A 57671-nucleotide genomic window follows, 5' to 3' on the forward strand; every position below is an offset into this window, starting at 1 on the left:
GAAGAATAAAAGCTATCGCTCGTGGTTAAAAAAGCCCGCTTAGTGCGGGCTTTTTTATGTCTGCTATTTGCAATCATCCAGAGCTTTCTTAAAGCAATCTTCAATATCTTGTGGGGTGCTCTTGCGCTTCACTTCATCAAAGAAAATTTGCGCTTGCGGATATTGACGGCTCAAATACATCAACCATTGTTTAACGCGATTCCCGCAATTTCTTTCATCATAAAGTGGTGTGGTTTTTTGATAGTAAGCAAATAACATTTCACAGATTTCTAACCAGATTAACGGGCGATAATCTTCACCCGATAAATGTGCTTTTATTTGGCGAGCCAGGTCGGGGCAAGATAATAAACCTCTACCAAGCATTACATCATCGCATTGGGACTGTTCGCGGCAACGAATGTAATCGTCAATAGTCCAAATCTCTCCATTTGCAATCACGGGAATTTTCAGTTTGGCTTTTATGTCTGCAATGTAATGCCAGTAAGCGGGCGGTTTATAGCCATCGGCTTTTGAGCGGGCGTGCACAGTGAGCTCGTTGGCGCCCGCAGATTCTACGGCGCTGGCGTTTTCCATATAGCTGGATCTATCTTCAAAACCCAGGCGAATTTTGGCGGAAACGGGAATGTTTTTGGGCACCGCATCGCGCACTGCTTTAATGATGTTGTACACACGATCTGGCGTACGTAATAAACAGGCGCCACCTTCATGGGAGTTCACCGTTTTGGCGGGGCAGCCGAAATTCAGGTCGATGGATTTGGCTCCGTAGTTCACCAGCTCCAGGGCATTGATCGCCATGGGTTCAGGTTTGCTACCAAGTAGCTGGACTTTAACCGGCGTTCCATTAGGGGTTTGGGAGTTTGTTTCGAGTTCCTGCGCATATTTGTAGAAGACTTTGTAGGGCAGCTTTTGGTCGGTTACTCGAATAAATTCTGTTACGCAGCCGTCAAGCCCGCCAATACGTGTCAAAATGTCACGCACGTGGTGTTCTACAACGCCCTCCATCGGGGCTAGCATGATTCTCATAGCGGGCTGTCTGCAAAAAAGGGTGGAGATAATCGAGGGCGGCATTCTACGCAACCTGTTTCGGGATTGCAGGCGCTTTTGATGATATATCAGGCCTTTTGGTTGATAACTGCCAATAATCTGCGTAGATTGCGCGCCTTTTTGAAGAAACCAATTCGCCTGTTAGCGAACTGCTAGCAAATAGTGTCGAAATTTTGAGGATTTACCATGACGTCACCCCATTTTCATGAGCTGATTGCCGACCCACAACTGCTTAAAGCGATAGACGCGCATGGCTACGAACAGCCAACGCCGGTGCAGTTACGGGCCATTCCGCAAGTGTTGGCGGGTAAAAATCTTCTGGTAAGCTCAAAAACTGGCAGTGGTAAAACGGCGGCTTTTCTTCTACCTGCCTTACAAAAAATCCTCACCACGCCGACCTCCAATCCTGAGAGCTCCCGAATTCTGATTTTGACACCCACCCGTGAGTTGGCTCGTCAAATCGTTAAAAACGCCCAGCAGTTGTTGAAGTTCACCCATATAAAGGTGGGCATGGTTTGTGGCGGTGAAGAATTTAAATACCAAAAGGCCATGTTACGTAAAAACCCGGAAATTGTTGTGGGAACCCCAGGTCGTTTGGCTGAACATGTGACTCATAAATCGACCGATTTTTCTGGTTTGGATTTTTTGATTTTGGATGAAGCAGACCGCATGTTGGAAATGGGGTTGAGTGAAGATGTTATGGCGATTGCTAAAACCTGCAGCGCTGAACGCCAAACTCTTTTATTTTCGGCAACATTAGAACCCCAGGGTATTCGCCATTTAATTAAACAAGTTGTATTGGGTGATGCAGAAGAAGTTGTGGTGAATGAAGTTGCGAACGCTATTGAACAGCAAATGATCTTGGCGGACGACGTTAAGCATAAAGAAAAATTATTGGTAGCTTTGCTGGAAAAATCTTCTTTTGAAAAAGTCGTAGTATTTACTAACACCAAAGCAAAAGCTGTGCAGTTAGATAATGTGTTGCGCTACAACAAGTACAAGGTTAGTGCGTTACATGGCGATATCACTCAGGACCAGCGTCGTATTTCCCTGGATTTTTTCCGCCAGGGTAAAACACAAGTGTTGGTTGCAACCGATGTTGCTGCGCGCGGTCTGGATATTCCTGGTGTGGATTTGGTTGTGAATTTTGATATGGCCCAATCGGGTGATGATTATTTGCATCGCATAGGCCGCACCGGTCGTGCAGATGCAGAGGGTAGAGCGGTTTCATTTGTAGCCGCAAATGACTGGAATCTTACGAACGGCATTCAGCGCTATTTGAATATTAGCTTTCAAATAATTAGCATCCCGGGATTGGTGGGCCACTATAAAGGGCCCGATAAACTTAAATCATCGGGCAAAGCTGTTGGCACCAAAAAGAAAGTTGATGAGAAGAAAAACTCATCAGATAAAGATGTAAAAGTTAAAGTGCGAACCAAAGACAAAAAGAATATCGGCAAACGCCGGGCACCCAGTGCCAAGGTTGAGCCGGCTAATGATTTAGGAGATGGTTTTTCAGCGTTTAAAAAGAAGCCGCAATAGCGGCTTTTTTTACGTCTTTCTTCAGGTAATAAAAACGTAAAAAATTTATTGACCCGATTCTGCTTTAAGCCTAGTATCTAGGTGTGGATCAAAAAAAATCCACAAGATATGGTAGAAGGTAAGTGAGTGGATCCTTGATGCTGTCATCAATTATTCACAGGGCTTTGTTACCTTTATAGATTCATACAGCTGCTAAGAGTGAGGTGATTTCGACAATAGGAGGATCAGTGTTCTGTCTACAAACAGGTTAAATTGCAATGCGTTATTTATAAGTGTGTTAATAGGTAGTGCGTTAATAGAAATTAGAAAGCCAAAACCTTGTTGTTAACTTTGAACCTTAAGGGCGGTGACCATTTATGGCAAGAAGAAATCACGCTAGACGCAGTAACTCTTATAGTGGTAATTCTCATAGCAACTTCGCCGATGAAGGCATTCAAAAAAGCTCGCGACATAAATCTTCGCGAAAACAGCCGAGAATCGATGACAACATAGTTGATCTAAAATCCCGCTCGAAACAAGTCGAAACAGCTTACTCTCCCCCTCGCTCTGCCCAACCCCTCCGCGCAAAAAACCAAGCTCAGCAAGATTACATCACTGCAATTAATCAACATGCCTTAACCTTTGGTATTGGCCCAGCTGGTACGGGTAAAAGTTATTGTGCAGGAGCTTTGGCGGCTGAAGCGCTTGAATCTGGTCGCATAGAGAGAATTATTCTCACTCGCCCTGCAGTTGAATCCGGGGAAAGCCTTGGCTTTTTACCTGGTGATTTGGATGAGAAATTTTCAGTTTACATTGACGCCTTTCGCGATATTTTAAATGAGCGTCTTGGTGCGGGCACGGTAGATTATTGTTTGCGTCACGGGCGAATTGTTGCTGCGCCTTTGGCATACATGCGCGGTAAAACCTTTAATAGCAAAACCTTTGTTATTTTAGATGAAGCGCAAAACACCAGCGTTGCGCAAATGAAAATGTTTTTAACTCGCATTGGCGAAGATTGTAAGGTTGTGATTAACGGCGACGTCAATCAAAGCGATATTCGCGGCCCCAACGGTTTGGCAGATGCGGTTGCGCGTTTAAGTGATTTGCCTAATGTGTATGTGCATGAATTTGCACGCGACGATATTGTTCGCAGTGGTTTGGTGCGTGACATTATTGATCGCTATGAGGTTGATGCTGAATAGTTTTCACCTCACCATTTTTAAATGTTACTTTCATCAGGGGATGCGTTAGCAATAGCGCATCCTTTTTTGTGTGTTAAATATTGTTTTTGATGCTGGGTGTAGATAAGTGTAACCAGATTTTTTGCTTGCTTATTTATAGTCGGCTCTGCATGCTGCCGCTTTTTTAGAAGCTGCCGTTTTTTTAGAATAAATATCATGAAAGAATTGATTTGTCCTCTGTGCTCACAGTTTTTGATTGTTAACGAACAGGGGTTGGCCTGCGCGAATCGCCACCAGTTTGATCGAGCTAAAGAAGGTTATTTTAATTTATTGCCGGTTCACCATAAAAATTCACGTGAGCCAGGCGATGCTAAACAACAACTGGCTGCACGACGTGCGTTTTTAACGGCCGGTTATTTTGCTCCACTGCTCAATGAGCTGAAGAAAATAATTGATCCTAATAGTGGGAGTCTTCTGGATATTGGTTGTGGTGAAGGCTATTTCACTCGGGGTTTAGCTGAGCATTGCAAGCACGCTGATATTTATGGAATTGACATTGCGAAAGCGGGAATCCGTTTGGCCGCTAAAAATCGGCCATCGCAAACGACCTATGTTGTAGCTTCAAGCCATTTATTGCCCTTGGCAGACACGAGTATGGATGTGATTGTCCGGATCTACGCTCCGAGCAAAGACGAAGAATTATTCCGTGTTCTTAAACCTGATGGAAAGCTATTTATAGTTACTCCGGGTGATCGACATCTGATCGAGTTACGTAAAAGGATATATAAAGAGATAAAACCTCATCCACAACCCAAGGTTCCGCATGGGTTTAAGGATCTATCTCACATTGAAGTGAGTTTTCCTTTGAGTGTTCCGGCTGGCGAATTGACTAATGCACTACTGGAAATGACACCCTTTGCGTGGAAGTTGAGTTCGGATTTACAGGTAAAGCTGGCGGGAGAGGGCTTGGTCGACTTGGCGCATTTCCAGATAAGTACCTACGAAAAAGTAAGTTTGGATTAAATTTTGAGCAATATCTGGTCAAAACTGAATTCTTGATCTATCTTTCGAAGGTTTATTTATGTGAAATGTGTCACAGAAATTGTTATCGTGTTGTGGGCCTAAGGTGCCTCGCTTATGATGGAACACGATGTTTAAATGCAAATTTAGCTGACATAGTTAAAAGATATGTCTCGAATAGTTATATAAAATAGGTATTTCATGAGGTTTATCGGCAGAATATCTATAACAGTCTAATACCTATAAAGGTTCAAGTTAATGAAAATGGGTCCAACGGTCAGCGTGAGTTCGTTAGTTCTTCGGTCTTTTGTTAGTTGTTTGGCGTTTTCAAGTCTTATGGTTCAAGCCGCACCAGCATCAAATGTCCATGATGCTGCGATTCAGGCCATCGAATCCAATCCGGATATTCAGGCCACCTGGCATTCTTTTAATGCTGCCACATACCAAATCGGTGAAGCGCGTGCAGGCTATATGCCTTCTGTCGATTTGGCAGCAAGCGCAGGCAAAAATTCTCGCGATTTTGACGGCCGTGACCGCTACTCCAATACCCAAGGCCAGGTTTCATTAACGCAAAGTTTATTTGAAGGCTTTCGCACATCCGGTCAGGTGGAGCACTTTGAGGGTGCCCGTTTAGTTCGTTATTACGAATTATTGGATAGTGTTGAAAATACGGCCTTTGAAGCTGTTCGTGCTTATGAAGATGTTAACCGCGAGCGGCAATTGCTGAGCTCTGCGCGCGACAATTACACCAAGCATCAGGAAGTATTTAGCCAAATCGAAGAGCGTGTAAACTCCGGTGTTGGCCGCAAGGTAGACCTTGAGCAAGTAGCCGGGCGTTTGGCGCTGGCTGAAACCAATCTTTTGACCGAAGCCTCCAATCTGCATGATGTTACAGCGCGCTATTTGCGTATTGTGGGCCAATTGCCTGCGACTGATTTAACCGCATCTTCTTTTTCACAAACTAATCTACCGCCGAATATCCGCGAGGCCTTGCAATTGGCTTATCAGGGAAATTCAGGTTTTCATGCGGCTATAAAAAATATCGCTGCCATACAGGCAAATGTAAAAGTAGAGCGCTCGGGTTATTACCCTAAAGCTGAATTGCGTGCGCGTCAGGTCGTGAGTCGAAACAGCAATGGTTTTGATGAGCGCGTGGATGCCGCTCGCTATGGTGATGAAAGCGCGATTGAATTAGCGATCACTTACAATCTCTTCTCTGGTGGTGCGACTCGTTCAGCAGTGCGTAGAGCTTTGGAAGAAGTTAATGTGGCTAAAGATCAGCGCGATAAGGCCTGCGTTGATTTACGCCAGACCACTCAAATTGCATACAACGATACCCAGCGTATTAAAGAACAATTGAAATCATTGGATCAGCATCGTCGTTCTAGCGACAAAGTTCGTACTGCTTACAGCGAGCAATTTAAAATTGGCCAGCGTTCATTGCTGGATTTGCTGGATGCTGAAAATGAATATTTTCAAGCTAACCGCGCTTATACCAGTGCGCAGGCAGATTTAAATATTGCGCACGCACGCACATTGACTGCCATGGGTAAATTGTTACCGGCCTTGGATATTACCCGGGAATCTTTGGTACAAGTTAAAGGTGCCAAGGTCAATGATAAAATTAAAATTGATGGCAATAATGCGTGTCCACTTGAAGTGGCGGAAGGTTATTCGCGCAAAGATTTGATTTCAGAGATGATTCGCATTAGTGGTGATGCATTATTTGATGTAGGTAGCTCTGTATTAACATCCAACGCAACCCAAAAGTTAGACGCGCTTATTCTGCAAATTAAAAATACGCCTAATGTTGTACAAATCAAAATCGACGGCCACACGGACAACACCGGTTCTGACATGATTAATATCCCTTTGTCAAAAGCCCGTGCGGAAAGTGTTAAAAATTATTTTATTTTAAATGGTTTGGACCAAATCACCTTTCAAACCGAAGGTTATGGTGCCACGCGTGCGGTTGGCGACAATACGACTGAGGCAGGCCGCTCAGCCAATCGCCGGGTAGAAATTACGGTATCTCGTCAAGGGTAATTCCTGAAGCACCAAAAAAGCACAGTGTTCTTTGCGGCACTGTGCTTTTTTTGTAACTGAAACAAGCAGTTATCCTCTCTTTAAAATTGCGGAACTTAAATAGGGCGACTATATTTAGCCTAAGTTATTGGGGGCATCTGTGCGGATTAGGTTCTCGCTCAGATAATCCATGTCTCACCAAATTTCTATTCGATAGCGGGGCGAATTTCCCGGGAGCTTTTGCATGGTAACGCAACAATCTGGCGCATTAGAAAAAGGTGGGCCCTTGCTGGAATGTTTGCTGATACTAACCCGTGCTCACGGTATTTTAGCAACCTCCGAAACCTTACTTGCCGGTTTACCGCTTGTTCAAAACCAACTAACCCCATCATCTTTTTCGCGTTCTGCCAAGCGTGCTGGTTTATCCAGCAAAATTATTGCCCGCGATTTGTTGCAGCTTAACGATGCTTTATTTCCCGCAATCCTTTTGCTCAAAAATAACTCTGCCTGTGTGCTGCTTGAACTGAATAAGGGTACACAAAGTGCGCGCGTTGTTTTCCCCGAGTTAGGTAATTCACCGACGCAAATTCCCCTTGCCGAGCTCGCCGAAAATTACGGTGGCCAGGTTATTTACGCACGCCCTGAGCAACAATTTGATGCAAGAGCTACCAGTATCGCAAAAGTAAATCGCGGCCATTGGTTTTGGAGTGTGATTGGCGAGCACCGTGAGCTTTATCGCGATGTTTTACTAACGGCGTTTATCATTAATATTTTTGCTTTGGCATCGCCACTGTTTGTGATGAACGTGTACGACCGCGTTGTACCCAATCACGCAACAGACACGCTGTGGGTATTAGCGCTTGGCATAGTCTTAATGATTAGCGCTGATTTTGGTTTGCGAATGATGCGCGCCTGGTTTGTGGATTTGGCGGCAAGCCGAACTGATATTTCATTGTCAGCCACGATTATGGAGCGCGTACTGGGGATGAAATTATCCGAACGCCCGGTATCTGTGGGTTCATTTGCGTCGAGCTTGCAATCCTTCGAATCTATTCGCAGCTTTATCAGCTCGGCAACTGTGCTTGCGTTTGTTGATTTACCTTTTGTTTTATTGTTTACGGTTGTGATTGCGATTATTTCCTGGCCGCTTATTTTTCCAATTTTATTTGGCATAGTTGCCTCCATTCTTTACGCCGCAGCTGTGCAACACAAAATGCACAGTCTTTCTGAAAACTCCATGCAGGCTGCTGCACAGCGCAATGCCATTCTTGTTGAAAGTTTGCAAGGTCTCGAAACTTTAAAAACCACTGGTGCAGAAGGGCGCATGCAAGCAATTTGGGAGCAAACAACGCTTTTGCTTTCGCGCACCTCTGTAAAAATGCGCATGCTTTCTGGCTCTGTAGGTGCAGGTACTGCGTGGATTCAACAAGTTGTATCGGTCATTATTATTATCGTGGGCGTTTATTTAATTATTGATGGCGACTTAACCCAAGGCGGTTTAATTGCGAGCTACATGTTATCTGCTCGTGTGATGGGGCCGATCAGCCAAACTGCTGCGTTGTTAATGCAATATCACCAAGCTGCGACCGCGCTCACCAATCTGGAACAAATCATGAGCAAGCCGGTAGATCGCCCGGCAGGTTCCAATTGGATTAGCCGTTCACGTTTGCAAGGTGGCATTGAATTCAAACAAGTTGGTTTTAAATATCCGAATGATGAACGCGAAGTTCTGCGCAATATTTCTTTCAAGATTAACCCGGGAGAACGCGTTGCAATTTTGGGGCGTAACGGCTCTGGTAAAACGACTCTGGAGAAAATGATAGCGGGGTTGTATGAGCCTACTGAGGGCACAGTGTTGGTGGACGGAATTGATGTTCGTCAATTAGACCCTGCAGAGCTGCGCCGTAATATTGGTTTTGTATCCCAAGATGTCAATTTATTTTACGGAACCCTGCGTGACAATATTGCTATGGGAGCAGGTCATGTTAACGATGAAGCTTTGTTGGAAGCTGTTCGCCTTAGCGGATTAACTGAATTTGTTAATCAACATCCTGCTGGCCTCGCCATGCCGGTGGGTGAGCACGGGCAATTGTTGTCTGGCGGTCAACGCCAAAGCGTGACTATTGCGCGCGCGCTGTTAAATGATCCTGCCATTTTATTGTTTGATGAACCCACAGGTTCCATGGACCATTCCAGCGAAGAAGAATTTAAGCGCAATATCGCCGCCTATGCGCAAGGTAAAACCATGGTGGTGATTACGCATCGAACTTCGTTGTTGGAATTGGTGAATCGCATTATTGTTATTGATGCAGGAAAAATTGTTGCCGACGGTGCGAAAGAACAAGTTGTTGAAGCTTTGCGTCAGGGCCGTATTGGGAGGGCATCATAATGAATGCTCAGCTTCCAGAAAAAAATATTTCTCGCTCAGAAAAGTACTTTAAAAAAGTAGGCTTGTGGCTCGAAAAAATTGGGGTACCCGCGAGTGCTTACATCGACAAAATATATCAACGTTGGTTAGCCCCCATTAATGAGCAGTCGCACGATTGGATAAGTGACGCCGATTGGGCACGTGTACAACAAGAGCCTTTGCGGGCGCGCTTGCTGTTAAATTCAATCGCCATTGTGTTTTTAATTTTATTAGTCTGGGCTGCATTTGCAAAAGTAGATGAAGTTGCACGCGGTGAAGGCAAAGTGATTCCGTCACAACAATTGCAAGTCATCCAATCGTTTGACGGCGGCGTAGTAAAAGAAATTTTAGTGCACGAAGGTGATGTGGTTAATAAAGGCGATTTGCTGGTGCGTATTGATCCAACGCGTTTTGTGTCCAGCTTCCGTGAAAATAATGCATCGCTGGTGTCATTGGAAGCTCGTGCTGCGCGCCTGAGAGCCTTAACAGCGAATCTTCCTTTGGATATGCCTGAGGAAATTATTAAATCTGCGCCCGATATTGCAGAGCACGAAAGAACATTATATGAAGCCAATCGGCGCGAGCTGGACGAGCAATTAAGTATTTCGCGCAGTCAATTGGAGCAGCGCCAGCGTGAGTTGCAAGAAGTGCGTGCAAAATTATCGCAGGTTACGCGCGCGTTGGAATTGGCTAACCAGGAATTGACGGTAACTACGCCACTGCTCAAAAGCGGCGCTGTATCTGAAGTTGAAATTTTAAAATTGCAAGGTGAGGTCTCTAACGCACAGGGTGCGCGGCAACAAGCCTTGGCGCAAGAGCAGCGTTTACTTGCGGCAGTACAGGAATCTGAAGGTAAAGTACGCGAAGTTGAATTGAATGAAATGAATAAATGGCGTACCGAATTATCGGAAACTCTTGCAAAGCTTTCCAGCTTAAGTGAAACGGGTACAGGGCTTGCAGATAAAATTAAATATTCAGAAATTCGCGCTCCCGTACACGGCACTGTGCAAAAACTTTATACCAATACATTAGGTGGTGTTGTTCAACCTGGGCACGAAGTGATTGAAATTATTCCCTTGGACGATCAGCTCTTAATTGAGGCCAAAGTCGCACCAAAAGATATTGCATTTTTACATCCGGGCGAAACGGCGATTGTAAAATTCACCGCCTATGATTTTGCTGTTTATGGTGGCTTAACCGGCAAGCTTGAACATATTAGTGCTGACACCATGAAAGATGATAAAGACAACGTTTTTTATCTGGTGCGCGTGCGAACAGAGCGCTCTGGTTTTGATGCATCCCTGCCCATCATGCCTGGTATGACGGCGCAGGTGGATATCTTGACCGGTAAGAAAACTGTTCTATCTTATTTACTCAAGCCTGTTTTGCGGGCGAAGCAAAATGCCTTAACAGAGCGATAATGCAGTCACTATTTGTTTCACCACCTCATATTGAATCTCCGCGCTGGCAACAGGCATTTCCGTCGGCTCGATTGCTGAGCGACGAAAGCGAATTACCTGCAGACGTGCGTGGTTTGCTTATTTGGGTAATGTTGGGAGACGTGTACAGTCTCGCGCATATCGCTCGTTGGGTTGCGGCAGGCGCTCGCGTTGTCGGGCTCACTCAGGCAGAAGACCCGAGCCAGGCAAAGCAAGTTTTGGAAGCTGGTGCGAGTGGTTATTTGCATTATTTGGCCGTAGTACCGGTGCTGCAACAAGTGAGTCAGGTAGTTGAGGTTGGCGGCTTGTGGTTGGGAGTGGATTTAATGCGGCAATTGGTTTTTGCCACGGCCAATATTATTCAATCTGCTCCAGAAAAAATTCATCTCGATATGCTCAGTACTCGCGAGCAGGATGTTGCAAAAGCTGTAGCAGCGGGAAAATCCAACAAAGAAGTTGCGCGTGAGCTGGATATTACTGAGCGCACTGTAAAAGCCCATTTGAGTGCGGTGTTTGAAAAACTGAATGTACGTGATCGCCTGCATTTGGTTTTAGTGCTTTCAGGCCGCCAATAACTCCCTCGTTTTTATTACTTTATTATTCTTTTTCCCTCTGTTTTTCGTTTTATTCTTTTATTGTCCTTCAGTCCAATAGCGCATCAGTCCACCTCGGCTAGACTTCAGAAAAATCCCTTATTCTCTTTTCATTTTGTATTACCCACTGGAGTGTTGTTATGGCTAATTCTGTTGCCACCGTTGCGTCTCTTGAAGGTCAAGCTTGGGCCAAAAGTCCAGACGGCAAGCTTCGTCCATTGAAAGTGGGCGATACGGTAACTGCGGAAGAAGTGGTCATTACGGCAACAGGTGCTCGAATAGAGCTGGATTTTGGTGAAGGCCAGCCAGTGGTTATCGCGGGTGATCAGGAAGTTTTGATGAACCGCGATTTGTGGACTGATTTGGCTGCAGATAATAAAGATGCCGCAGTGGATGATGCATCAGTGCAAGAAGCCTTAACGGTTTTGAATAATGGTGGCGATTTAACGACAACACTGGAAGAAACCGCGGCTGGTTTGAATGGCGGTGGTTCTAGTGAAGGCCACAGCTTTGTGGAGTTGACACGCGTTGTTGAAGAGACTGATCCGAATGCGTTTAATTTCGCGGCGGCAAACCCAGCCGGTGGTGACGCAACCACAACGCAAGCAACGGCACCTTCTAACAACGCTCCTTTGGTTGTCGATGCGCAAAGCTTTACGGGTAATGAAGATACAGTGATTAGTGGCCGCGTGGTTGCGACCGATGTTGAAAACGACACTTTGACTTACAGCCTTACCGCTCAAACGGGCAACGGCATTATCGTCCTCGACCCGGCAACAGGTGATTTTACCTACACCCCCAATGCTAACTACAACGGTCCCGATAGCTTCATCATCACGGTAACAGATGATCACGGCAACTCCACAACTTCAACCGTGAATTTGACAGTTGTCGCAGTCAATGACGCACCGGTTACCAACAACCAAAATTTGACCACCGCAGAAGACACTCCGGTTTCCGGCCAAGTGGTTGCTACAGACGTAGAAGGCGATACCCTGAGCTATAGCGTTTCTACCAACGCGGCGAACGGAACTGTCACACTTAACGCGGCTACTGGTGGTTTCACCTATACCCCGAATGCGAACTACAACGGATCAGACAGTTTTGTTGTTACGGTTAACGATGGCAATGGCGGTACAACCACCAGCACAATTACCATTGGCGTAACACCGGTAAATGATGCTCCGGTCAGCAATAACCAAAACCTTACTACGGATGAAGACACTCCACTTAACGGTGCTGTGGTTGCAACTGATGTTGACGGCGATGCGCTGTCTTATTCAGTAACCACTAACGCTGCGAATGGCACTGTCACTATCAATGCTGCAACGGGTGCATTTGTTTACACCCCAAGCGCTAACTACAACGGTGCCGATAGTTTTGTGGTCACAATTGCCGACGGGCAGGGTGGTGTGACTACCAGCACCATCAATATCGGCGTAAATCCTGTTAATGATGCGCCTGACACTGGCGACCAAAACCTGACTACATTGGAAGATACACCTGTTAGTGGCCAAGTCGTTGCCACTGACGTGGAAGGCGATACTCTCAGCTATTCAGTTACAACAAACGCCGCACACGGCACAGTGACTGTGAACCCGGTGACTGGTGCGTTCGTTTATACCCCGGTCGCTAACTACAGCGGTGCCGATCAGTTTGTTGTGAGTGTTTCAGATGGCAATGGTGGCGTAAGCACTAGCGTGATCAATGTTGGTGTAACACCTGTTAATGATGCTCCGGTTACTAACAACCTGAGCTTGTCCACTGCAGAAGATACGCCGGTGTCTGGCCAAGTATTGGCTACAGACCCGGATGTTGGGGACATACTGACTTATTCGATTGCGTCCTTTGCTTCCCATGGAAATATCTCCCTCGATCCTGCCACGGGCAATTTTACCTACACACCCAGCAATAATTTCAATGGTAGTGATTCATTTGTAGTTTCCGTTGATGATGGAAAAGGTGGTGTTAGTTTCAGCGTGGTTAGTGTTGGCGTAAGCCCTACTAACGATGCCCCAGTCGCGGGTAACCAAAGCTTATCTACGGCTCAAAACACGCCGGTTAATGGTGCTATCAGCGCTACTGATCCTGATGCCGATCCTTTGTCTTACAGTGTTTCCGGAAACCCAAGTCACGGTACATTGGTACTGAATAACGCGACGGGTACCTTTACCTATACACCTTCTACCGGCTACAGCGGTAGCGATAGTTTTGTCGTGACTGTATCTGATGGTCACGGCGGTACAACCACTAGCACGGTGAATGTTGGTGTTAACTCGGTGAATTCTGCGCCAGCTGCGGTCAACGATACTGCGACGACAGTTGAAAACACTGCGATCACGGTTGCGGTGCGCAGCAACGATACTGATCCGGATGGCGATACATTAACGGTTTCTGGTGTGACTCAAGGTGCCAATGGTTCTGTGGTGATTGATGCCGTGACCGGCAACCCGATTTACACGCCAAATGCTGGCTTCACCGGTAACGACACTTTTAGTTATACGATCAATGACGGGAATGGCCATACATCAACTGCCACAGTAAGTGTGACAGTGAACGCGGCAGCTCCCGCAAATTCTGCGCCTACAGCTACTAACGATACAAGTTCAACCACACAAGATACCGCTGTGACTGTTGCGGTTCGTAGCAACGATACAGATCCGGATGGCGATACATTAACGGTTTCTGGTGTAACCCAGGGTGCTAATGGCTCTGTGGTAATTGATGGTGTAACGGGTAACCCGATTTATACCCCTAACACTGGCTTCACTGGCACCGATGTTTTCTCTTACACGGTGCGAGACCCTAGCGGCGCAACGTCAACTGCTAACGTAACTGTGACTGTAAATGCTGTGGTTCCTGGGAACTCTAAACCAGTAGCGGGGGACGATACGGTCAATGTGCTTGAAGGCGGTACGGCAAACCGACTGGATTGGGGTGGCCTTAGTGTTTTGTACAATGATACGGACGCTGAGAATGACGCACTGACTGCAGTACTGGTGACCGGCCCAGCCCACGGGACTTTGAACCTCTATTCCAATGGCACGTTTAAATATGTCCATAACAATGGTGAATCTACGACTGACAGCTTTACTTATCGTGCAGTCGATGCCTTTGGTCAGAGTAATATTGCCACAGTTAATATCAATATCACTCCGGTAAATGATGCCCCGATCTCCGTTGCAGATACCTTCTCTGTTGCTGAGGGGGGCACCCTGAATGCGGGTGGCTCTGGAGTGCTGGCCAACGATACTGATGCGGAAAACAATCCCTTAACCGCCGTTTTGGTGGCAGGTCCTGCCCATGGTGCCTTGACACTGAATGCCGACGGTACCTTCAGTTATGTGCATGACGGCAGTGAAACTACGCAAGATACCTTTACTTATCGGGCTAATGACGGCTCGGTTAACGGCAACATTGTTACAGTCACTATCAATGTAAGCCCTGTTAATGACGTACCTGTTGCTAACGATGATGTGGCCTCTGTCAACGAAAACAGCTCAGTGACAGTGGCTGTACGCGCAAACGATACAGACGCCGAGGGTGGTGCGTTGACAGTGTCTGGCGTTACCCAGGGGGCGAATGGTGCTGTGGTGATTGATGCTGTTACAGGCAACCCGATTTACACCCCTAACTCCGGTTTTTCCGGTACTGATAGCTTTACTTACACTGTACAGGACAACGCGGGAGCAACTTCAACAGCCACTGTAACTGTGACCGTGAACCCGCTGGGGAATGTGGCTCCAGTTTCTGCTCCGGATACTTATTCCGTTGCAGAAGGCGGCACTTTGAGTGTTGCTATTGGCGCTGGCGTTTTGGCAAATGATTCGGATGCAAACACTGATCCTTTAACGGCTGTTCTGGTGGCTGGCCCTACGAATGGCTCCTTGAGTCTCAATGCTGACGGCACCTTTACCTATATCCACAACGGCAGTGAAATCACCTCAGATAGCTTTACCTATAAAGCTAACGATGGTTCTGTAGACGGCAACATCGTAACCGTAACTATTAACGTGACCCCGGTAAATGATGCTCCGGTTGCTAATAGTGACACATACCTGGTTGATGAAGGCGGAACCCTCACGGTTACTGCTGCAAACGGCATACTGCTAAACGATACAGATGCAGAAGGTAATAGCCTCAATACAATTCTGGTTGCTGGCCCAGCCCACGGTACTTTGACGCTGAATGCCAATGGCACATTCACTTACGTGCATGACGGCAGTCAAACCGGCGCTGATAGTTTCACTTACAAGGCAAACGACGGTTCGGCTGACAGTAATATCGTAACTGTCAACCTCACGGTCAGTCCGCTAAATGACGTTCCTATCGCCGTAGCTGACACCTATTCAGTGGCAGAAGGCGGCACATTGAGTGTTGGTATTGGCGCTGGTGTGCTGGCAAATGACCTGGATGCTGATGGCGACGCCTTGAATGCAATCCTTGTGTCAGGCCCTGTAAATGGCTCCTTGACGCTCAATGCGGACGGTACTTTCAACTATATCCACAATGGTAGTGAAACCACTGGCGATAGCTTCTCTTATAAAGTTAACGATGGCACTGTGGATGGCAACATCGTCACCGTAAACATCAATGTGACTCCTGTAAATGATGCTCCGGTAGCTAACACTGATACATACCTTGTTGATGAAGGTGGAACCCTCACGGTTACTGCTGCGAACAACATACTGCTAAACGATACAGATGCGGAGGGTAGTACCCTCAGTTCAATTTTGGTTAATGGCCCAGCTCACGGTACCCTTACGCTGAATGCCAATGGTACTTTCACTTATGTACATGATGGCAGTGAAGGCGCATCAGACAGTTTCACCTATAAGGCAAATGACGGTACTTCCGATAGCAATACCGTTACTGTTTTCCTTACCATAAATCCGCAAAACGATGCCCCTGTGGCGGTGGATGATTCGGCGAGTGTTATCAACGGCAACTCGGTAACTGTTTCAGTGCTGACCAATGATTCTGATGCGGAAAATGATCCGCTTTCAGTGTCCGGCGTTACCCAGGGCGCTAATGGTTCAGTTGTTATTGATGCTGTTAGCGGCAACCCAATCTATACCCCTAATACTGGCTTCAGCGGTAGCGATACCTTTACCTACACGGTAATCGACGGCCACGGCGGTAGCAGCACTGCAACAGTTACAGTCAATGTACTTCCTGCGGCGGGCACATTAACGCTTTCTGCAACCTCTACCTTGACCGAAGCGGGCGGGAACATTACCTATACCGCAACACTCACTAATCCACAGTCTTCCAATTTGACTATCAATTTGGTCAATGGCGAAGTCATTACCATTACTGCGGGCCAGTTAACCGGTACTGCGACTACAGCGGTGGCTAATAGTGATGATGTGTATGTTGATCCATCCAATATCACTAATGCGATTGGCTCTACTTCTGGCGGCAACGCTGGTTTAGCGGTTAATACGTCCAATGTGAGTACCAGCATTATCGATACAGCGGATACCACAACTGTAAGCCTGAGCGCTTCTGGTACTGCAAGTGAGGGCGGTTCAATTGTTTACACCGCAACCCTGACCAATCCAGCTCAAGGTGCAGTAACCGTTAATTTGAGCAATGGTTCGTCAATCACTATTGCCAACGGTGCGACTAGCGGCAGTGTCTCTGTACTTGCGCCTACTGATGATGTCTATGTGGATGCAGGCAATGTATCGGTCACTATTAACAATGCATCTGGCGGCAACTTCGAGAATTTGGCGATTGACCCGGCACCAGCGGTAACTGCTATCACTGATACATCTGACATTACAACCCTGAGCTTGACCGGTGCTGGCTCTATAACTGAAGGTGCTTCTGGTTCTTACACATTGAGCCTGACCAACCCTGCGCAAACCGCAGTGACTGTGACTTTGAACTACAGCGGTGTAGCGGCTAACGGTACCGATATTAGCGGTTCTACTACCGTAACTATTGCAGCCAATAGCAGCTCAACCAGCTTTAATATTTCTGCCTTAACTGATGGTTTGGTAGAAGGCCCAGAGAGCTTCACGGTTTCAATTGCTTCCGCCAACGGCGGCAACTTCGAAACATTGGCTATTAGCGGTGTAGCCAATAGCGTCACCACTAACATTGTGGATGTAGATTTTGCGACTGTAAGCCTGTCAGCCACCTCAAGCCTGACAGAGGCGGGCGGTACTGTGGTTTACACCGCGACCATCAACACGGCGCCTTTGACTGATTTGACCGTAAACCTCTCCAATGGCGAGACCATTACTATTTTGGCTGGCCAAACTACGGGTACCAAATCTATTGCTGTTGCTCCAAGTGATGATGTTTATGTTGATCCGACTACTATCAGCGCAACTATTACCGGTACATCCGGTGGTGGTTTCGCGGTAAGTGTGAATCCGGCTGCTGCGGTTACCAATATCACTGATACAGCTGATACCACCACAGTTAGCTTGAGTGCATCCGCTAACGTGGCAGAAGGTGGCCTCATCACCTACACCGCAACTTTGACCAACCCGGCTCAAGGCTCAGTTACTGTTAATCTGAGCAATGGCTCAAGCATTACTATTCTTGATGGCGCGACCAGTGGAACTGTTTCAGTCGCTGCTCCGGCTGATGATGTTTATGTGAGCGGAAGTGTTTCTGCGACTATTTCCAGTGCATCTGGCGGCAACTTCGAAAACCTGGTGGTTAGCTCGATTCCCGCTGTGACGACGGTTACTGATGATGGAGACATTACTACCCTTAGTTTGAGCGCTTCTGGTACAGCAGCTGAAGGCGGCTCAATTGTTTACACCGCAACCCTGACCAATCCGGCGCAGGGTGCTGTAACCGTTAATTTGAGCAACGGTTCGTCAATCACTATTCTCAACGGTGCGACGAGCGGCAGTGTCTCTGTGCTTGCGCCTTCTGATGATGTCTATGTGGATGCGGGTAATGTATCGGTCACCATCAACAGTGCAACTGGCGGCAACTTCGAGAATCTGGCGATTGACCCAGCGCCAGCGATAACTGCTATCACTGATACGCCGGACACCACAACTCTGAGCTTGACCGGTGCGGGTTCTATTACCGAAGGTGCTTCTGGTTCTTATACATTGAGCCTAACCAACCCTGCGCAAACCGCAGTGACTGTGACCTTGAACTACAGCGGTGTAGCGGCTAACGGTACCGATATTAGCGGCTCAACCACCGTAACCATCGCGGCTAACAGCAGCTCAACCAGCTTTAACATTTCGGCTTTGACCGATGGTTTGGTGGAAGGCCCAGAGAGCTTAACGGTTTCAATTGCTTCTGCAACTGGCGGCAACTTCGAAACACTGGCGATTAGCGGTGTGGCCAACAGCGTCACCACCAACATTGTGGATGTAGATTTTGCGACTGTAAGCCTGTCAGCGACCTCAAGCCTGACAGAGGCGGGCGGTACTGTGGTTTACACCGCGACCATCAACACGGCGCCTTTAACGGACTTGACGGTAAACCTCTCCAATGGCGAGACCATTACTATTTTGGCTGGCCAAACTACGGGTACCAAATCTGTTACGGTTGCCCCAAGTGATGATGTTTATGCGGATCCGACCACCATCAGCGCAACTATTACCGGTACATCCGGCGGCGGCTTCACTGTGGTTGCTAATCCTGCCGCAGCTGTAACCAACATTGTTGATACTAACGATACAACCAATGTGACCCTGTCTGCGCCAGCAACGGCAATAGAGGGTGGTTCTATCCTGTACACGGCTACCTTGAGCAATCCTGCGCAAGGTACAGTCACTATCGGCTTGAGCAATGGCTCGTCTATTACCATCCTTGACGGTGCAACCAGTGGCTCAGTATCGGTTAATGCACCAACTGATGATGTCTATCTGGATGCTGGTTCATTATCCGTTACTCTGCAAACTATCAGCGGCGGCAATTTTGAAAATGCCGTTCTTGATATAACGCCTGCAGTCACTAACATCACAGATACGAGCGATATCACCGGTTTGAGCTTGGCTGCAACCGCTACAGTGAATGAGGGCGGTTCAATTACTTATACAGCTACTTTGACCAACCCGGCGCAAGGTGCAGTAACGGTTAACTTGAGCAATGGTTCTTCGATCACCATTTTAAATGGCGCAACTACGGGTACTGTTACTGTGGCTGCTCCTGGTGAAGATGCCAATGTGGATGCAGGCTCCGTATCGGCGCATATCCTCAATGCAAGCGGTGGTAATTTTGAAACCCTCTCCGTGGATTCAACACCGGCTGTTACGACTGTAAATGATACCCTTGATATCACTACCCTGAGCCTTTCTGCACCTGTCTCAGCGGCTGAAGGTGGCTTGATCACTTATACAGCTACCTTGACCAATCCAACGCAAGGCGCTTTGACGATCACATTAAGCAATGGTGCTTCAATTACTATTTTGGACGGCGCGACCACAGGTTCGACATCCGTTGCAGCGCCAACCGATGATGTCTACGTAGATACCAGCTCGGTTTCTGCAACTATCTCCAATGTAGTGGGGGGTAATTTTGAGAGTTTGGTAACCAGCCCGGTAGCGGCGGTAACCACAATTACCGATACCTCGGATACTACAACCCTCAGCCTGACGGGTGCAGCGTCTTTATCTGAAGGTTCACTCGCTATTTATACTCTGAGCTTGACTCACCCTGCGCAAACCGCAGTTACCGTCAACCTGACTTACTCGGGTGTTGCAGCGAACGGCACAGATATTAGTGGCGTAACCACAGTGACTATCCCTGCGAATGGCAGCTCAGCGACCTTTGATATTTCTGCTTTGACCGATGGTTTGGTTGAAGGCACAGAAAGCTTCACTGTTTCTATAGGTTCAGTAACCGGCGGCAACTTCGAAAACCTGGTTGTTAGCGGCTCTGCCAATAGCGTGACTACAAACCTGTTAGATGCTGATGTAGCAACCGTAAGCCTGTCAGCAACCTCCTCATTAACAGAGGCGGGCGGCACTATCACTTACACTGCCACTATTACATCGGCACCCGTGAGTAACCTGCAAGTAAATTTATCGAACGGTTCAACTATCACTATCCTTGCTGGCCAAACGTCAGGCAGTACGGCTGTTGTGATAGCAGGTAGTGATGATGTGTATGTTGACCCGAGCAGCGTCAGTGCAACCATTTCTGGTACATCAGGTGGTGGCATTAATCTTGCGATTAACCCAACTCCGGCTGTAACGGCGATTGTTGATACTCTTGATACTACAACGGTTACTTTGGGGGCTGCGAGCAGTGTTGCGGAAGGTGGTTCGATCGTTTATAGCGCAACCCTTAGCAATGCAGTAACGGGCTCGCCTTTAGTGATTCACCTCGATAACGGCGTTGATATCAATATTCCGGTGGGCTCTACCTCCGGTAATAGTGTTCCGGTCCCGGTTCGTAGCGATGATAACTATGCTCAAGGTAACCAATCTATTGTGGTTGGCATTTCCGGCACTAGTGGAGGAAATTATGAGTCGTTGGATACCAGCAGCACTGCAACAACTATTGTTTCTGACGATACAGATGTTACGACTGTAACTCTAAATGCCGTGGCGAACGTCTCTGAGGGCGGTAGCATCGTATACACCGCAAGTGTTAACAACGCGGTCACAGGTTCGCCCTTAGTAATTCATTTAAATAACGGTGTGAACATTAGTATTCCGGTTGGCGCGACTAGCGCAAACAGCCTTGCAGTACCTGTTCGCGCTGACGACTTCAATGCGCAGGGTGATCAATCAATAGTTGTGGCTATTACGAATACTAGCGGTGGAAATTACGAAGCTTTAAATACTTCAAGCACTGTGACAACCCTAGTCAGTGATGACGGCGATGTGACCACTGTAAGTTTAGTTGCTGCTAACAACGTGGTTGAAGGTGGCTCAATCGTTTATACCGCAAATCTTAACCACCCTGTGGCTGGCACGCCTTTAGTCATCCATTTAAGTAACGGTGTGGATATCAATATTCCTGTGGGATCCTCGTCCGGCACCAGTGCTCCAGTGCCGGTACGTGTAGATGATGTTCAAGCTCAAGGTGATCAATCTTTGGTGGTAGGCGTTACCAGTACTAGTGGAGGAAATTATGAGTCGTTGGATATCAGCAGCACTGCAACAACTATTGTTTCTGACGATGCAGATATAACGACAGTAACGCTTTCAGCCGCCGCGAGTGTCACCGAAGGTGGGTCTATCCTATACACAGCTACTGTTAACGCTGCTGTCAGTGGCACGCCTTTGGTCATCCACTTAAGCAACGGGACAGATATTACCATTCCTGTTGGGGATACAACGGCCACTAGCGCTGCAGTTCCAGTACGTATTGATGATGTATATGCGCAGGGTGATCAATCACTTAGCGTGAGTATCTCAAGTACTACAGGAGGTTTGTATGAAGCATTGGATATAACAAGTACAGTCAACACGGTGGTTAAAGATGATGCAGATATTACAACTGTAAGTCTTTCCGCACCTGCAAGCGTTGCTGAAGGTGGTTCAGTTCTGTACACCGCAACCTTATCAAGCCCGGCTAAAGGCACGGTTACCGTTAATTTGAGCAATAACTCAGTTATTACGATTGTTGACGGCGCTACTACAGGAACAGTGTCGGTTGCTGCCCCTACCGACGATTTCTATATTGATGCAAGTACTTTAACTACAACGATCACCTCTGCAGTTGGTGCAGGTTTTGAGGTTCTTGCACTGAACCCTGCTGCTGCGGTAACCAATATTACGGATACCATTGGTGTCACAACCCTAAGTCTTAGCGGTGCAGCCTCCGTCAAAGAGGGGAGCTCAGGTAGCTATACATTAAGCCTGGATCACCCGACCCAAACTGCCATGACCGTAAACCTGACCTATTCAGGTACTGCGGCTAATGGAGCTGATTATAATGGTGCAACAAGCGTAACCATTCCAGCAGGCAGTAGCAGCGCGAGCTTCAATATTTCTGCATTGACTGATGCCCTAACGGAAGGCAACGAAAACTTCACAGTGACCATCGGCTCAACGACGGGTGGTGGTTTTGAGAGTCTGGTTGTTAACAGTACTGCGAATAGCGTGACTACGACTGTTTTGGATAATCGCGCTCCAGTTGCTGTTAATGACCCAGCGGTGGATTCTGTGACCAGCAAAGGTCTTGTGTCTGAATACTATTCTTATTTTGAGGGTCCGGATGGAGGGAACGTAACAACCTTGGCCCAAATTAATACCTTTATCGCAAGTCATGGGCCAGATGCTACTTTTGTTGCCACCAAATTCGATTACGGAACTACCACCGCAATTTCCAACAACCTGGGGTACGGTACTAATTTACAAACCTTCCTGGGTGCGGATGCTGCATCCTTAAGTAATGATCCAGGAACCTCGAGCGACGCAATTATCCGTATGTTTGGTTCTGTTGAGCTGGCAGCAGGTACATATAATTTCAAGGTTTATGCAGATGACGGCTATCAAATCAAAGTTGATGGCGTCATTGTTGCCCAAGTAAATGCTATCCAATCGCCAACGGGAACTGTACATACTCAATTTACTGTCGGAACTAGCGGTCAGCATTCGATCGAGATTCTATATTGGGATCAGGGTGGGCAGGCAGTCTTTAAAGCGGAATTGAGCAATAACAACGGTGTTACTTACAATTTGCTTTCATCTGTGCCTACGACGCATACCGGCATGCATACCATGAACGAGGACACCCAATGGAGCGTACCAGTTAGCCAGTTATTGGCAAATGATACGGATGCAGATGGTGATACTCTGAGTATAGTTAGCGTACAAGGCGCTCAAAACGGGACGGTCCAATTGAGCGGTGGAAATGTAATCTTCACACCGACAGCTAATTATAATGGTCCTGCCAGTTATACATACACTATTAGCGATGGAAATGGAGGGACCAGTACCGCAACAGTTGCTATAGATGTATTAGCCGTGAATGACAATCCTGTGGCTGGAAGAGATTCCCTTATTGCATCAACAGATACCACGCTTACAGTGGCCCCTTCAATTTTACTGACGAATGATTCGGATATTGAAAACACCAGTAGTTTGTCTGTTCTCAATGTTTTCGGCGGGGTTAACGGTACCGCAAGTCTCTCCAATGGAAGTCTTGTGTTCACACCGACGTCTGGATTCAATGGTATCGCAAGCTTCAGCTATACGCTTTCTGATGGCCACAATGGCACATCAACTGGCAGTGTCAATGTGGAGGTTGCAAACGTAACGGGAACCTCAGGCAATAACAATTCATTAAATGGTAACCTTACAACAGGCAATACCATTGCCGGTTTGGCAGGGAATGATAAGTTAACCGGTAATGTTGGTAATGATCTGCTCGACGGTGGTTCGGGCAATGATACGCTGACAGGCGGTGCCGGTGCTGATACCTTCGTGTGGCATTTTGCCGACAGAGGCACAACTTCCACTCCTGCTAATGATGTTATTACAGACTTCACTACGGGAGCGGGGGGGGACAAATTAGATCTTCGTGATTTATTACAAAATGAATCAAGTGGAAATCTGACTAACTATTTACATTTCACAAGTGATGGCACAAACACAACTATTGCCATCAGCAGTACTGGAGCTTTCAATGGCTCAAACTATGCTACAGCTACGGATCAAACGATTGTGTTAAATACGGTTAATTTGACCGGTGGTGATACAGCGATAATTAATTTGTTAAAAACAAACAATAATTTAATTACCGATTAACGAATGTAAAATCTCAGGGATGAGATTAGTAGACTCAGGTTACTCTATGTATATAAAACGCAATCAAGACGGTGCAATTATCGCGATCAGCCAAATTGCAGCGGAAGATGTCAGTGAATTTGTTAATGATGATTCCAGTGAATTGCACTTATATTTGCAATCCTTAAAACCATCACAGATGGCCACGCTTGAACAATCAGATCAGGCGATGGCGCGGGTGCTTGAAGACGTCATTAATTTGTTGGTCGATCAAGGTACAATTCGCTTCACTGATTTACCGGAAGCTGCGCAGACTAAATTGTTATCGCGTAGAGAATTACGTGGCCAGCGACAAGGAATGAATTTGCTTGATGACGGCGATGATTTAAAAATTTGAATAGTTTTAAATATTGTAAAAATAAAGGCGCTTGAAAAAGCGCCTTTATTTTTTGTATTAAATTCCAGGGCCCGTAAATCCGTCTATATCAAGTTGAATTAACTTTTCTTTTTCAGCTGAAGAACGAACCCCTTCAGCAATCATTACTATTCCCAGAGAGTGCCCAATTTTGCACAAACCTGACAAGAAATTTTGATTGCCAGAATTTGTTTCAATATCACGAATAATTGCGCCATCAATTTTCAAATAATGTAAGCCTATATCTTGCAGCTCGCGAATTTTGGTGAATTCCAGACCGACATGCTCAAGCCCAATATGGCACCCTAAGGCGCGCAAAGAATTGGTAAAACTGCGTAGCTCCGCCATATGGCGCAAGGCACAAGACTCTGGAAACTCCAACCACAAATTGTGTGTTTTATTTAGCGATTGATTTAACAGCGCAAGCGCTTGCTCGCGAAATTCTGCATTGCAAAGCGAATCTGCCGAAATATTAATAGCGATTGCAGATTCTTTATTGATGCTGGACAGCGCCGTCTTTATTACCTCCAAATCGATAGCAGGCATCATGCCGAGGCGTGCTGCCCACGGCATAAAATAACCTGCAGGTTGCCAGTCATCATCGAGTAATAATCGAACTGGAGCTTCGTTGTGCAGCGTGATGCCAGCAGGGGTGCGTACGGCAAAATGTGCGAGCTGTAATTTTTTGTGTTGCAAGGCCTGGGTGATGGCATCACGCCAATCGCTCAGGTTGCGATGAATGCTTGGCAAACTGTTGGTGTCGAGAACAATAAGTGCGCGGTTGCCTTTAAGTTCTGCCTGAGCCAACGCACCATCCAGTTTATGCATTAATTCATTGCGCTTTTCGCCGCTAACGTAAGTGCAAACTGCAATTGGCAGCTGAATTGTGCGTAAATCTTTGTCGCTGAGTTGCGCATTCAGCTGCTCTGAAAGCTCAGCTCCAACAGATTCAGCAGATGGATTGCTGGAAATTACCAGCATAAAATCGCTACCATTCAAACGTCCTGCATGACTGCCTGGGTAGCGTGTAATAAACTGATGTAGCACTCCAGCAATTTGTAAAAGTGCGTGGTCTGCCGCTGCGCGGCCAAGGTGATTATTCAACTCCGCCAGATTTAAAAAACGCACCACCGCAATCACGCCCGAACTGTCGCTGTCATCGCGAGTTAATTTACTTTCCAATAAATTAAGAAAATGGTTGCGGTTGGGTAGCTCTGTTAGAGCATCCAGCTGCGATTCGCGGCGCAGTTTTTCCAATTGTTTGGTTTCCTTTTCAAGCATGGCTTTTACGCTTTGCGAAAGCGCATTCATGGCGCGAACCAAACGTTGGAATTCTGTTGTTTTGGGTTCGTCAGATGTAACGAAGCGGCGTTGGCCTATAGCTTCTGCTTGGTTGATCACTGTATTTAAAGGACTAGAAATAAATTTCAAAATAATGGTGCCAACTATGCCGCTTAATATAGCTGCCACAACAAACCAGGTCAGTAACTGTGAGGTGCTATGCCATAGCGCTTGCCATGCATAACGGGAATGGCTTTTTACAGTAAGCGTTCCAAATTGTTGCCAGCCATCTTGTATCTGTGCGATTCCTGGCTCTGCATCAAAATTCACTAAACGCGTAAACCAATTAGGAACACTTGCTGAGTCTTTAATGTTTTTATTTTCTTCGTAACGGCGCGCAACCAAAATTTTCTTTTGAGGATCTGCCAAGGTTATGTATTCGTAATGCCCCGTATCAAACTGGGCGCTAATTAATAACTCCAAGGTGACAGGATCTTTTTCCATTTGGGACATGGATAGCGCAAGCGATGTTGCGTTATCCATATTTTTTACGCGCAACTGTTCTTCCAAATAATGTTGGGCAGATAAAATGCTAATAATAAAACTTCCGCCCAAGGCCAGTAGCAGCAATACAATAATGCCAATCCACAGTTGTTTAATTAACGACATAATTGCTTCTCTTAAAATGAGTGCTTCTCTTTAATAAGAGCTTCATTAAAAGCCCTCTTGTTTCATACGGTCAAGCACGTCCCGCCAACGGGAGAGGCGTGCAGTCGGATCAATTTGCGGTTGGGCTTGATTGCCAACCCATAAACCATCGCTGTTAAAACTAAATACGGGATGTAAATCGCTACGTTTGTCGGCCCTATCGGTATCAGAAACTAAACTGTCTAAAATAAGTGGAATCGAATTGGGTTGTTCATAATAACCAAGCACCATGTGAGCTTGAAATATTTTACTGGAGCTTCCGCCAATCTGTGCTTTTACATAGATAAGGCGCAAGTGTTCAACAGAAACACCTAATTGTATAAGGGTGAAATATTTTGCGATTGTGTAATCCTCACAATCGCCGGCACCGCTGCCCAAAGTCTCTAGCGGTGTCGCCCAATAATCACTCGCTTTCCAGTGGACAATATCATCAACGAATTGAGTGTTTTTATTGAAATAATCGTTCACCGCTTTGATTTTTTCTTGCGTAGATTTATTTTGGTTGTTTTCGATTAACAAATTCCAAGTATGGAATTTAGCAATTCCCGCTACACCAAAACGGGTTTGCATGGTGTTTTCTAATTTGTTGATGTTAAGTGCGGCAGAACAAAGCATGCCATACATGAATGTCGCCACGAGCAGATACCCGCGCAAATGGCGTATCCAAAGGGAGCCTGGAAAACCGGAGTTCTCCAATGCAAATGGCGAGCGGCGCGGTGAAATCAATGTGGAATTACTAACCTGAATAAACGATGCCTTGAGTATAGCCAAGTCTGGAACTTATGGGCGAAAAGTGCGTCAGCTTAAATTCACAAAATACTAAGGGTATGCCTACAGAGGTTTGATCAAAAAGTGACTCGATTCATAGTTTGCGGATGAAGGTGCGACAGGTGCAACAAAACCTTGTTAAACGTGTCTAGAGATAACCAAAAGCATTTGGTTCTTGTGGAATGAGAATGTAAGCTTTGTTCAACGCAGTGTTTGGCGAATAAACAAGATTGAGGATAATTAAATGAGAAAATTAGTGTATCTGGTGTTAGGTATCGTCATTGTAGCCATGGTTTCAGGTTGCACTACAACTAAAGGTTCAAGCCCACACGAAAAGCGTCAGGCAGCGCTGGATATGCGCACCCAGGTGTTGGCAGATCTTTATAAAATACACCCGGATGCCCGAGCGCAAATAGCCGCGTCTCCAGGTTACGCTGTGTTTAGCAATGCCAATGTGAATTTATTATTTGCCAGCGTGGGCGGTGGCTATGGTGTTGCGGAAAACAAACGCCTGAAAAAAACGGTTTATATGAAAATGGGTGAGGCGGGGGTAGGGCTCGGTTTGGGTGTTAAAGATTTTCGTGCAGTGTTTATTTTCAAAACCCAGGAATCCCTGGATGCATTTATCGATAACGGCTGGGAATTTGGCGGCCATGTTGATGCCGCCGCTAAAGCGGGTGATAAGGGTGCGGCTATTGGTGGTGAGGCTTTACTAAATGGCGTAACGATTTATCAAATTACCGAAAGTGGATTGGCCCTTCAGGCAACGCTTAAAGGCACCAAGTATTGGAAAGACGCTGAATTAAATTGAGTTTATGTGTTTGGATAAATAAAAAATGGCGATCATATGATCGCCATTTTTTATTTGAAATTGGTCAGATTATATAGGCCAACTAATGAGTTCAACTTTGTGTTCATCCGCATAAATTGCCCAGCCTTTATGGTGCCAATCGCCCAAGACTATGCGTTCTGCCGGCTCACCAGTAATATCAAATGAATGATGTGCCGGGCGATGGGTGTGCCCATGAATCATACGTTTAACGCTGGCGTTTTGCATGGCGTGCACAACTTCTGCCTGGTTAACATCCATAATGTCTTCCGCTTTTAGGCTATTCATTGCCTGGCTTTTCTCCCGCAATTGCGCGGCTAAGGCGCGGCGAGCTGCAAGAGGTTGTGCAAGAATTTGTTGTTGCCAAAGGGCGGAGCGAACTTGTTGCCTGAAGGCTATGTATTGAGTGTCATCCGTGCACAGGCTATCGCCGTGGACTAATAGGGTAGGTTCTCCGTATAAGTCGATTGTGGTGTATTCCGGGAGTAGTTGTGCACCAGCTTGTGCTGCAAATGTTTCGCCAAGCAAAAAATCTCTGTTGCCGTGCATCAAAAAAATTTTTGTGCCTGCATCGCTTAATTTTTTTAATTCGTTTGCGACTTCAAGATTGAGTGGTGCGTCATCGTCATCGCCAATCCATGCATCAAAAAAATCGCCGAGGATATAAAGCGCATTTGCAGTAGCTGCCTGCGTGTGCAGAAATTGAAAAAACGCCCGCGTAATCTGCGGGCGGCTTTCGTGGAGATGTAAATCTGAAATAAATAGCGATGCCATATTTATTCGGCAGAAGCTGTTTTATCAACAGTTACGTTTTGGATGGTAACGGCTTCAACTGGAACGTCCTGATGAAAGCCTTTGCTGCCGGTTTTTACACTTTTAATTTTATTAACTACATCCATACCCTGGGTCACTTTACCAAAAACAGCGTAGCCCCAACCTTGGCTGGTTTTGCCGCTGTGATTCAAAAAGCTATTGTCTTTTACGTTAATAAAAAATTGTGCAGTAGCGCTGTGCGGGTCGTTAGTGCGAGCCATTGCCAAACTGCCCGTTACGTTTTTCAAACCATTGTCAGCTTCGTTTTGAATAGGGTCGCGGGTTTTCTTTTTCTCGCTCATGTCTTCAGTCATGCCACCGCCCTGAATCATAAAGCCATCAATAACGCGGTGAAAAATTGTACCGTTGTAAAAACCTTCTTCAGCGTATTGCAAAAAGTTTGCTGCGGTGTTGGGCGCCTTTTCGAAATCCAATTCGATAACTATGTCGCCGTAATTAGTATGTAAAGTAATCATGTGAAGCTCCTAAAACATAGAGTGACAAAAAGTCGGTAAGTCTCAAAAAGCGGGTATGATACGCGTTCAACGAAGGCAAAGAAACGTTCAAATAGCCTAAGCCCCAAAGTTTCAATAAGCACATACGGGCGATTCAAATAAATTAAATAGATAAAAGCGAGACATATTCATGCTGCGCGGTAAATTTCTCACCATCGAAGGCACTGAGGGCGTAGGTAAAAGTACCAATTTGGCATTTGTGCGCGATTGGCTGCAATCAAAGGGTGTGGAAGTCGTTGTGACCCGCGAACCTGGCGGAACGCCCCTGGCGGAAGAGATTCGTGGCTTATTGTTGAGTAAGCGCGATGAATCTGTGGACGAAACGGCGGAATTACTACTGGTATTTGCCGCTCGTGCACAGCATCTGGCTCAGGTTATCAAGCCAGCTTTGGCGCGTGGGGCATGGGTGTTGAGTGATCGTTTTACAGACGCTACTTACGCCTACCAAGGCGGCGGTCGCGGTTTAAGTAAAGCAACAATCACGCAGCTGGAAGTCCTGGTTCAAGGCGAACTCCGTCCGGATTTAACATTGATATTAGACATAGATGTAGAGTTGGGCCTGAATCGTGCGCGTCAACGTGGTGAGCTGGATCGTTTCGAAAGTGAAACCCTAAGCTTCTTCGAGCGGGTACGTAGTGCGTACAAAGCACGTGCTGCTGAATCTCCAGGTCGTTACTCGTTAATAGATGCTGGTCAAGAGTTGAATCAGGTACAAGCTGATATCGATAAAGAGTTAAGCCATTTATTTACCGTCTAATGACGCATAAAAACCATTAATTTGATTATCTTTCAATCTAGATCTAGAGTTATTAATGACTGGCCGTTATGAGTTGTTTGAATAGCGCCCGCTAAGTTCATTTAAATAGGTGATGATATGAAAAAACAACAAAGCGGTTTTACCCTAATTGAATTGATTGCCGTAATCGTTATTTTGGGTATTTTGGCGGCGACAGCTATTCCGAAGTTCGTAAATTTAACCAGCGATGCGCGAATTGCAAAAGTAAACGCAGCATTGGGTACATTGAAATCTACCGCTGCCATGACGCACGGGAAGTTTCTTGTTAACCCGGTTACACCACAAATTTTTGAAGGCGTTACGGTCGATTTTGTGAATGGTTACCCCGATGCGGATGATATTGCTGCGGTGGCCGGGATCGAGCCAACGGACTATACCACCACCGTTTCCGGCGCTACGGCAACCGTGTCGGTAACGACCAACTGCTCGGCAACTTACACTGAAGCTGCATCTGCCATTTTGCCGCCAACCTTTACAACGGTTACCACTGGCTGTTAAGACAACCTCATTTTCATTAGCTTAAAAGCGCATTATCAAAAACTAATGCGCTTTTTTATTTCGCTAATCACTAAAACTCTGCCAAACATTCCACTTCAATTTTATGCCGCAGGATTGGATGCGTAAGTTGGATATGCTGCGCGTGCAACAATAAACGAGGTGCTTGCGCCTGTATTTCCACGGGCGAATAAAGTTGATCCCCTAACATGGGGTGGCCAATGCTCAGCATATGCACGCGTAGCTGATGGGTGCGTCCGCTGACTGGCTCCAGTAAAACCCGCGTGCAATTTTTTGTTTGATCGCGCTCCAACACCTGATACCGCGTATGCGCGGGCTTACCCGATTCATAACACACTTTTTGTAACGGGCGATTTGGCCAATCACAAATTAACGGCAGTTTTACTTCGCCTTCATCTTGTTCGATTAATCCACTTACAACGGCCACATAGCGTTTGTGTATGCCCCGAGCCTCAAATTGTTTGGTGAGAATCTTCAAGCTCATATAGTTGAGCGGAAACATCACAATGCCTGAGGTACCTTGGTCCAATCGATGTACCACGCGCGCATTGGGGTTGAATTTTAACGCGCGGTTAATCAGGCAATCTTGTTTCTCCGGCCCCTTTCCAGGAACGGTCAATAGACCTGCCGGCTTGTTGCAGATCATCAAATCGTCGTCGAGGTGAAGGATATCGAGGCCGCAGGTGTTGGGGATTAAATCGTTCATTCTGGAGCTGCTAAATAGAAGGGCGGCGATTATCGCAAATCTCTCATCAAATTGCTAAACGGCTGTGTTTGCTAAGTGGCCGCCACGATTGGTAAGCTTGCGCCCTCAATCATGTGAGCGCGTCTATGTCTGATTTTCCCTCTCATCCATACCCATGGCAGTTACAAGAATGGCACCAGTTAAACCAGCAAATTGCTGCTGGCAAACTGCCACATGCGTTGATGTTCGCTGGGGCCAAAGGCATTGGTAAACGTCATCTTGCAGAGGCACTTGCACAGCTGCTGCTCTGTTTGTCCCCCATTGAGGGAACCCCCTGTGGTAAATGTCGCGGCTGCATGTTGAACAGAGTTCACAATCATCCAGATTTTATCGTGATCGAGCCGGAGGAGGGTGCAAAAGGGATTAAGGTCGATCAGGTGCGTTCACTAATAGACGATTTAGGTAAAACGGCACAACAAGGCGGTTTCAAAGTCGTGGTGCTCGAACCTGCAGAAGCTATGAATGCTAACGCTGCCAATGCCTTACTTAAATCCCTTGAGGAACCCGCCGCGAACACGCTCCTGGTTTTGGTTTGCCACGCCCCAAGTTCCGTTTTGCCCACGATTCGCAGCCGCTGCCAAATGCGTTTACTGGCAACACCTAATTCCGAGCAGGTAATTCATTGGCTTAAACCGCTAATGGTGGGTAGCAATATTCCGGTAGAGAAACTCATGGAAGCCGCTGGCGGCGCGCCTCTAACCGCCTTGTCCTATCTGGAAAGCGACGCTTTGGAGCGCCGCGATGCCTGGTTATTGAATTTGGTTCGCCTCAGCACGGGGCAAATATCTGCTATTGAAGTCGCGGCCCAGTGGCAAAAAGATGATGTCATAGCCTTGGTTGAGTGGTTCCTGGTCTGGCTACATTCGGTTATTCGCTGGCAGGTTGGGGCAGAGCAGCTCCTGATAAATCAACTGCCGCAAGATTTGCGTGAGCGCTTAATGAAAATCCCAGGGGCGCTTCTCCATCGTTATGTGGAGAAAATGCTGGTGTCCAAACGCCAACTCTTAGGCAACTCAAATCCAAACAAGCAGTTGCTGCTTGAAGAAATGTTAATGGATTGGGGTGCGCTTTTAAGAACCGCAAAATAACTAAACTGAATTCGTATCAAAAATAGTGACGCAATAGCGGCTAGACAGGTCTAAACTATTGCATTATGGTTCAGCACATTATGTTTTAGTCCATTGAATTCAGACGGATTACTTTATGCAAGCGATAGGCGGCGGTGCCCGAAACGGCATACTTTCCCTCACCATTAAAGACAAAGCGGTGCTCTATGCCGCCTATATGCCTTTTGTGAAAAATGGCGGAATGTTTATACCTACCGGCAAGAGCTATAAGTTGGGCGACGAAGTTTTTATGTTGTTGAGCTTGATGGAAGAAACCGAAAAAATTCCGGTTGCGGGTAAAGTGATATGGGTTACTCCACGTGGAGCCCAAGGTAACCGTGCTGCGGGAATTGGCGTGCAATTTACCGATCAAGACAATACAGCAGTAACCAAAATTGAAACCTACCTTGCGGGCTCCATCAATTCAGACAAGCCAACGCATACGATGTAAGCAACTCATATACGACAAACGATTTTAAAGCCAGCTTATCGCTGGCTTTTTTATGTTCGGGATGAACCTTGTGCCGCGGGCAAGGATGCGTAGAAGCGGCGAAGAATTCTCTGTCGTTATCCTTTATAATCGGCGCACATTTTTAGCTGACCTTACTACCTATGTTAATTGATTCACACTGCCATCTGGATCGCATCAATCTCGATCGCTACGACGGCAAGCTCGCCAATGCCATTGCCGCCGCTAACGAGCGCGGTATACAACAGATGCTGTGTATTGGTGTTAGCCTGGACAATATTCAAACTGTCATCGACATAGCCCAAGCGCATCCCTGTGTATTTGCTTCGGTTGGTGTTCACCCCTGCGATGTGAAAGACGGCACGGCGACTGCTGAGCAACTTATCCAATGGGCATCACAAACAAAAGTTGTTGCCCTTGGCGAAACAGGTTTGGACTATCACTACGAAACCGAAAGCAAAGAATTACAGCACGAAAGTTTTGCGATGCATTTGGATGTGGGAAAAAAAATCGGCTTACCGGTAGTTGTTCATACGCGTGAAGCCAAAGCTGATACGCTCGCGTTAATCAAAGAACACGGCAGCCTTGAATCCAGCGGTGTGTTGCATTGTTTTACCGAAGATTGGGAAATGGCAAAAGCCGCGCTGGATTTGAATTACTACATTTCCATTTCGGGCATAGTGACATTCAAAAACGCCGAGCAAATTCGCGAAGTCGTGCGCAATATGCCAATTGATCGCTTGTTGATTGAAACTGATTCACCTTACCTTGCACCCATTCCCTACCGCGGCAAACCTAACGAGCCCAAATATGTGTATGAAGTGGCTCAATTTGTCGCTGACTTAAAAGGCATGAGTATCGAAAAACTGGGCGAGCATACTTGCGAGAATTTCTATCGCTTATTCAGTAAAGCAAAACAATATCTACCACAGTAAATTCTATCGATAACTAGAGATACATTATGAATCCCCAACAAATAAAAATTATGCTTGAGCTGCAAGATGGCATGAACACAAAAGTGAATGCCGACTGGAAAAGCCAAGGCTACGAATGGTACCGTGCAATTTGGGTGGAGTGTGCAGAATTGTTGGATCATTACGGTTGGAAATGGTGGAAAAAGCAATCACCCGATACTGAGCAAGTTGCGCTTGAGTTAATTGATATTTGGCATTTTGGTTTAAGTATTCTGTTGCAAAGCGGAGCCAAACCGGAATTGATCATTGCGCAAATTCAAAATGATCTGATTATCAAAACCGAAGAAAAAGATTTTCGTCTGGACTTGGAAAAATTTGTTGCTGCTACATTAGGTGATCGCCAATTTCATATTGGTTTGTTTGGCCGCTTAATGGCGGGGATTGATATGAGTTTTGACCAACTTTATCGCGGCTACGTTGGTAAAAATGTGTTGAATTTTTTCCGCCAGGATCATGGCTATAAAGACGGTTCTTATCGTAAACATTGGCACGACGGACGCGAAGACAATGAGCATTTGGTAGAAGCCGTGTTAAGTTTGGATACAACCAAAGCGGAGTTTAAAGATGAACTCTACGCAGCCCTGAAAAGCCGTTACTCAAAGTAAATTCTTCCCGGGAGCCAGCCCAATGGCTCCTGATCTCCCGTTTTACGAGTTATGTTCCCGCAATAATTTCGCTTGCTTAAATGAACTGCGAATCGATTCATCGATTTTAATCAATATAACTGCAGCTACAATCGCAATCGCTGAAAAAAGTAGCGTTTGGATAAGTGGTGACAGTTCCCTCATAAAAGACATCTCTGCAAGCAATCGGTAAATAGGGTAGTGCGTAACGTAAAGCGGGTAAGAGATATCCCCCAAAAATTTACAAGCGCCGACACTATTACCTGAAACGGGTAGCTTAGCGAAAATTGCTATCAATACTGGCGCAAGTACTAGCGCATTGACTAATGCTATGGCGCCTTTGGAAGAGAAAAAACAGAGGGCTACAAGGAAGAATATTCCGTAAGTAAAAATTTTTGGCGGTAACTTGTAGTAGCTATAACATTGATAAATTAAAACTCCAAAGAAGAACTCAAAAATTACGCGTGGAAATCCAAAAACAAAACTGCTTCCGCGTGCACCGGGGTTTATCTGGTGGAAGCCAAGGGTGAGCACAATAAATATAATTCCGCTCATAACCACAAATATTAATAAATTGATTCTTCGACAATATGCTAAATAGACGAAGAAAATAATATTCACGAAAATTTCAAAAAACAGCGACCACGAGGGATCATTTAATGGAAACACAGTGCCATGAATATTATGGCTGCCAAACGGCCACGCGTACTCGTTAAAATAGGGTAAGAGAAAAAAATTCAACGTAGATGCAGTTGCTACATTGATTAGCCGTACTGGGCTTTCTGGATTGGAAAAAATAAGCAAAAGCGCCGCGCCAATTCCCAATGCCAATCCGACTATGTACATTGGCCCCAAGCGTGCGATGCGCGAATAAAAAAACTCTTTAAATGTCATTCCCTGTGAAACTTTTTTGCTGTAACTGTGCATGAGCACAAAGCCCGACAAAATAAAAAAGATATCGACAGCGACCCATGCACCGTGGAGCCAATCTAACTGATTGTGTTGCGTGTAGTGGTAAAACATGACGGCGATTGCGGCAACACCGCGAATCCCATCCAGGGCGTAGAATCTACTGGGGAGAGTGCCAGCATTGATATCGGTCATGGGGAATGTCCTTGCTCGGTTGAAGGACTAAGGGTAAAGCGAGCTACTGGAGTGCACGGTGCGCTTACACACAGAACACAACCCCATCTTCAACGCCTAAGCTATGCCAACAATAATGGAGGGGGTATTGTTGCGGTTGGGGTTAATGGTTTGTCGTTGCAATCAAAACAGGTGAAATTTCCCCCCAATTCTCTATAATGCTCGCCCGTCCTATCTTAAAGGCTGGCCTTAAAGACAGGCCGAGGCACAAAATGCCTACTATCCTTGTTCTGACCCATAGCACCCCCTATTTGTTTTATAACCAAGTTGGAGTCTCACCGTGAAAGCACCCGTAAGAGTTACCGTCACCGGCGCCGCAGGCCAAATCAGCTACTCATTGTTGTTCCGCATCGCCGCTGGCGATATGTTGGGCAAAGATCAACCAGTAATTTTGCAATTGTTGGAAATCACCCCAGCTCTTAAAGCCTTGCAAGGCGTGGCTATGGAATTGGACGACTGTGCGTTCCCATTGTTGGCTGGCATTGTGACCACTGACGACCCTAACGTTGCTTTCAAAGATTCTGACTACGCATTGTTGGTAGGTGCACGTCCACGTGGCCCAGGTATGGAACGTAAAGACTTGTTGGCTGCTAACGCTGCAATCTTCTCTGTACAAGGTAAAGCCATTAACGACCACGCTTCACGCAATATTAAAGTATTGGTTGTTGGCAACCCTGCAAACACCAATGCCCTGATTGCTCAACGCAATGCTCCGGATATCAACCCACGTCAATTCACTGCAATGACTCGTTTGGATCACAACCGTGCCTTGTCACAATTGGCGACCAAGACTGGTACCAGCATTAACAACATCACTAAGGCATTGATCTGGGGTAACCATTCTTCGACTCAATACCCTGATCTTCACAATACTTTGGTAGATGGCAAGCCAGCATTGAGCCTGGTTGATCGCGCTTGGTACGAAGGCGAATACATCCCAACCGTACAACAACGTGGTGCTGCAATTATTGCGGCGCGCGGCGCTTCTTCAGCTGCTTCAGCGGCTAATGCTGCAGCTAACCACATTCGCGACTGGGCTTTAGGCTCTCCATCTAACGATTGGGTGAGCATGGGCGTATACAGCGATGGTTCTTATGGCATTGAGAAAGGCTTGATCTACTCATTCCCGGTTGTTTGCAAAAACGGTGATTGGGAAATTGTTCAAGGTTTGGAAATCAGCGAATTCTCTCGCGGTAAAATGCAAGCCACTGAAAAAGAATTGCAAGAAGAGCGCGATGCAGTAGCTGATTTGTTGCCGTCTTAATAAAAACTACCAGCATAGTTCTGCTGGGAAATAAAAAAGCCGCATAGGTAATCTATAGCGGCTTTTTTTACATCTATAAAATGCTATCTTGGCGCTTAATTCTTCGATCTCCTAAATTTTAGAGCTGCATTGTCTCCGTCCATGTTTGTGCTAGTCTTTTCATACCTACGCAAATTTTGAATGTGTTTGGCTGACCTGAATCGGATTTCGAGATGGGCTCTTCATTATTTATATTGCTTTTGGGTGAAACCCTGGTTGTCGCATTAATTGCGATTTTTTTTATGGTTATTCACATTCGTAAACAAAAACGAATGCTACAAAAGCTAATGGAAAAGTGCAGTGAAATAAATTCTGCATATAGTGAAAAGGAGCGCGAAATTCAGGTTTTGCAATCAGAGCATAAAGTCGACTCCAGTGAGAAAACAATTGCTGATTATTTGTCCCTCAGTATTGCCGATGCGCAACAACGCTACGAAAAACATGTCCAAGCAACGCTCCCCAAAATTGATGCCACACAAGCTTTTAGTGCGAAGGTTGCGGCACTAAGATATTTATACCTGAATGCCGAGAAGGATGTATATGAAGAGCGTGGGGTTACCCATGCAGGCTGGGGCATATTTGAAAAGAAATTGGCAGACATAGTACGCTGGTTTAGTAAACAAACCACTAATCGACAAGAAGTACGTAACAATCGTACCCGTGTGTTGCAAGAACGCATAGACGCACTTAAACCATTAGAGGCGGAAAATAAAAAATTACAACGAAGTTTGGATCACGCAAAAAAACGCCAGGCGCAATTAGAGGCTTATCAACGTGAAAACAAGGCAACCATTTTAAATCTGCAAAAAATGCTCAGCGCTATTAACCAGGGAAACCTTACGGCTATTGGCCGGGAAAATAATATTCCTGTTAATGGCATGTCACCGGAACAATATTTGACGCACAGTAGCGAGCGAGTGGATTCTATTTCAAGTATTTCCAATGATAAAAGTCGCGTATTGAAAGAAATAATTAATGAATTGAATAACCATCACGCCGATATGAGTCCGGGTGTTCGCAAAAAGATGGAAGCTTCTCTCCGGATGATGGAAATGGAATTGATGAAATCGGACCAGTATATTGCCAATCTTAAGAAGGAACTTAAGGATGCAAAGTCTCAAGTGACTAATTACGCTCTTATGTTGAATGACAACAAAAGTGAAATTCTTGACGAAATTAATTTAGGTGCTGAGTTTGCTGCGCGGTCTGCGTTATCGCCGCCTGATTATCTTGATCATGACAAGATTGTTATGGAAATTAAACAGCTGCGCGACAATAACAAAGCGCAGCGGGATATTATTACAAATTTGGAGCACGAAATATCTTTGTTCAAGTTATCCATAGAGGCTACAGAAGATGAAGATCTACGTAATTCAAAACAGCAAGAAGTAAGTCGCCTGGAGCGAATGGTTAAAGAATGCGAAGGCTGCATCGAAATATTGGAAAGTGAGGTGGATCATCTCTACAGCCAATTACAGGAGCGCGGCGTTCCATTAGCAAATGATGTATCGCAAGAGGAATCTTCGGATGAACTTACTGAAGACATGGATATTGTCAAATTAGGAATGGAGCTGGAGGAAATGGCCAAGGAAATGGAAAAAATGGCATTTCAATATCGCCAAACTCATTCTGTAAATCAATCCATATACGACATTTTGAAATCTACATCTGTTCAGGAAATGTCTGGTCTTATAATACAGTTTCTCAAAGAATTTAACTCGCCAGCCGGTTTTTTTATCAAATCCAGTGCGGGAGATTACGAACACTTACCCGATCATATTTTTAACGAACAAATGAAAGATCTTGTGAAATCTTTTGCTTTTAAAGATCCGGTTTTTTATGTTAATGAAGGGACCTTATTTTCCAGTGAAAAAATATGTTTGATGCTCCTACCTGTTACGGATAAATCAAAACCCTTGAGTGAATCCACGTTGTTGGGCTTGGTGAAAGTTGTGGATGCTCATATACATCATTTGGAATCGGAGGCTGGTGTTACCCTGCAGTCTGAAGGAATGGCGTCCTGGATCGAATCAACGAAAAATCAATTGGCTGATCTCGATATTCAATACGCCTACCAAGTGGAAGAAAATCGCAAGACGTTCAACAACTTTATCGCTGAAATTCGGCAGGCTTATCATTTGCTGGATCTGAAGGGAAGTGGATTGATTTTGCTTGATAATGCCATTAACGAATACGAACAACGTATGTATTTGCTATTGAGTAGTGGCGATATCATTGACCGCGAAATATCGACATTAATTAATCATATTGATGAATTACAGATACATTAACCAGGTAGGTTTTTAGCAGCGTGATCTTGTAAAAGGCTGGTTTGATCACTGCCGGTAATCACGATTCCTAAAAATAAAAAAGGGCAAGCATTGCTCGCCCTTGGTTAACACGCAATTATTTTTTAGGCTTAACAAAGCGCAAGGTGAATCTATCGCTTTCGCCAATGGCTAAGTATTTGTCTTTGTCGGTATCACCTTCCCTTAAAACTGGTGGTAAGGTCCAAACACCTTTAGGGTAATTTTTTGTATCTTTAGCGTTGTTATTGACCGGGCTGCGTGCATCCAGTTTGAAGCCTGCTTTTTCTGCTTCAGCAATTACAAATTCTTCGGGCAGATAGCCAGACATCTTAACTTCTTCAAAGGTTTTTCCTTCGGCAGCCCTGTGGTCCTCAATACCCAACACACCACCCGGTTTGAGCACTTTGTAAATTTCCGCAAACAATTGGCTATGTGTACCTTGCATTGCAAAGTTGTGTACGTTGCGGAAGGTTAAGAAAAAGTCTGCCGAACCGGGTTCCCCAAAGCTCATGTTTGTTTTGGAAATCTCAACCACTTTTACTTTGCCGTAGCGAGCAGGGTCGGCTGCGAATTTATCTTTTTGGCTGTTGTCTTCTTTTTCCGATTTGAAATTAACAACTGTCAATTGACCCGAGTCTTTTAAAAAAGGTGCGAGAATTTCGGTGTACCAAGTGCTGCCACCCGGAAATAATTCAATGACCTTCGCCTTTGGCGTGATACCAAAAAATGTCAATGTTTCCAGTGGATGGCGATATTGATCGCGGGCCTTATTTTTTTCACTACGCCAACTACCAGCAATGCTTGTTTCTAACTGTTGTTTTACAGACTTATCTTTGTCTGCATAAACCGGAGCGGTAAGCGCAAGGCTCAAGGCTAAGAGGGGGGCTGATATCAAGTTAAATTTGCGAGCTATATTCATAAATAATTCCTTGATCTAGTTTGGTTGAATGGCTTGGGGATGTTGTGTAATTGTAAAAAAATGAAAAGTAATGTTGTTTGAAATATTCAGAATTTACAAATTTACACGACGCAACATCTAATGCAGAAGGCTGGCTGAAAATGTATCGCGCGCTTCTTGCAAAGGCGCGATACTAGCAGATTGCGACAGTAGCATATGCGTTCTGCCTGCTGGTCGCAATTATATTTTTATTTGGTTTTAGGTTTTACAAAGCGCAAGGTGAATCTGTCGCTTTCGCCTATGGCTATGTATTTGGCTTTATCTTTTTCATCCGCTTCAAGGCTGGGTGGTAAGCTCCAAACGCCTTTTGGATAGTCCTTGGTGTCTTTGGGGTTGCTGTTGATTTCGCTGCGCGCCTCTAAACGAAAGCCCGCTCTTTCTGCTTCTGCAATCACAAAGGCTTCGGGTTGATAGCCGGAATTTTTCACTTCTTCAAAGCTTTTTCCCGGGGCCGCACGGTGATCTTCGATACCCAGTATTCCACCTGGTTTAAGAACTTTATAGGCTTCTGCAAAAAATTGAGCCTGCGCATCTTTCATTGCAAAATTATGCACATTGCGGAATGTTAAAAAAAAATCTGCTGAGTTGGGTTCACCAAAACTGAAATTAGGTGGCGCGACTTCCAAAATATTTATTTTTCCATAACGCGTTGGGTCAGCCGCAAACTTTTCTTTTTGACCTGAATCTTCGGGATTGCCTTTTACATTAATAATAGTAAGTTTGCCTTTGTCACGCACAAAAGGTGCGAGTATTTCTGTATACCAGGCGGAGCCACTCGGGAAGAGTTCCACTATATGTGCATCGGGTTTAACTCCAAAAAAAGTGAGCGTCTGTAGCGGGTGACGATAAGCATCGCGTGCCCGGTTTTTTTCTGTGCGCCAACTGCCATTAATGTTTTCTTGCAACTGCTGTTGCACCGTTTTTTCGGTGGCTGCCATTGCGGGAGCTATGCTGGTAAACACCAACGCGAGCATTGGTAAGCAAAGGTATCTGATGGGCTTATTCATAAGTTATGTCCTTGATTGCTGTTTTTTAAAAAACCATCTTGTAACAGCCTAACTGGGATGGTCATGGAATCGTATGGAGTTTTTAAATAGAAACTTATAAAAAGTTAGGAATGCTTGATGCAATATTTAGTCGGTTTTAACAACCAACCCGGTAGCAGCAAGCACAGCGAAGCCCCCCAGTACGCAGCTAATGCCTATAACCTCGTCTAGAAACAGGAAGCCCCAAATCATGCTGAAGAGTGGAATTAAAAATGATACGGACATAGCGCGTGTTGGCCCTATGCGTGCCACCAGGGGTATAAAAATGATTTGTGCAAAAGCTGAGGGGAAAAGTGCGAGCGCTGCGACTAATCCTATCGCCGGGTAAGAGGGAAATTGTGCGGGCAAACTGAATGGCAGCGCGGGTAACAAAATCAAACTGGCGGCCACCATGGAACCCGTTGCCATGGCCAGGGGTTCGATACGGTTTTCTTTCTTGCTGCAGCTGTAATACTTAATCACCACTCCTGAAATTGCAAAACAGGCGGGCCCAAGCAGGCAAGCGATGAGAGATAGACTGGTTGGGTTATTGGCAAATAATGAGCGGGCACCCACTAACATCCACACGCCAGCCAAACCCAATAGCAAACCGATTAATTTGCGTGCGCTCAGTTTCTCTGCCAGCCAAAGCATTGAAAAAAGCGCACCGAATAAAGGGCAGGTTGCATTGAGTAAAGCGGAAAGCGCGGCGGGTAAATAATGAGCTGCGTAGGAAAAAAGTGCGAAGGGGAGTGCGGCACCAAATAATCCCGCGAGGAAGTAAGCCCTGTAATGGCGCTTCCACTGTAAAGGGATTTTATTGAGGTGGGAAAATAAAACCAGTGCTATTGCTGCGAGACTGACGCGCCCTATAGTTGCCAATAAGGTGCCTAGCTCGGGAACTGAGGCGCGCATGGCGATAAAGGAGGCGCCCCAAATGGCGGCAAGTAAACCCAGGCGCGCAAAGTCCAGAGGGGAGATATGGACGCAGTTAATCGGACTTTGGTTGATAACTTTGAGCATGGGCACGACTCATGTGGTGGTATGAGTCGTACTCTCGTCAAACCAGTGAGAAAATCCCAATTAAAAATTATGAAATTTTATTAAACCCTTGAGGTGTAAGGATTTAATCAGAGTTTAATTTCTGCAAGACGGGGTTTCATTGCATCTAGCTGATGGGATTCAATAAGTTTTTTCGCCTCGTTGTAATGTTCAATCGCCAAATCACGTTTGCCCAATTGCGAAAATAGTTCGGCAAGATTGAGGTGATTGTCGCTTTGCCCAATTGAACAGCGAATGGTTTTATCATAATTCAGCGATTTTTCGTAAGCCGCTTGAGCCAAATTAAAATCACCGCGTTCTTTGTGAATTCGAGCACGTATGCCAGCTACTGCCGAACCTACGAGGAGTTCCTGACCATTGGTGGAAAACTCATCGGCGCGATCGAGGTTGCCTAAAGCCGCTTCAGTGTTGCCTTGTTCCAAATGAATAACCGCGAGGAAAAAGTACATGCGCGCTTGCACACGTGATTGGTCTTTGCCGGCGAGTTGTATGGCGGTTTCAGCTTGCTCTTTAGCCGCATCGTAACGTTTTAACCTTAGCAATGTGCGCAGCAATTCTTCCCGCGCCAGTAAGTTGTTAGGTTCCAACTGGATTAGGCTCTTGAATAAATTTTCCGCAGACGCAAAGTCATTTTTATCTAACTTTTCCACGCCGCGTGCCATAAGTTCATTGGCAAAACTTGCCTGGGCATTGAGTTCAACATCTTGCAATTTTTGCCCGGTCTGGTTGACGATAATTTGCCCAAGTTTATAGACGGCCTGATTAAGATCCTTTTCAAAAATAACGCCGCGTTTAACATTTGTGCGGGTGCGCAACTTGTAATCCAGACGAAAATCTTCCACCGCGCCGGATAATTGCGACTCAACGATTAAAGTAGCGCCTGATACTTCAAACAGTTTTGGAATCTGCTCAGATTCATAATCGCGATCCAGATGCGCGTAACGCATAATCTGGAACACGTATTCCGAAAACATCACTTGTACGCTCTTGTCGGATACCAGCAAATGTATCAATTGATCCATCACACCCAAGGGAACCCAATTGTACTCGTTGCCGGGTAGCTGGTTTTTAACGGGCATGATAACGACAACATCGGTTTGAGGTTCGCTTGTTCGATTTATGGTATTGAAAAGTACAGCACATAGGACCAGTCCAAGTGCTAGCAGAACACCCGTTAAAGCATAGAGTTTGCGGCGAGGGGATAAGCTTTTTGAAACGAGAGTCGGCGTTTCAGTTGAAGAGCTTTCAGTTAAATCGGCTTCAGTTAAAGGTAATTCAAGCGCGGGAGCTTCGTTGACTTGAGTTGCGGAAACTTTGCATTGTTCAAGTTTTTCAACATCTGCTGCCCAGGCATAACCTTTGCGAGGATAGGTCTGAATAATATCTGCACTGCTAAATAACTGGCGCAGTTCGCGAATGGATTGTACCAGCACTTGCTCTTCTACTTTTACGTCATCCCAAATGCTGTCCAATAAATAGGATTTGCTTAATACTTCCCCAGGCTTTTCCAATAACAGCAAAAGAAGTGCGAATGTTTTGGAGCGAACCTGAATCTCCTCATCGCCCTTAACAATTGTTTGACGTTGGGGATAAATCACAAAGCCCTGACTTTGGTAAAAGACACTCAAAGTTTTTTCCTTTATCTAATTTTATAGTGAGCTATGGTCTCACCTAGCTACGAGCATGGCCAGGTATTAGCTAAGTTTGCGCATGTGTGAATCATGATACCGCGAACATAAAAGTAGGGCGGTAACGGCACCTATCAAGGCCAGGAACATATCAGATTGCGTATCCCATTGGTCGCCCTGGGTGCCTAAAAATTCGTCTGCACCTTGGCCGAGAACTAAGGCAGCGGCCCATTCAATAAGTTCATAAGTTGCGCTAATCGCCAAGACTATACAAACGATGATGAAGGCCAACATTTTTGTACCCTTGATAATGTGTTTGCGAAATAAAATTTCGCGCGCTACCAAAGCAGGCACAAAACCCTGAAAAAAATGGCCAATTTTATCGTAGGGATTGCGCGATAATTCAAACCATTCCTGCAAGCTAAAACCAAAAGGTACTCGTGCATAGGAATAGGCACCGCCCAGAATAAGAACCAGCGCGTGAATAAAAATGAAAATATATAAAAATGTGGTCAGCGGAAATTTTTTGTAAGTTGCAAAGAGCACAGGTAAAGCGATAAGAATAGGAAAGATTTCCAAAATCCATGTGGTGCGATCATAGGGATGCCAGCCCGATAATGCCAGGCTAACCGCTAGCGCAACTAATAGAAAAATAAATAAAGGAGTACGCGACTTCACCATGATTGTATCCGTTAGAGAGAGGTTAAATCAGCAAATTGCCCGGAGGTTTGGTTTTTTAAATCCTGCGGTGCCATTTCAATTTCCAGACCACGTCGCCCCGCGCTAAAGAATATAGTAGGGAGTCCTTGTGCAGAGCTGTGAATAAATGTTTTTAAACGTTTTTTTTGCCCCAGTGGGCTAACTCCGCCTAACACATAACCGGTAATTCGCTCTACATCGGTTTTATCAGCCATGGCTGCTTTCTTGGCTCCAGCCGCTTTGGCAATTTGCTTCATGCTCAACATGTCTGATACGGGAATCACGCCCACGGCATAGTCTTTTGCGTCCAGCATTACAACCAATGTCTTGAATACACGCGCTGCATCTACACCCATTTTTTCAGCGGCTTCCAAACCATAGGATTCTGCCGCAGGGTCGTGCGAGTATTCATGGGTTTTAAAATTTATCTTGGCTTTCTGTAATGCTTTAATGGCTGGGGTCATGATAGTCGATTCTAATTTATTTAAACTTAGGTGGAGCTTCTACCGGCATTATATAACACAGCTCTTGGAAAGGTCCCCAATAAAAAGCCCGGTTATCCGGGCTTTTTATTGGGTGTATGTTGCAGTCCATTCATTTGCTTAAAAAGGATCGCCTTAAAAAAACTATGCATGCCAAGGTTACTAGCATAATGGATGATGGCTCCGGTACCGAGCTGTAAGTGAAGGTCAAATCGTCAATCGCTGCGCCGGTTGATCGGAAATAGAACGCATCAATGGTAATAAATTTTATTCCTTCTTCAATAGCGAAAGACACGAAGAAATTGGGTTCTGCTGGGGTGTCATCAAAGGGGCCGCCGAAACCAGGTGTCTTTTTCATTTCCAGAAAGCCATTTTCCCCAAAGGCTGATAAATAGATGACATCGTTGTGAAGCGATGTAACGCGCATACTCACAAACGTGGGAAGTTCTCCGACAAAGCTCAATTGTCCATAAGGACCGGTAATTAAAAAATTTTCATAAGTTACGCCGCCATCATGAGATTCTCCGTTCAAAAACCCCTCATGAATCAATAATCCTTTGTCTTCATATTCATTGCTCAACGGGTTGTCACAAAAGCAGGAAAAAACCGGGTCATAAATAGGGATGCGGTCGTCAAAATCTATAACTACTGCAGAAGCATTGGCTCCTATGCCTAGAGCTACACAACCCATGAGGCCAAAAATCCACCGCTTAAATAGATCGCACATAACAGGCTCCTTGATATGGAATGAGAAAATAAATCCGGAATCCAAGCGAGACAAGGGTACAAAATAGCGCGCTAAAAAGCCTTTGAATAAATGGCTATGAACATACGAGTTTCTCCTATCTATAAGCATCCTAAGAACATTTTAAGCGGTTCTTTAACAGTGTGGGCTGGCGAACGGATTTGGAGGCTAGCAACCACTATTGTGGCGCCCATCCTAAGAGACGAATGCATTTTTTAAAGGTGCATCATCGTTCTGAAATAAAACTATGGTTTATTTCCTGCTCAGATTTTAGAGGTACGTATGACGAATATAGCTAGAGAAATTCTATTTGATAGATCCATTCCGGTTTTTGATGCCATTGACTTTTTGACTCAAGGCCACCAGGAAATTATTAATTATTTTGATAATTATAATCGCGCCAAATCTCTGTCTGAAAAACAACAAATTGCTAAAAAGATTTGCAAGGCGTTAACGATTAACTTGCATCTTGAAGATGATATTTTCTACCAGGAAGTTAAAAGAACCCTGATGGAAAAGGGTTGGTTGTCTGCCATTACTATGGAGCATTCGGTAGTCAAGTATTTGCTATCTGAAATTGAAGGCTTGGATGCGGACAGTGCTGTCTATGATATTAAAATCAAAGTTTTAGGTGAACACGTAAAATACCTTATTAAGGAAAAGCAAACCAAGCTTTTCCCTAAAGTTAATCGTTCCAATAAAATTGACCGTTGGAAGTTAGGCGCTCAACTCGCAGCTCGCCAAAGCTTTTTAGAAAATGCCTTCGCCAGCAAATAGGCGAAGGCTAGGTTTATTTGAGCTTCTGCCAAACCTGACGCAGTCCGATTAAGTGTACAACTCCAAAAAACAAACAGATGCCTGAACTCACCAACCAAAATAAAGGACTGTTTTCACTAAGTTGATACATGAAGGGAAGAGCTGCTACTCCGCGGATTAAATATACCGCGGTAATCAAACATAACGCTGTCCGTAACAAAGGGAGCCGGCGAATAACTCCAGCTCCAGCAAGCGCGTAGAGTGACCAAACCCCTAAAATGACTGCAACTATAAACGTGATGAGCGCAGGTTGGTTGCTGCCTGCTTCCGCCATTTGAGCCATGTCTTCACCTGCGCCGAAAACCCTGTACCAGGGCGCGCCGAAAATTATACAGCCAATATGAAGGAGGACAGCGAGAGCGGAAAGCACTGCGCCGAGAATGAGAAGTTTGTTGTAATTAGATTTCATTAAATAAATTCCTGTTAGTTTTCTAGTGCGTTGAAATGCAGATCCATCTCGGTTAGTGGCGTTGACAAAGTGTGTGCCACTTATACTTTTAGAATTGACGCCTAGAACTCTCCAACGTGATTTAAAATTTGTAGGGGAACATTTTGTAAGACGTGCTATCTCATTAAGATACACATTTTTAATTATTTTGACGACTATTGTTGGTTAATGATGATCTCATCAAAGGAGTTTTAAAATGAGTACACAAGAATTGCATCGCGGCAGGTTAATAGACCATATTCAGCTAGTGGTGAGTGATCTAGCTGCCTCGCAAAAATTTTATACTGCCATTTTTGAGGTGTTGGATATTCCCATAGGTGGAAAAAGTGACGATTTCTTTTGGGCTGATGAATTATTTGTATCTACAGCTGATAGCAAAGCCGCACAAGGTGATTTAACCGGGCGCACCCATTTGGCGTTTCAAGCTAAAAGTCGTGAAACCGTAGAAAAATTTTACAAGGCCGCTTTAGATCATGGTGGTGAAGATAATGGGAAACCAGGTGAGCGGCCTTATCACCCTGGGTATTACGCTGCATTTGTGTTGGACCCGGATGGAAATAATATCGAAGCCGTATTTCATGGTGAAGCAAAACGAAGTGCAGATTCGGTGAAAATTAATTTTTAGGTAAATTAAAAAATCAACTTTTCGTTTAAAGTTAACGCATAAGTGCCATAAAATCCAATGGTGCAGGCGCCTCGAAAGTAAGAGGTGTTCTGCTGCCCGGTTTTGTAACGCTTAAGCGTAAAGCATGCAAACCCATTCGGTTTCCTGCGGTTCCGTAACGCTGATCACCAACAACTGGAAAACCAAGCCACGCAAGATGCGCACGAATTTGGTGTTGGCGACCGGTTTCCAATTCTACGCGCAGCAGGCTGCGCCCGTTTGAAGTACGTTCAGTTTTATAATGCGTAATTGCTGGTTTAGCATCGGGGTGCTCACCAACGTGTACGCGGTATTCAATGTCATCCAGTCTTAAAGGTTGATCAATAGTTCCGGCAGCTGATTCAGGGCAACCTTCTACAATCGCATAATAAATTTTTTCTGCAGTATCCCATTTGGCCATAACGGCTTCGCGCATTTCGCGCGATGTAGCAAATAACAAAACGCCAGAAGTATCACGATCAATTCTGTGCACTGGCCATAATTTCACCTGCTGTGTACGGCGAGATAATTGATTTCGCAATAATGCCAAAGCATGCTGTTGTGTTTCTTTTGCGTTACCTACAGACAATAAACCTGCGGGTTTATTAATCGCGATAAGGTCACGATCTGAATAGAGAATTTCTAAATGTGTACTTACGTTGTTCGTTGATTTCGGAGATGCGGAGACTTCTACAAGATCACCTGCTGCAAGCGGGTGGTTATGCTGCGTTATTGATGTTCCGTTTACAGAGACGCAACCATTTTGCAAACGCTCTTTGATTTTGCTGCGCGACCATCCTTGTAGTTTATTGTTGAGAAATGGAAGGAGGGTTGCTGCATCGTTAACGTGGAGTTTATCTGACATTGTGTTTCGGTATCTCTGGCGAATGGAGCTATTAAGTTTGTTGCATACTGACATAGAAGAAGACAAATTTCATGAGAAAAGTAAATAGAGAGGACGGAGACTGGTTCATTCCTATTAGTAAAGTACGTCATTCTGCCTCCAAGTTTTCATTTTATTGGATTTATTTGTTTCGCCTCTTGGCGAGTCACTTTTCGTTGCTTGTCCAACGAAAAGTAACCAAAAGAAAGGACACCCAGCGAATTTCTGATCCTGCGCTTCTCGGTCGCCTACGGGTCGTCTTGGTGTGACATCCCTGTCCCATCAAGACTAAAACGGACGTCCTGTCCGTTTTCCCCTAACGCCCTGCGATGCTCGGGAAATTCACATGGGACCCGTTCGGTGCCAAATTCGCGGGCGGTTTGTTAAGGTGTTTTTGATAACGATACTCGTGATTGATATTGCCTTGAGTGAATCAAATTTGGATTTGACTAGATAGGGAGTCGTCATCCTCGCGTAGCGGGGATCCAGCTCTTGATTTTTGTTTTGACAGGCCACAAATAAACATTCTTTTATTTAACACATTATTTGCTGTAATTAAGTAGTGAAAAGCAAAAGCTGGATCCCCGCTACGCGAGGATGACGACTCCCTACTTAATAAAGCTCTGTTAATTGTAAATTTGTTAAAGGAAGTGACCTCTGAATCTCGCGACTTAAATCCCTTGTGAGTTCGCCGAGCATTGGAGGAAAATTGTTGGAAAACGCACAGGAAGTGCGTTTTAGTGACTACGCGACATGGATGTCGCGTCGGAACGACAGCTATTTTCCGAAACGCGGAGGAAACACGAACTCGCAGGGTGCCTTTTCTTTTGCTTACTTTTCTTTGGGCAAGCAAAGAAAAGTGAGGCCTGCGGCAGGCAACCATAGAAATAAATAGATTTTTGGATGGTAAATAAAGTTACCCGTGCATCAAAATAGGTGATTGCAATGGTTAAGAGCGTTGGCGTTTAGTTATGTCTAATTGTAGCTTTTTCAGTTTGCTCTTTAGGTTTGTTGTTTCTTGCTCTAAAAAATTAAGTTCCTGTTCGGCTATATGATTAATGTTCTCTGAAAACCACCAATATGCCGACATACAATCGTTTACTTCAATTTCACTAACTATTTGTTCTTCAATTAATTTGGGATGGACTAATCTATTTCTCACTTTTACCGTTTTTTCCATACATTGCCATCTAGAATCGGAAAACTTATTTTTCAATGTAAATCCCCGAATTCCTCTTAATTGATCAAATACAAACTTGATGTCGCTTACCATTTTAATCTGAAAATAACGTTCAGCTACTTTCCCGTTATCATTGATTTCGTACTTGATGCCTGCCAATAACGTTGATATCTCTGGCTTAATTGGAACATTATATTCTTTGCAATATTTCAATAAGTTTTTCTTTAATATAAATACTTCCGCTTCAAATAAAGAAATGCATAGCCTAATTAACGACCTTGACCAAAAGTCATTCGGATTGACTCTAAGGTTTTCTAATACGAATATAATTTCGTCACCGTATAGATCAGATGTATCCTGTAGTAAATTATTAGATTCAGTCATGCTACATCTTCCTTTTTAGCGGTAAATAGCTTTTTATTACCCTACAACAATTTCAGGCTCATAAGCCAATACCGGACTCAACCATCTCTCAATTTCCTGCAAACTAATCCCCTTACGTTCCGCCAAACTCTCCACCTGATCCTTCTCAATTTTCCCCGTTGGGAAATAAACAGATTCAGGATGCGCAAAATACCAACCCGAAACCGCAGCAGTCGGCAACATTGCGAAATGTTCGGTTAAGGTAATGCCAGTATTTGCAGTAGCATTCAACAGCTCAAACAATTGCGTTTTCTCAGTGTGATCTGGACACGCAGGATAACCCGGAGCAGGGCGGATGCCTTTGTATTGTTCTTTAATTAAATCTTCGTTAGAAAGATTTTCCTCGCGGTCATAACCCCAGAACTCTTTACGCACACGTTGATGCAAATGTTCTGCAAAAGCTTCTGCCAAGCGATCTGCAAGGGCTTTCACCATAATGCTGCTGTAATCGTCGCCGACATTTTGGTAAGCCTTGGCAAGTTCTTCTGCACCTATACCTGCTGTTACCGCAAAGCCACCAATGTAATCTTTTTTACCAGTTTCTTTTGGTGCGACAAAATCCGCGAGTGAGAAATGTGGTTTGGTTTCCATGCCTTGTTTTAAATGTTGCTGACGAATGTGGTGCAAGGTGGAGATTTGTTTTCCGTCTGCATCGTATACCGCTATGTCATCGTGATTTACGGTGTTGGCTGGCCAGAAGCCGATAACACCGTTGGCACTGATGCATTTTTCGTCGATAAGTTTGCGCAGCATTTTTTGTGCGTCTGCAAACAAATCGCGCGCTGCTGCACCGACGACTTCATCTTCTAAAATCTTAGGATATTTTCCAGCGAGATCCCAGCTGATAAAAAATGGTGTCCAGTCGATAAAATCAACGAGTGTATTTAAATCGTAATTTTCGAATACTTTGATACCGGTAAATGCTGGTTTGGGAGGAGTGTAATTATCCCAATCGAGTTTTAAACCTTTGGCGATAGCTTCGGGGTAGGTGCGTACTGTGCCGCGTGGTTTGCGATTGGCGTTGCGTTCGCGTACATCCGCATATTCCACTTTTAATTTTTCTACAAAAGCGGGGCGTAGTTCATCTGATAACAGCGTACTTGCAACACCTACGGCGCGCGAGGCGTCTGCAACGTAAACAACCTGGTTGAGTTTAAATGCTGGATCAATTTTTACCGCGGTGTGCGCTTTGGATGTTGTTGCACCACCGATCATGAGCGGTTTATTAATGCCACGGCGTTCCATTTCGCGGCCAACAAAAACCATTTCGTCGAGCGATGGGGTAATCAAACCTGATAAGCCAATAATGTCGCAGTTTTGTTCTATAGCTGTGTCGATAATTTTATCGCAAGGTACCATTACTCCAAGGTCAACAACTTCAAAGTTGTTGCACTGCAATACAACGCCGACAATGTTTTTGCCGATGTCATGCACGTCGCCTTTAACGGTCGCCATTAAAATTTTGCCATTGGGCTTTGAGGCTTCAGTTTTTTCGGCTTCGATAAAGGGCTGTAAATATGCAACGGATTGCTTCATTACTCGTGCGGATTTAACCACTTGCGGCAAAAACATTTTACCTGCACCGAATAAATCACCAACCACATTCATGCCATCCATCAGTGGGCCTTCGATTACATCGAGCGGGCGAGGGTAGTGTTGGCGCGCTTCTTCGGTGTCGGCTTCAATGTGTAGCGAAATACCTTTTACCAAGGCATGTTCGATGCGTTTTGCGATAGGTAATGAACGCCATTCAGCATCTTCTTTTACTTCGCCGGTTGAACCGTCGCCGCGATATTTTTCTGCAATGTCTAACAAAGCTTCTGTGCCGCCCGCGTGGCGGTTAAGAATTACGTCTTCAACTTTGTCTTTTAATTCCTGTGGTAAATCGTCATACACCGCCAATTGGCTGGCGTTAACGATACCCATGTTCATGCCCGCTTTAATTGCGTGGTACAAAAATACCGAGTGGATAGCTTCACGCACAGGATTGTTGCCGCGGAACGAAAAGGATACGTTTGATACGCCGCCGCTAATGCCAGCATGCGGAAGGTTTTCACGAATCCAGCGCGTGGCTTCAATAAAGTCCACCGCGTAATTGTTGTGTTCTTCAATACCTGTTGCGACAGCAAAAATATTCGGGTCGAAAATAATATCTTCCGGTGGGAAATTTAATTTATCCACCAATGTGCGATAGGAGCGTTCGCAGATTTCACGTTTGCGTGCTTGGGTATCAGCCTGGCCGGTTTCATCAAACGCCATGACCACAACGGCGGCGCCGTAACGCATACACAATTTTGCTTTGTGTAAGAATTCTTCTTCGCCTTCTTTCAGGCTAATGGAGTTAACAATGGGTTTGCCTTGAATGCATTTTAAACCGGCTTCAATTACTTCCCATTTGGATGAATCCACCATGATGGGCACGCGCGAAATATCGGGTTCGCCCGCAATCAGGTTTAAAAATTTCACCATGGCTTTTTCGGCATCTAACATGCCTTCGTCCATGTTGATGTCGATAATCTGCGCGCCGTTTTCAACTTGCTCCAAGGCAACTTCGAGTGCGGTGGAGTAATCTTCTTCTACGATTAATTTTTTGAAACGCGCAGAGCCGGTAACGTTGCAGCGTTCGCCGACGTTTACGAATAATGAATCTGCCAGAATGTTGAAAGGTTCCAAACCGGACAAGCGGCATGCGGGTTCAATATCAGGAATTTTACGTGGTGGATATTTTGCAACCGCATCTGCAATGGCTTTGATATGTGCAGGAGATGTACCGCAACAGCCGCCGATAATATTTAAGAATCCACTCGCCGCAAACTCTTCAACAATCTCTACCATTTCTTGCGCAGTTTGATCATATTCACCGAATTCGTTTGGCAAGCCCGCATTGGGGTGTGCGCTGACAAAACAATTTGCCACGCGAGACATTTCTTGCACATATTGACGCAATTCTTTTGCGCCGAGTGCACAGTTCAAGCCCATGCTGAGTGGTTTGGCGTGAGCGAGTGAATTATAAAATGCTTCAGTCGTTTGGCCTGAAAGTGTGCGGCCAGAGGCATCAGTAATGGTGCCAGAAATCATAATCGGCAATTCAAAACCGTGATCGTCAAAATATTTTTTCACGGCAAACACAGCGGCTTTAGCGTTGAGCGTATCGAAAATAGTTTCGATCAATAAAATATCCGCGCCGCCCTCGACTAAGCCATCAATGGATTCCAGATAGTTTTCTACCAGCTCATCAAAAGTAACGTTGCGCGCGCTGGGATCGTTTACGTCAGGCGAAATAGAGCAAGTGCGACTGGTTGGGCCAAGTACGCCAGCAACAAAGCGCGGTTTGGCTGGATTTTTTGCCGTCATTTCATCGCATAATTCGCGGGCCAATTTCGCAGAGGCAAAATTCAACTCGTGCGTTAAATCTTCCATGTCGTAATCGGCCATGGAAATGCGTGTAGAGTTGAAGGTGTTGGTTTCTAAAATATCTGCACCGGCTTCCAAATAGCTGCGTTGAATTTCGCGGATGACTTCTGGTTTGGTAATGGACAACAAATCGTTATTGCCTGCGATATCCATGTGGTAATTGGCAAAACGCTCGCCACGATAATCCGCTTCCTGCAATTTATAACTTTGGATCATGGTGCCCATGGCTCCATCCAAAATCAGAATGCGCTGCTTGATAGCTTCGTGAAGATTGTGGATACGGGCTTGGCGTGCGTGATTGCTCATGGAAAACCTTTCAGATCATATACTTTGAAATCTATATCAAAAGTTATTGATATAGAGAAAATGGCGCGAATTCTACCAGACCTGCACTGGCTGGGCGACTAAAAACCCGCCGGACGTTAAATAGCTAGGATTAAGCTTAATCCCTAATGGCTGAACTTGCTGGTTTGTGACGAACATCTGCGTGGATGTGAGATGCGAAAGGGCGTTAACGTACAGTAAATAATCAAGAATAGGCGACAATATAATTTCATTTAACCAGCCGTAGTGACCAGAGCGTGGCAATTTTAAAGCGCCTTGGCACAGTGAAGGATTAGAGGTGAATATGAGCTTGTTGCGCAATCTACTGTTGGGGTTTGCCTGTTTAATCGTCGCAGCCTGTGGTGGCGGTGGCTCGAATACTTCTGCTCCTCCACAAATATCCAGCGTACCGGCGGTTAGCTCATCATCTAGCCAAAGCTCCGCCGCACAGACGTCCTCATCATCCAGCAGCCCTGCCGCAATAGTGGGCCTTGATTCGCGCCCCTCCAACACAAGTTGTTTGGCTCCGGAACCGGTCAGCGACAATTCGGGTGCAATTAGTTGGGTAAGGGCTTTCACGGCATTACCCTCCGTGAGTGCGCCGTCCACTTTGTTTCAATTACCCGGGGATACTTCCCATTGGTATGTTGCGCGCCAGGCTGGCTATATATTGCGGTTTGACAATATTGCATCGGCCAATCAATTAACAGAAGTGTTGAATATCGATAGTAAAGTCGACTCCGGCGCTAACGAAATGGGGCTTCTTGGTGTTGCGCCTCATCCAGATTTTATTAACAACCGCTACGTATTTTTGTATTACACCGGGCGCTCGGCGAATAACGATATTGAAACGCGAATTGCGCGTTACAAGGTGCAAACTAATGGTATGTTTGATCTTGCATCTGAATTAATTATTTTGCGATTCAACCGTCCGTTTGGAAACCATTTGGGTGGCCAAATAGCCTTTGATCAGCAGGGCTATTTGTATATTGCTTCTGGTGATGGCGGCTCCGGCGGTGACCCCTTGAATATGGGGCAAAATCTAAATGAATTGCTAGGGAAAATTTTACGCATTGATGTCGATAAAACTGAAAACGGAAAAAATTACGCGATCCCGGCTGACAATCCTTTTGCAAACACCCCCAATGCGCGAGCAGAAATTTGGGCTTACGGTTTGCGCAACCCCTGGCGATTCAGCTTCGATAAAACGACTAATGATTTGTGGGTAGGTGATGTTGGCCAGAGCGCGTGGGAAGAAATTAATCTAATCACCCGCGGCGGAAATTATGGTTGGGGTGAGATGGAAGGCGATTCCTGTTACAGCGGACGGCCGCAGTGTTCAACCGCTAATAAAATAAAACCGCTTTATGCAATAAGCCAGAATTCGGGCGCGTGTTCGGTGATAGGTGGTTATGTTTACCGCGGTGCAATTTATTCGGCAGCCTACGGAAAATATTTTTACACAGATTATTGTGAGCACACCATAAGGTCCATTACCCAAAATGCAGATAACACCTTAAAACATGCATCTTATGGCAGTTTTCCGGTAAGCATTGTTTCGTTTGCGCAAGATAACCAAGGTGAATTATTGGCGATCGGGCAGGGCTCATCTGGTCAGCAAATTTATAAATTACAAGCGGCTTCTGTGAATACACAAGCGGGTTCCATGGCAAATAAATTATCAGATACGGGTTGCGTAACTAAAACTAAACCGATAGAAGCAGCCAGCGGATTAATTCCCTACGCAGTCAATAGTCCGCTCTGGTCCGACGGTGCCGATAAACAACGTTATTTAAGTTTGCCCAATAATACTCAGATCACCGTGGCGAGTAATGGCGATTTTAATTTCCCCATCGGCTCCGTGTTAATGAAGCATTTTAAATTCGGTGAAAAATTTGTAGAGACACGTTTATTTACACACAGCAAAACTGGTTGGCAGGGTTTCAGTTACGAATGGAATGATGCGCAAACCGAAGCAACTTTGTTAAGCGGTGCGAAAGACAAACTCGTAAACAATGTTAATTGGCATTTTCCCAGCGCGGGGCAATGCCTGGAATGCCATACCTCAGCAGCAGGTTTTTCGTTGGGGCTGGAAACGAAACAATTGAATAGCGATTTGCTTTATCCAGCAACTCAAAAAACCGCTAATCAACTCACCACGCTGGCGCACATTGGAATGTTTTCTTCGCCATTAACGAGTGAACAAAAAACCGAAAAACTATATTCGCTCAGCGATACCCAAGCTACCAGTTCGCAAAAAGCGCGCAGCTATCTACACACCAATTGCGCCAATTGTCATCAACCCAATGGTCCCGCGCCGGTGAATATTGATTTGCGGATAACTGCCTCACTAACGCAGATGAAAGTCTGCAACATAGCGCCAACAGCAGGTGACCTGGGAATTGTTAATGCGAAAATTGTGGCCGCTGGCGACCCCCAAAAATCCATTTTATTGAAGCGTATGCAGACCACAGATAACACCCAAATGCCGCCTTTGGCGCATTCGGTTATAGATACCCAAGCGGTACAAGTTGTAAGTGAGTGGATTACGAGCTTGCAGACCTGTGGGGCGGATCAATAATAACCATAGTTTTTTTGGCGTTTATCTCTGAAGACGATTGCAGTAGAATACCTGAGTAATTTAATCAGGTATAAGTTTGCGGGCGTATCAAGCCCCGCAAACCGGCAGAGAGAGTGGCGTAAACATGGTAAATGTTGATATTACAGAATCAGCACAGGATTACTTGAGAGGCTTGCTGGACAAGCAAAAAGACAATGAAAACATTGGCATACGCATGTTTGTGGCCAACCCGGGCACCTCACAGGCGGAAACCTGCATTGCCTATTGTCGCCCCGGTGAAGAAAAGCCGGATGATGAAATTGTCGAGCTAAAAGGCTTTAAAGCGTATTTTGAAGGCCGCAGTTTGCCATTTTTGGTAGACGCAAAAGTAGATTATTCAGCAGATCGTATGGGTGGCCAGCTCACTATTCGTGCGCCTAACAGCAAAATGCCGCAAGTGAATGCCGATAGCCCGCTGGAAGATCGCATCAACTATGTTCTGTATAACGACGTAAACCCAAGCCTGGCATCCCACGGCGGTAACGTTAGCTTGGTTGAAGTTACCGATGATATGTACGCTATTTTGAAATTTGGCGGCGGTTGCCAAGGCTGTGGTTCAGTAGCCATTACCCTTAAGCAAGGTATTGAAGTGCAGCTGATGGATAAGTTGCCTGAATTGAAAGGCATCCGCGATGTGACCGACCATTCGGATCGTACTAACGCTTACATGTAAATAGCTTCGATTTCTACCATAAAAAAACCGCCTTTTGGCGGTTTTTGTTTTTGGATGTCCGAGCTTTACTGCCCTGGCTCACTAACAAACCCCAGCTTTAAAATTCCCGCCCGCTGTACGCTCGCCATGACTTTCATAACGTGTTCGTAGGCTACTTTGCGATCACCGCGAATATGAATTTCGGGTTGAGGCTGTTTAGTGGATTCAGCGCTTAAGCGAGACTGCAATTCCTGCTCGGTGATATCCGTTTCGTTCCAGTGAATCTTGCCATCGGCGGTAACCGTTAAGTTAATGGTTTCCGGTTTAATGTCATTCAGGGTGTTATCGGCACGCGGTAAATCCACTTTTACCGAATGGGTGATAACCGGTACGGCAATAATAAAAATAATCAGCAACACCAACATCACATCCACCAGGGGCGTCATGTTGATGTC

The 57671-nt window shown here is 45.4% G+C and carries 43 protein-coding genes (2 of these 43 cut by a window edge); 23 read left to right on the top strand and 20 right to left on the bottom strand.

Annotated elements, in window-relative coordinates:
- Positions 1-9 carry the 3' end of an HDOD domain-containing protein gene (locus tag IE104_RS06125; protein WP_189416741.1) on the top strand. The gene continues 819 nt to the left of window position 1, outside the view, so 9 of the gene's 828 nt are visible here — the last part of the coding sequence; its start codon lies beyond the left edge, outside the window; it ends in the stop codon at positions 7-9.
- Positions 10-63: 54 nt separating this feature from the next.
- Here IE104_RS06125 and IE104_RS06130 read toward each other — a convergent pair whose 3' ends face one another.
- A complete protein-coding gene (locus IE104_RS06130) occupies positions 64-1023 on the bottom strand; it encodes a tRNA dihydrouridine synthase (RefSeq protein WP_189416742.1) in 960 nt (319 codons plus the stop codon).
- A 207-nt stretch (positions 1024-1230) separates the two neighbouring features.
- On the opposite strand from IE104_RS06130, the gene IE104_RS06135 reads away from it, so the two are divergent.
- The 9 genes from IE104_RS06135 (at position 1231) to IE104_RS06175 (ending at position 24298) form a co-directional block, all read left to right on the top strand.
- Complete coding sequence (locus tag IE104_RS06135; protein ID WP_189416744.1) at positions 1231-2586, top strand: DEAD/DEAH box helicase; 1356 nt, start codon at positions 1231-1233, stop codon at positions 2584-2586.
- Positions 2587-2942: 356 nt separating this feature from the next.
- Positions 2943-3767, top strand: a complete 825-nt coding sequence (locus IE104_RS06140; protein ID WP_189416746.1) for a PhoH family protein — start codon at positions 2943-2945, stop codon at positions 3765-3767.
- Between the two features lie 195 nt (positions 3768-3962).
- Positions 3963-4769 carry a putative RNA methyltransferase gene (locus tag IE104_RS06145; RefSeq protein ID WP_189416748.1) on the top strand — a complete coding sequence of 269 codons (807 nt, stop codon included), beginning with the start codon at positions 3963-3965 and terminating at the stop codon, positions 4767-4769.
- A gap of 255 nt (positions 4770-5024) precedes the next feature.
- Positions 5025-6812, top strand: coding sequence for a TolC family outer membrane protein (locus IE104_RS06150; RefSeq protein WP_189416749.1), 1788 nt, complete (start codon positions 5025-5027; stop codon positions 6810-6812).
- 223 nt (positions 6813-7035) lie between these two features.
- Complete coding sequence (locus tag IE104_RS06155) at positions 7036-9180, top strand: type I secretion system permease/ATPase (RefSeq protein ID WP_189416751.1); 2145 nt, start codon at positions 7036-7038, stop codon at positions 9178-9180.
- Positions 9180-10619, top strand: a complete 1440-nt coding sequence (locus IE104_RS06160) for an HlyD family type I secretion periplasmic adaptor subunit (RefSeq protein ID WP_189416752.1) — start codon at positions 9180-9182, stop codon at positions 10617-10619. The genes IE104_RS06155 and IE104_RS06160 overlap by 1 nt, the downstream gene beginning before the upstream one ends.
- Positions 10619-11212: a helix-turn-helix transcriptional regulator gene (locus IE104_RS06165; RefSeq protein WP_189416754.1), complete on the top strand. Its 594-nt coding sequence runs from the start codon at positions 10619-10621 to the stop codon at positions 11210-11212. The genes IE104_RS06160 and IE104_RS06165 overlap by 1 nt, the downstream gene beginning before the upstream one ends.
- A 158-nt stretch (positions 11213-11370) precedes the next feature.
- Positions 11371-23922, top strand: coding sequence for a retention module-containing protein (locus tag IE104_RS06170; RefSeq protein ID WP_189416760.1), 12552 nt, complete (start codon positions 11371-11373; stop codon positions 23920-23922).
- Between the two features lie 46 nt (positions 23923-23968).
- Positions 23969-24298, top strand: a complete 330-nt coding sequence (locus tag IE104_RS06175) for a hypothetical protein (protein ID WP_189416761.1) — start codon at positions 23969-23971, stop codon at positions 24296-24298.
- 57 nt (positions 24299-24355) lie between these two features.
- On the opposite strand, the gene IE104_RS06180 is transcribed toward IE104_RS06175, so the two are convergent.
- Complete coding sequence (locus IE104_RS06180; RefSeq protein ID WP_189416763.1) at positions 24356-26266, bottom strand: bifunctional diguanylate cyclase/phosphodiesterase; 1911 nt, start codon at positions 26264-26266, stop codon at positions 24356-24358.
- Between the two features lie 45 nt (positions 26267-26311).
- Positions 26312-26941, bottom strand: coding sequence for a transglutaminase-like cysteine peptidase (locus IE104_RS06185; protein WP_229837644.1), 630 nt, complete (start codon positions 26939-26941; stop codon positions 26312-26314).
- Positions 26942-27317: 376 nt separating this feature from the next.
- Between IE104_RS06185 and IE104_RS06190 the strand changes: the two genes are divergently transcribed.
- Positions 27318-27884, top strand: a complete 567-nt coding sequence (locus IE104_RS06190) for a lipid-binding SYLF domain-containing protein (protein ID WP_189416764.1) — start codon at positions 27318-27320, stop codon at positions 27882-27884.
- A 69-nt stretch (positions 27885-27953) separates the two neighbouring features.
- On the opposite strand, the gene IE104_RS06195 is transcribed toward IE104_RS06190, so the two are convergent.
- Positions 27954-28676 (bottom strand): UDP-2,3-diacylglucosamine diphosphatase, encoded by a 723-nt coding sequence (locus IE104_RS06195; protein WP_189416766.1) that lies wholly within the window; start codon positions 28674-28676, stop codon positions 27954-27956.
- Positions 28677-28678: 2 nt separating this feature from the next.
- Positions 28679-29191, bottom strand: a complete 513-nt coding sequence (locus tag IE104_RS06200; RefSeq protein WP_189416768.1) for a peptidylprolyl isomerase — start codon at positions 29189-29191, stop codon at positions 28679-28681.
- Positions 29192-29360: 169 nt separating this feature from the next.
- Here IE104_RS06200 and tmk point away from each other — a divergent pair, with 169 nt between their 5' ends.
- A complete protein-coding gene (tmk, locus tag IE104_RS06205) occupies positions 29361-29987 on the top strand; it encodes a dTMP kinase (RefSeq protein ID WP_189416769.1) in 627 nt (208 codons plus the stop codon).
- 117 nt (positions 29988-30104) lie between these two features.
- Positions 30105-30524, top strand: a complete 420-nt coding sequence (locus tag IE104_RS19145; RefSeq protein WP_189416771.1) for a pilin — start codon at positions 30105-30107, stop codon at positions 30522-30524.
- Positions 30525-30594: 70 nt separating this feature from the next.
- Here IE104_RS19145 and IE104_RS06215 read toward each other — a convergent pair whose 3' ends face one another.
- Entirely contained in the window at positions 30595-31248 is a 654-nt protein-coding gene (locus IE104_RS06215) for a pseudouridine synthase (RefSeq protein WP_189416772.1), read from the bottom strand.
- Positions 31249-31373: 125 nt separating this feature from the next.
- Between IE104_RS06215 and IE104_RS06220 the strand changes: the two genes are divergently transcribed.
- From IE104_RS06220 to IE104_RS06235, 4 genes are all read left to right on the top strand, one after another.
- On the top strand, positions 31374-32375 hold the full coding sequence (locus IE104_RS06220) for a DNA polymerase III subunit delta' (protein ID WP_189416774.1): 1002 nt from the start codon (positions 31374-31376) through the stop codon (positions 32373-32375).
- Between the two features lie 115 nt (positions 32376-32490).
- A complete protein-coding gene (locus IE104_RS06225; RefSeq protein ID WP_189416781.1) occupies positions 32491-32844 on the top strand; it encodes a PilZ domain-containing protein in 354 nt (117 codons plus the stop codon).
- A 161-nt stretch (positions 32845-33005) separates the two neighbouring features.
- A complete protein-coding gene (locus tag IE104_RS06230) occupies positions 33006-33797 on the top strand; it encodes a TatD family hydrolase (protein ID WP_189416782.1) in 792 nt (263 codons plus the stop codon).
- A gap of 26 nt (positions 33798-33823) precedes the next feature.
- Entirely contained in the window at positions 33824-34441 is a 618-nt protein-coding gene (locus IE104_RS06235) for a dUTP diphosphatase (RefSeq protein ID WP_189416784.1), read from the top strand.
- Between the two features lie 42 nt (positions 34442-34483).
- Here the strand turns inward: IE104_RS06235 and IE104_RS06240 are convergent, their stop codons facing one another.
- On the bottom strand, positions 34484-35563 hold the full coding sequence (locus tag IE104_RS06240; protein ID WP_189416786.1) for an acyltransferase family protein: 1080 nt from the start codon (positions 35561-35563) through the stop codon (positions 34484-34486).
- Positions 35564-35882: 319 nt separating this feature from the next.
- On the opposite strand from IE104_RS06240, the gene IE104_RS06245 reads away from it, so the two are divergent.
- Both IE104_RS06245 and IE104_RS06250 read left to right on the top strand, forming a co-directional pair.
- Positions 35883-36866 carry a malate dehydrogenase gene (locus IE104_RS06245; protein WP_189416788.1) on the top strand — a complete coding sequence of 328 codons (984 nt, stop codon included), beginning with the start codon at positions 35883-35885 and terminating at the stop codon, positions 36864-36866.
- Positions 36867-37078: 212 nt separating this feature from the next.
- On the top strand, positions 37079-39196 hold the full coding sequence (locus tag IE104_RS06250) for a hypothetical protein (protein WP_189416789.1): 2118 nt from the start codon (positions 37079-37081) through the stop codon (positions 39194-39196).
- Positions 39197-39311: 115 nt separating this feature from the next.
- On the opposite strand, the gene IE104_RS06255 is transcribed toward IE104_RS06250, so the two are convergent.
- The 7 genes from IE104_RS06255 to IE104_RS06285 form a co-directional block, all read right to left on the bottom strand.
- The gene (locus IE104_RS06255) at positions 39312-40133 is read right to left on the bottom strand and encodes a class I SAM-dependent methyltransferase (RefSeq protein WP_229837646.1); all 822 of its coding nucleotides are present in this window, start codon (positions 40131-40133) and stop codon (positions 39312-39314) included.
- A 227-nt stretch (positions 40134-40360) separates the two neighbouring features.
- Complete coding sequence (locus IE104_RS06260; protein ID WP_189416791.1) at positions 40361-41179, bottom strand: class I SAM-dependent methyltransferase; 819 nt, start codon at positions 41177-41179, stop codon at positions 40361-40363.
- Positions 41180-41305: 126 nt separating this feature from the next.
- Positions 41306-42220 (bottom strand): DMT family transporter, encoded by a 915-nt coding sequence (locus IE104_RS06265; RefSeq protein WP_229837648.1) that lies wholly within the window; start codon positions 42218-42220, stop codon positions 41306-41308.
- A 107-nt stretch (positions 42221-42327) separates the two neighbouring features.
- Positions 42328-43887: a winged helix-turn-helix domain-containing protein gene (locus tag IE104_RS06270; protein WP_189416792.1), complete on the bottom strand. Its 1560-nt coding sequence runs from the start codon at positions 43885-43887 to the stop codon at positions 42328-42330.
- A 66-nt stretch (positions 43888-43953) separates the two neighbouring features.
- Positions 43954-44568 (bottom strand): DUF2238 domain-containing protein, encoded by a 615-nt coding sequence (locus IE104_RS06275; RefSeq protein WP_189416794.1) that lies wholly within the window; start codon positions 44566-44568, stop codon positions 43954-43956.
- An 11-nt stretch (positions 44569-44579) separates the two neighbouring features.
- On the bottom strand, positions 44580-45050 hold the full coding sequence (gene ybaK / locus IE104_RS06280; protein WP_189416800.1) for a Cys-tRNA(Pro) deacylase: 471 nt from the start codon (positions 45048-45050) through the stop codon (positions 44580-44582).
- Between the two features lie 130 nt (positions 45051-45180).
- On the bottom strand, positions 45181-45795 hold the full coding sequence (locus tag IE104_RS06285; RefSeq protein WP_189416802.1) for a hypothetical protein: 615 nt from the start codon (positions 45793-45795) through the stop codon (positions 45181-45183).
- Positions 45796-46095: 300 nt separating this feature from the next.
- Here IE104_RS06285 and IE104_RS06290 point away from each other — a divergent pair, with 300 nt between their 5' ends.
- Positions 46096-46590, top strand: a complete 495-nt coding sequence (locus IE104_RS06290; RefSeq protein ID WP_189416803.1) for a hemerythrin domain-containing protein — start codon at positions 46096-46098, stop codon at positions 46588-46590.
- A gap of 13 nt (positions 46591-46603) precedes the next feature.
- Here the strand turns inward: IE104_RS06290 and IE104_RS06295 are convergent, their stop codons facing one another.
- Entirely contained in the window at positions 46604-47038 is a 435-nt protein-coding gene (locus IE104_RS06295; RefSeq protein WP_189416804.1) for a hypothetical protein, read from the bottom strand.
- A 235-nt stretch (positions 47039-47273) separates the two neighbouring features.
- Between IE104_RS06295 and IE104_RS06300 the strand changes: the two genes are divergently transcribed.
- Positions 47274-47702 (top strand): VOC family protein, encoded by a 429-nt coding sequence (locus IE104_RS06300; RefSeq protein WP_189416805.1) that lies wholly within the window; start codon positions 47274-47276, stop codon positions 47700-47702.
- 31 nt (positions 47703-47733) lie between these two features.
- Here the strand turns inward: IE104_RS06300 and IE104_RS06305 are convergent, their stop codons facing one another.
- From IE104_RS06305 to IE104_RS06320, 4 genes are all read right to left on the bottom strand, one after another.
- On the bottom strand, positions 47734-48585 hold the full coding sequence (locus IE104_RS06305; protein ID WP_189416807.1) for an RluA family pseudouridine synthase: 852 nt from the start codon (positions 48583-48585) through the stop codon (positions 47734-47736).
- 967 nt (positions 48586-49552) lie between these two features.
- On the bottom strand, positions 49553-50167 hold the full coding sequence (locus IE104_RS06310; protein WP_189416808.1) for a hypothetical protein: 615 nt from the start codon (positions 50165-50167) through the stop codon (positions 49553-49555).
- A gap of 36 nt (positions 50168-50203) precedes the next feature.
- Entirely contained in the window at positions 50204-53926 is a 3723-nt protein-coding gene (metH, locus tag IE104_RS06315; protein ID WP_189416810.1) for a methionine synthase, read from the bottom strand.
- A 72-nt stretch (positions 53927-53998) separates the two neighbouring features.
- A complete protein-coding gene (locus IE104_RS06320) occupies positions 53999-54523 on the bottom strand; it encodes a hypothetical protein (RefSeq protein ID WP_189416811.1) in 525 nt (174 codons plus the stop codon).
- A gap of 13 nt (positions 54524-54536) precedes the next feature.
- On the opposite strand from IE104_RS06320, the gene IE104_RS06325 reads away from it, so the two are divergent.
- The gene (locus IE104_RS06325) at positions 54537-56525 is read left to right on the top strand and encodes a PQQ-dependent sugar dehydrogenase (protein ID WP_189416813.1); all 1989 of its coding nucleotides are present in this window, start codon (positions 54537-54539) and stop codon (positions 56523-56525) included.
- A gap of 124 nt (positions 56526-56649) precedes the next feature.
- Complete coding sequence (gene nfuA, locus IE104_RS06330) at positions 56650-57237, top strand: Fe-S biogenesis protein NfuA (RefSeq protein WP_189416815.1); 588 nt, start codon at positions 56650-56652, stop codon at positions 57235-57237.
- A 65-nt stretch (positions 57238-57302) separates the two neighbouring features.
- Here nfuA and IE104_RS06335 read toward each other — a convergent pair whose 3' ends face one another.
- Positions 57303-57671: the 3' portion of an ExbD/TolR family protein gene (locus IE104_RS06335; RefSeq protein ID WP_189416816.1), read on the bottom strand. It continues 42 nt past the right edge of the window; 369 of the gene's 411 nt are visible here — the last part of the coding sequence; the start codon falls outside the window, past its right edge; its stop codon occupies positions 57303-57305.

The organism is Cellvibrio zantedeschiae, assembly GCF_014652535.1.
In the GTDB taxonomy this organism is placed as follows: domain Bacteria; phylum Pseudomonadota; class Gammaproteobacteria; order Pseudomonadales; family Cellvibrionaceae; genus Cellvibrio; species Cellvibrio zantedeschiae.

Bases quoted from the DNA above. Each gene is read 5' to 3' on its own strand.
- IE104_RS06180 (WP_189416763.1), bottom strand. From the start codon at position 26,266: ATGTCGTTAATTAAACAACTGTGGATTGGCATTATTGTATTGCTGCTA.
- IE104_RS06285 (WP_189416802.1), bottom strand. From the start codon at position 45,795: ATGTGCGATCTATTTAAGCGGTGGATTTTTGGCCTCATGGGTTGTGTA.
- IE104_RS06190 (WP_189416764.1), top strand. From the start codon at position 27,318: ATGAGAAAATTAGTGTATCTGGTGTTAGGTATCGTCATTGTAGCCATG.
- tmk (WP_189416769.1), top strand. From the start codon at position 29,361: ATGCTGCGCGGTAAATTTCTCACCATCGAAGGCACTGAGGGCGTAGGT.
- metH (WP_189416810.1), bottom strand. From the start codon at position 53,926: ATGAGCAATCACGCACGCCAAGCCCGTATCCACAATCTTCACGAAGCT.
- IE104_RS06235 (WP_189416784.1), top strand. From the start codon at position 33,824: ATGAATCCCCAACAAATAAAAATTATGCTTGAGCTGCAAGATGGCATG.
- IE104_RS06170 (WP_189416760.1), top strand. From the start codon at position 11,371: ATGGCTAATTCTGTTGCCACCGTTGCGTCTCTTGAAGGTCAAGCTTGG.
- IE104_RS06215 (WP_189416772.1), bottom strand. From the start codon at position 31,248: ATGAACGATTTAATCCCCAACACCTGCGGCCTCGATATCCTTCACCTC.
- ybaK (WP_189416800.1), bottom strand. From the start codon at position 45,050: ATGACCCCAGCCATTAAAGCATTACAGAAAGCCAAGATAAATTTTAAA.
- IE104_RS06150 (WP_189416749.1), top strand. From the start codon at position 5,025: ATGAAAATGGGTCCAACGGTCAGCGTGAGTTCGTTAGTTCTTCGGTCT.
- IE104_RS06200 (WP_189416768.1), bottom strand. From the start codon at position 29,191: ATGATTACTTTACATACTAATTACGGCGACATAGTTATCGAATTGGAT.
- IE104_RS06290 (WP_189416803.1), top strand. From the start codon at position 46,096: ATGACGAATATAGCTAGAGAAATTCTATTTGATAGATCCATTCCGGTT.
- IE104_RS06160 (WP_189416752.1), top strand. From the start codon at position 9,180: ATGAATGCTCAGCTTCCAGAAAAAAATATTTCTCGCTCAGAAAAGTAC.
- nfuA (WP_189416815.1), top strand. From the start codon at position 56,650: ATGGTAAATGTTGATATTACAGAATCAGCACAGGATTACTTGAGAGGC.
- IE104_RS06250 (WP_189416789.1), top strand. From the start codon at position 37,079: ATGGGCTCTTCATTATTTATATTGCTTTTGGGTGAAACCCTGGTTGTC.
- IE104_RS06240 (WP_189416786.1), bottom strand. From the start codon at position 35,563: ATGACCGATATCAATGCTGGCACTCTCCCCAGTAGATTCTACGCCCTG.
- IE104_RS06255 (WP_229837646.1), bottom strand. From the start codon at position 40,133: ATGAATATAGCTCGCAAATTTAACTTGATATCAGCCCCCCTCTTAGCC.
- IE104_RS06305 (WP_189416807.1), bottom strand. From the start codon at position 48,585: ATGTCAGATAAACTCCACGTTAACGATGCAGCAACCCTCCTTCCATTT.
- IE104_RS06140 (WP_189416746.1), top strand. From the start codon at position 2,943: ATGGCAAGAAGAAATCACGCTAGACGCAGTAACTCTTATAGTGGTAAT.
- IE104_RS06295 (WP_189416804.1), bottom strand. From the start codon at position 47,038: ATGAAATCTAATTACAACAAACTTCTCATTCTCGGCGCAGTGCTTTCC.
- IE104_RS06175 (WP_189416761.1), top strand. From the start codon at position 23,969: ATGTATATAAAACGCAATCAAGACGGTGCAATTATCGCGATCAGCCAA.
- IE104_RS06275 (WP_189416794.1), bottom strand. From the start codon at position 44,568: ATGGTGAAGTCGCGTACTCCTTTATTTATTTTTCTATTAGTTGCGCTA.
- IE104_RS06195 (WP_189416766.1), bottom strand. From the start codon at position 28,676: ATGGCATCGCTATTTATTTCAGATTTACATCTCCACGAAAGCCGCCCG.
- IE104_RS06145 (WP_189416748.1), top strand. From the start codon at position 3,963: ATGAAAGAATTGATTTGTCCTCTGTGCTCACAGTTTTTGATTGTTAAC.
- IE104_RS06130 (WP_189416742.1), bottom strand. From the start codon at position 1,023: ATGAGAATCATGCTAGCCCCGATGGAGGGCGTTGTAGAACACCACGTG.
- IE104_RS06230 (WP_189416782.1), top strand. From the start codon at position 33,006: ATGTTAATTGATTCACACTGCCATCTGGATCGCATCAATCTCGATCGC.
- IE104_RS06220 (WP_189416774.1), top strand. From the start codon at position 31,374: ATGTCTGATTTTCCCTCTCATCCATACCCATGGCAGTTACAAGAATGG.
- IE104_RS06260 (WP_189416791.1), bottom strand. From the start codon at position 41,179: ATGAATAAGCCCATCAGATACCTTTGCTTACCAATGCTCGCGTTGGTG.
- IE104_RS06135 (WP_189416744.1), top strand. From the start codon at position 1,231: ATGACGTCACCCCATTTTCATGAGCTGATTGCCGACCCACAACTGCTT.
- IE104_RS06155 (WP_189416751.1), top strand. From the start codon at position 7,036: ATGGTAACGCAACAATCTGGCGCATTAGAAAAAGGTGGGCCCTTGCTG.
- IE104_RS06225 (WP_189416781.1), top strand. From the start codon at position 32,491: ATGCAAGCGATAGGCGGCGGTGCCCGAAACGGCATACTTTCCCTCACC.
- IE104_RS06165 (WP_189416754.1), top strand. From the start codon at position 10,619: ATGCAGTCACTATTTGTTTCACCACCTCATATTGAATCTCCGCGCTGG.
- IE104_RS06300 (WP_189416805.1), top strand. From the start codon at position 47,274: ATGAGTACACAAGAATTGCATCGCGGCAGGTTAATAGACCATATTCAG.
- IE104_RS06310 (WP_189416808.1), bottom strand. From the start codon at position 50,167: ATGACTGAATCTAATAATTTACTACAGGATACATCTGATCTATACGGT.
- IE104_RS19145 (WP_189416771.1), top strand. From the start codon at position 30,105: ATGAAAAAACAACAAAGCGGTTTTACCCTAATTGAATTGATTGCCGTA.
- IE104_RS06265 (WP_229837648.1), bottom strand. From the start codon at position 42,220: ATGCTCAAAGTTATCAACCAAAGTCCGATTAACTGCGTCCATATCTCC.